The sequence below is a fragment of the Streptomyces sp. NPDC006207 genome (genome assembly GCF_040613835.1).
In the GTDB taxonomy this organism is placed as follows: Bacteria; Actinomycetota; Actinomycetes; order Streptomycetales; family Streptomycetaceae; genus Actinacidiphila.
In genome coordinates this window covers 1-55,815 of the sequence record NZ_JBEXSX010000022.1, presented here as the reverse complement: position 1 = coordinate 55,815, position 55,815 = coordinate 1, and the positions used below count along the sequence as shown (strand labels likewise).

Sequence of the window (55,815 nt, the reverse complement as noted above, 5' to 3'; positions counted from 1 at the left end):
GGCGCCGCGTCGGCGGGACCGTTGTACGGGGCGCGCTCCGCGCCGTACGAGGTGCGGCGCGCCCTGCGCCTCCCGCGCTAGCAGTCCGCCGTCGGCTCCGGCTCCGGTATCCGTACCGGGGCCGGCGGCGCCGTCTCCACCTGCCCGGCCTGCGCCCCGCGCTCCCGCAGCAGCAGCCAGTAGCCGGCGCCGGCGACCGTGCCGACCACGGCGCAGGCGCCCCACACCACGCCACCGCCCCACCGGTCCAGCGCCACGCCGCCCAGCAGCGGCCCGGCGAAGGACGCCGCGGGCCAGGCGAGCGAGTACATGCCCTGGTAGCGCCCCCGGGCGTGGGCCGGTGCCAGGTCGGCGACCAGCGACATCGAGGCCGGCGCGTGCAGGATCTCGCCGATCGTCCACACCGCCACCGTCAGCGCGTAGAAGGGGACCGAACCGGCGAAGGCGGTGAGCCCGAAGCCCCAGCCCATCAGCAGCGTGCCGGCGGTGAGCAGCGCCGCCACACTCCGCCGCTCGACGAGCCGGGTGAGCGGGATCTGCAGGAGCACGATCAGCAGGCCGTTGAGCCCGATGATCAGGCCGTACTGGCTCGCGGAGAAGCCCTGGCGGCCCATGTCGACCGAGAGGGTCGTCGAACCCTGCTGGGTGACCGTGCCCAGCAGGAACGTCAGCGCGACGAACCACATGAAGCGCTGGTCACGCAGGACGACCCCGAGGCCGACCCGCGACTCCCCGCCCCCGGCCGCCCCGGCGGACCGCCCCGGGCTCGCGGGCTCCCGGCCCGGCATGGACTCCGGCACCTTGGCGTAGATCACCAGCGCGCAGAGCACCGTCATGAACGCGTCGCCGAGGAAGAGCCAGAGGTAGCCCTGCGAGGCGATGAGGCCGGCCGCCGCCGAGGAGACGGCGAAGCCGATGTTGATCGCCCAGTAGTTGAGCGAGAACGCCCGCACCCGGTCCGCGGCGGGCACCACGTCCGCCATCATCGCCTGCACCGCGGGCCGCGAGGCGCTGCTCGCCACGCCGATCACGGTGGCCACGCCCGCGATCTCCGCCTGCCCGTCCACGAAGGCCAGCGTCGCCGTGCCGGCCGCGGCCGCGACCTGCGCCAGCAGCATCGTCGAGCGCCGCCCCAGCCGGTCGGTCAGCACCCCGCCGACGACCGCGCCGACGGCGCCGCCGAGGCCGTACAGGGACGCGACGAGACCGGCGTAAGTGGCGGAGTAGCCCCGGTCGAGGGTGAGGTAGAGCGCGAGGAAGGTGACGACGAAGCCGCCGAGCCGGTTGACCAGTGTGCTGGTCCACAGCCACCAGAAGGTCCGGGGGAGTCCCGAGACGGTCTCCCGTACGGCACGTCTGACATCGGGCACGGCGGCTGCTCCTCGCGGCGTCGGGGCGTCGTAGGCGTAATGGGCCAGGATGGCCTACGCAGCTTACATCGGCCCTCCGGAGGGCACCAAGGGGTTTTCTCTTAGACTCCTTGCCATGGCTGAAGCTCCGTACAAGCTGATCCTCCTCCGCCACGGCGAGAGCGAGTGGAACGCTAAGAACCTCTTCACTGGCTGGGTTGACGTCAACCTGAACGAAAAGGGCGAGAAGGAGGCGGTCCGGGGCGGCGAGCTGCTGAAGGACGCCGGACTGCTCCCCGACGTCGTCCACACCTCCCTCCAGAAGCGCGCGATCCGCACCGCGCAGCTGGCCCTCGAGGCCGCCGACCGGCACTGGATCCCCGTCCACCGCAGCTGGCGCCTCAACGAGCGCCACTACGGCGCCCTCCAGGGCAAGGACAAGGCGCAGACCCTCGCCGAGTTCGGCGAGGAGCAGTTCATGCTCTGGCGCCGTTCCTACGACACCCCGCCGCCGCCGATCGAGGACGGCAGCGAGTTCTCCCAGAGCGACGACCCGCGCTACGCCTCCATCCCGCCGGAGCTGCGTCCGCGCACCGAGTGCCTGAAGGACGTCGTCGACCGCATGCTCCCGTACTGGTACGACGGCATCGTCCCCGACCTCCTCACCGGCCGTACCGTGCTGGTCGCCGCCCACGGCAACAGCCTGCGCGCCCTCGTCAAGCACCTCGACGGCATCTCCGACGCCGACATCGCGGGCCTGAACATCCCCACCGGCATCCCGCTCGCCTACGAGCTCGACGCCGACTTCCGCCCCGTCACCCCGGGCGGCCGCTACCTCGACCCCGAGGCGGCCGCGGCGGCGATCGAGGCCGTGAAGAACCAGGGCAAGAAGAAGTAAGGATCGAGATCACGCCCCCGACCTGCTCTTATGGCGCAGATCGGGGGCGCTTTTACGGTCTGGGCCCAGTGTGGGCCCTCAGTGCCCAGAGTCTTGCGGCCGGAGCGCCAGCCCGAGAGCCTTGCGGGCACGGTCGCGGCTACTCGGCATGAGGTGCGCGTACACCTTCCAGGTCAGGCCCGGATCGGAGTGCCCGAGGTATCGGGCAGGTACCGTCTCCTTCGATCCGCGAACGTGGGAGGTCCTTGTGCACGCCGCTGTCGGGTGCGCCGCGGCCGACCGGGAGGGGAGACGCCTCACCCCCTGCCCGGCTTCCGTGCGGCGGTGTCTCAGCCCTGCGAGAAGGAGAACTTCTCCCACTCCCCGACGGAGGCGGAGCGCGCCCGGAGCATGCCGTAGCCGGTGCCCGTGTAGGCCAACTCGGCGCTCACGTACTGGCCGTTGACGAGGGACCTGATGGTGCAGTAGCTGGGGCAGCGGACTTCGAACTTCTCGAAGCTCTTGACGGCGGCCGCACGCGCCCTGAGCATGCCCACGTCGGCGCCCGTGTAGTTCTTCTCGGCGCTCACGTAACTCCCGGTGCCGTATGAGAAGAGGGTGTAGTACCCGTCCATCGGGCAGAGGGAGAACTTCTCCCAGGGCCCGACGGAGGACGACCGGGCTCGGAGCATGCCGAAGTCGCCCCCGGTGTAGTCCTTCTCCGCGGCGACGAAAAGACCGTTGCCCTTGGACTGGATCTTGATGTCGTCGCAGTGGTCGGTGCCGAGATCCCAGTCAGGGGAGGCCACGGTGACCGTGCCCGACAGAGCTGGAGCGGCGGTCGCGGACGGCGTCGCGGTCAGCACGACTGCGCCCACCGCCACGGCCATGCCGAACTTGCCGGAGATGTTCTTGAGGTTCACGTTCCTGCTTCCTGCGAGCTTCTCGATTTTTGCGCGACGACCTGCCGCGGCGGGCCGGGAACCGGTGGCCGCTGATGGCCGGAGGCGTTCCTGATGCCGACATAAGGCAACCTTGTGGGCATCGACGTCTTATCGACGGGCGGTTGAAGAACGATTGACGCGATGCCGCTCGCCGCCCGGCCCCGCGACCGGAGGCGTCCCCGACGACAGCGTTTCGTGACCCGGTCCGGTCGAGGGGTGGAAGCAGGGTCCCGCGCCGCGCGGTTAGGGGGCCGAACCCGGGGGTTGGTTTCCGCGCGGCTGTGGTGTCCCGGGGGCGTGCCGGGACATCCTGTGCGCATGGAGGACGAGCCCCTGGAGCAGTGGGTGGAGCGCCGCGAGGAACGGCAGGCACGCAGGAAGGGCCGGCTTCGTGCGGGCACCCTTGCTGCGGGGCCGCCGCGGGGCGCTCACGTGGATCCGGACGCCCCACGTCTCATCTCGCAATGGGACGGCTATGCATGGCAACCGGTCGCCGTGGTCTCCGGCCTGGCCGAAGCCCGGGCCCTGCTGAACGCGGCCCGGCGCGGACGGCAGGCCGGGCCCTCGGACGGGGGGCAGCGCGCGGCCCCGCCCCCTTCCGCTGCGGCCGCCGACCGGCGGAAGGCACGGCTGCGGGCGCTGCTGGACGAATAGCCGGGCCTCGGCACGCGCATCGCCGCTCAGGAGTATCAGGAGTAGAAGCTTTGGCCGAACTCCTCGGGCCCGAAGCTGAAGTCGTCCGGGCGCTCCCGGCGCAGTTCCTCGTGCCGGACGGCGACCAGGTCGATGGCCTCGTGGATCGAGCAGCCCAGGGTTTCCCGGATCGTCCGCGCCGCGAACATGATCCGGTGATCGAGGATGTCGCGGTCCACGCTCGCCGGCAGTGCGGTCACGGTCCCCCCGGAAGTCGCTGTCCCCGTAGCAGGGTAGCGCGGCCGCACCGAGCGATGTCGGTGGCCGTCGCTAGCATCGGCGGCAGCCTTCGGGGAGGGAGCCATGGGGTACACCGGCGATGTCGTACTGGCGCGGAGTGACGGGCCGTTGGAGCGGATGCGCGGGTTCGAGGAGACCGCCGACGACCTGGACGTGTGCCTGCCGCGCCCCGGGGGCTGGAAGACGCTGCAGTTCGGCCGGTCGCTTCCGGACAACGACGACGATCGATGGCTGGAGAGGCTGGTGGCCGCGACCGGTTCGCCCGTCCTGATCGCGAGCGTCTTCGACAGCGACGTCTGCTTCGTACGCGGCCTCACGCCCTCCGGGGCGGTCTGGTCCGCCTTCCTCGACCCGGAGATGGCCGCCGACTACGAGATCGCCGGGTCGCCGCCGGCCGTGGACGACGCGCCCCCGGGGGAGAGCGAGAAGGCGCGGAACGTCCGCTGGATGCTCGCGGAGGTGCCGGGGACCGCGGAGGACATCGCCGGCTGGGCCGCCGAGGCCGGGTTCACCGCGGACCGTGACGCCCTGCGCGAGGTGCTCGCCAAACGGGCGGACCCGTTCGTGGAGGACCTGTTCTTCGAACTGATCGACGCCTGCGGACTGCCACCCGTCCAACCGGAAGGAGAAGGAGAGGAAACCGTGGACACCGACCCCCTCGCGCACCCCGGTCACCGCCTCGATGACGACAGCCCCCTCGGCGCCGAGCTGGAGAAGGCGGTGCTGAACCTCCCGCGTGACGGGCACCTGGTCATGGAGTGCGCCGCGGACCAGCAGTGTTACGCCCAGGTGTGGCACCGCCCCGACGGCACGTACCAGCTCGAGTACCGCGACCGCGCCCCCGCCGAGCACTACCGGACGCGAACGGTGTCCGCGGAGAAGGCCGTCGCGGCCCTTCAGGGCTGGACGGCGGGCGGGGTCGCCTGGCGGGACGCCTTCCAGTGGGAGTCGATCGGTGCCTGGTTCGCCGATTCCTAGGGACCCCTCCCCCCATGCCGTCTCGACGGCCGGCGCGTACGACGCCGTCGCCGTCCTCTACGCGGAACTGTTCAGCGACTCCCTCGGCTCGCTCCCGCTGGACCGCGCGCTGATCGCGGCCTTCGCCGACTGCGTGCGGGCGGCCGGCGGGAGGACCGTCGCCGACCTCGGCTGCGGCCCGGGGTACCTCACCGCGCACCTGCGGGACCTGGGGCTGGAGGCCTTCGGCGTCGACCTGTCGCCGGTCATGATCGGCCTCGCCCGCGAGGCCCATCCGGAGCTGCGCTTCGACGTCGGCTCGATGGACGCCCTGGACGCCGTCGCCGACGGCGAGCTGGACGGCATCGTGTCCTGGTACTCCGTCATCCACACGCCGCCGGGCGAACTGCCCCCGTACTTCGACGAGTTCCGCCGGGTCCTGGCCCCGGGCGGCCATCTCCTGCTGGGCTTCTTCGAATCCGGCGGGGGCCCCCTCGAGGCGTTCGACCACAAGGTGACGACGGCCTACCGGTGGCCGATCGACGACCTCGCCGCCCTGGCGACGGCGGCCGGCTTCACCGAAACCGGCCGCATGCTCCGGGAGCCCGGACCGGACGAGCGCTTCCGCAGGGGCCACCTGCTGATGACCAGGGCCCGGCCGGCCGGACCCGGCGTCAGCGCAGCCGCGAGGACGACAGGATCGATGCCAGGTGGGCCACCACCATCAGCCACGTGATCACCGCCAGCGCGGCGAGCGTCCAAGCGGTGGGGGCGGCACTGCCGGTCAGGGTGTCCGCGACGGCCGCGGCGAGCAGGACGAGGGAGGCCTCGATGCCGTTGGTGAGGCGGTGGATCTTGAGGGCCGAGGCGAGCCGCCGGACGGTGGCGACGCCCTCGGAACGGGGCCGGGCCGCCTCGTCGCCGGCGACGGACAGGCCCCGGCGGGCGCGGGCGACGTCGACGAGGTCGGTGGACGCCTTCAGCAGCACGACGCCCAGGGCCGTCGCGAGGCCGACCGAAGCCCAGTACGCGGACCCGTCGTGGGCCACCCGGAAGCCCGCCCCGGTCAGCAGTGCCGCGTCGGCCAGGTAGGCGCCGAGACGGTCGACGTAGATGCCGGTCGCGCTGTTCTGCCCCTTCCAGCGGGCGACCTCGCCGTCCACGCAGTCGAAGAGCAGGAAGAGCTGGAAGAGCACGGCGGCCAGCACGGCCCCGGTGAGCCCGGGGATGAGAAGGGCGGCGCCCGCGCCGACACCGCACACGACCATCGTCCACGTCAGCGTGTCGGGGGAGATCCGGGTCCGCACCAGCTGCCGGGTCATGCGGAGCGAAACGCGCCGCATGTACAGGCGGCCCGCCCAGTGCTCGCCGTTGCGGCTCCGCAGCTTCGCCTGCGGCTGGCAGACCTCGCGCAGCTCCGCCAGTGCCGGGGCAGCAACCATGACGATCTCCTCCCAATTGATCACCGCGCGCCGTGGTGATCGGCACAGGCTAGGGGACGCCTCCGCGAGTCCCGTCGGGGGCCCCGGGACGGCGAACCGGCACATGGCCGTACGCCGATGAGTTTCCGGCGCCGGGACCGTCCTTAGGACGTACGCGCCCATGCGTCAGGAGGAGGCAGCGATGACCACCGACGGATTCACCACGTGCCTGTGGTTCGACGGGAAGGCCGAGGAGGCGGCGAACCACTACGTCTCGATCTTCAAGAACTCCGCGATCGGCACGATCGGCCGCTACAACGAGGCCGGGCCCGGCCCCGCGGGGTCCGTGCTGGCCGTGGAGTTCACGGCCAACGGGCAGAAGTTCGTGGCGCTCAACGGCGGTCCGCACTTCACCTTCAACGAGGCGGTCTCGTTCCAGATCCGCTGCGCCGACCAGGCCGAGGTCGACTACTACTGGGAGAAGCTCACCGACGGCGGTGAGGAGGGCCCCTGCGGATGGCTGAAGGACCGGTACGGGGTGTCCTGGCAGGTGTTCCCCGAGGTGCTGCTGGAGATGGTCGGGGACGCCGACCCGGAGAAGGCCCGGCGGGCCACGGAGGCGATGCTGTCCATGAAGAAGATGGACCTCGCCGCGCTGCGGCGCGCGTACGACGGCGGGTGACCCGGGGGACACGGCGTCGGGGGCCCGTCCGGAGCGACCGGACGGGCCCCCGAGCGTGAGGAACGCGGGTGGCGTGGACTCGGTGGAGTCAGCAGCTGCCGCCGCAGCGGCAGGGCGCTCCGGACTGGCAGCCGCATCCGCAGCCCGAACCGCAGCCGCACGCTCCGAGCAACGGCAGCTCACGGATGCCGGGGGATTGCGGGGTCCCCTCGGGGGACGGCTGGTCGCGGGCGGTGGGCGACGTGGGGGACTCGGGCATGGTTACCCTCCTATGCCGTTGGTGACGGCTGCCTGCATGCCTGCCACCAGTGAACGGCATCCCCCACCGGCGCATCAACGGCGCGCGGAAGCGTTCCGCCCCTGGGGGCGCACCCGCCCCGCGCGCCGCGTCGTCCCGCGCCGTACGGCCGTTGCGGCCGACAGGCCCTAGTCCGCCGGCATCGGGGTGGGAGGCGGGGACAGCTCGTCCGCGTGCTCGCCCGTGACGAGGTAGACGACGCGCTTGGCGACCGAGACCGCGTGGTCGGCGAAGCGCTCGTAGTAGCGGCCGACGAGGGTGACGTCCACCGCCGTCTCGATGCCGTGCTTCCAGCGGTCGTCGAGCAGGTGCTGGAAGAGCGTGCGGTGCAGCTCGTCCATGCGGTCGTCGTCCGCCTCCAGCTGCAGGGCGTCGTCGACGTCCTTGCTGATGATCACCTCGGCGGCCTTGGCCATCAGCCGCTGCGCCAGCTGGCCCATCTCCAGGATCGTGGCGTGCAGGTCGCTCGGGACGGCGGTGTTGGGGAACCGCAGCCGTGCGAGCTTCGCCACATGGCGGGCGAGGTCGCCGGAGCGCTCCAGGTCCGCGCTCATGCGCAGGCTGGTGACGACGATCCGCAGGTCGGTCGCGACGGGCTGCTGGCGGGCGAGCAGGGTGATGGCCCGGTTCTCCAGCTCGCGCTGCAGGTCGTCCACCTTCTCGTCGGCGGCGATCACGCTCTCCGCGAGCTTGAGGTCCGCGTCGAGCAGCGCCGTGGTGGCCCGCCCGATCGCGGAGCCGACCAGCCGGGCCATGTCGACCAGGCCGTCACCGATCGAGTCGAGTTCCTCGTGATATGCGTCGCGCATCGCGATCCTTCCGTTGCCGCTTCAGCCGTTCGAAAAGAGGATTGTCCTCCCACGCTGACACGCTCCCCAACCTCGCGCGCACACGCGTACCGCTCGAGCATCGGGAATGAACCGGTGCTGACACCACGGTGAACTCTTGGCAACGCGCGTTCGAGAAGACGCTCCGACCGCTGTGGGTCACTCATTCCGTCCCCCTAACCTGGGGGTATGGACGTGAACGCGGCAGTCGCCGCAGCCAGTGCGATCGCCGGGCTCTGCACCGGTGTGATCGCTGTGCTCGCGTTCCGCTGGAGCGAGCGGGAGCAGGCCCGCCCGACGCGCACATCCCTGCGGCCCGACGCCGCAGCCGTACTACCGCCGGGCGTGGACACGGTGCTGTCCGTGCTGCGCTCGTCGGCCGTCGTCCTCGACGAGGGCGACACGGTGGTCAAGGCAAGCTCGGCGGCGTACGCCCTCGGGCTGGTTCGTGGCGGAAGGCTCGCCGTCGACCAGATGCTGCAGATGGCCCGGGAGACCCGGCGGGACGGCGAGATACGGCAGGTGGAACTGGACCTGCCGCGCCGGGGCGCCGGCCGCGGCGAGGGCCTCGCGGTCTCCGCCCGGGTGGCACCACTGGGCTCGCGCCTGGTGCTGCTCCTGGTCGAGGACCTGACCGACGCCCGGCGCATCGAGGCGGTGCGGCGCGACTTCGTCGCCAACGTGAGCCATGAGCTCAAGACCCCGGTCGGCGCGCTGTCGCTGCTCTCCGAAGCGGTGATGGACGCCAGTGACGACCCCGAGGCCGTCGAGCGCTTCGCGGGCCGGATGCAGATCGAGGCCGCCCGGCTGACCAGCCTGGTCCAGGAGATCATCGACCTCTCCCGGGTCCAGGACGACAACCCCCTCGACGACGCCGAGCCGGTCGCCGTCGACGACCTCGTCGCCGAGGCGGTCGACCGCTGCCGCCACCCGGCGAACGCCAAGCAGATCACCATGGCCACCGGCGGCGCCCCCGAGCTGTACATCTGGGGCAACCGTGGCCAGCTCGCGGCCGCGCTCGGCAACCTCGTCGAGAACGCCGTCAACTACAGCCCGGTCCGCACCCGCGTGGGCATCGCGGGCCGCAGGGTCTCCGCACCCAGTGGCGACCTGATCGAGATCTCCGTGACCGACCAGGGGATCGGCATCTCCGAAAAGGACCGGGACCGCGTCTTCGAGCGGTTCTACCGGGTCGACCCGGCGCGCTCGCGCGCCACGGGCGGCACCGGCCTCGGTCTGTCCATCGTCAAGCACGTGGCCGCCTCCCACGGCGGGGAGGTCACGGTGTGGAGCGCCGAAGGCCAGGGCTCCACCTTCACCCTGCGGCTGCCCGAAGCCGCGGCGTCCCGGGACGGCCGGGACCGCTCCACCGCCGTGGCGGTGGAGGACGGCGGGCCCGGCTCCGGGTCCTCTTCCGCCCTCTACGAGACGTTCCCCGATCACATCCCCGCCCCGGAGGTCCTCCCGTGACCCGAGTACTCGTCGTCGAGGACGAAGAGTCCTTCAGTGATGCCCTGTCGTACATGCTCCGCAAGGAAGGCTTCGAGGTCGCCATCGCGGCGACCGGGCCCGACGGGCTGGACGAGTTCGAGCGCAACGGCGCCGACCTGGTCCTGCTCGACCTGATGCTGCCGGGCCTGCCCGGCACGGAGGTCTGCCGCCAGCTGCGGCTGAAGTCCAACGTCCCGGTGATCATGGTCACCGCGAAGGACAGCGAGATCGACAAGGTTGTCGGTCTCGAAATAGGAGCGGACGACTACGTCACCAAGCCCTTCTCCTCCCGCGAGCTGGTCGCCCGGATCCGGGCGGTGCTGCGCCGTCGCGGCGAGCCCGAGGAGATCTCGCCGTCGGCGCTGGAGGCCGGCCCGGTCCGCATGGACGTCGACCGGCACGTCGTGACGGTGGGCGGCGGCAAGGTCGACCTGCCGCTCAAGGAGTTCGACCTCCTGGAGATGCTGCTGCGCAACGCGGGCCGCGTCCTCACCCGCATGCAGCTCATCGACCGGGTCTGGGGCGCCGACTACGTCGGCGACACCAAGACGCTCGACGTCCACGTCAAGCGCCTCCGCGCCAAGATCGAGCCGGACCCGGGCGCGCCGCGCTACCTGGTGACGGTCCGTGGCCTGGGCTACAAGTTCGAGCCGTAAACCGGCCGCGGCCTGGCTTCGGGTTCCAGCCGTAGACCGGTGACCGGACAGGAAGGGGCCCCGGGGGCGATGTGCTCCCGGGGCCCCTTCGCGTGCCGGGGTGTGCTCAGCCGGCGGGCGACTCGGTGATCGTCTCGGTCTCGGTCGGCGAGGCCGTGGCGCCCTCGGCGGGCGACTCGCCCGGGCTCGCGGTCTCCGTGGGCGAGGGCTTCTCGCTCGGCCCGAAGGAGGCGTAGTAGCCGGCGGCGGGCAGCGCGAGGCTCTGCAGGGAGACCTCGCCGGTCTTGCTGAAGTCGAAGACGACGTCCTTGAAGTCGCCGTCGGTCTTGCTCGCGGAACCGCCCTTGAACAGGGCGGACGGGTTGCCGTCACCGCCGAGCAGCACGGAGCTGTGGCCGGGCAGGGTGATCGTGCCGGACAGGTCGGCGTCCAGGGAGCCGACCTTCACGGAGTCCAGGGTCTGCGACTCGTCGCCGTTGTTGAAGATCTTGGCCGTCACCGAGGAGGAACCGTCGGAGGTGGCCTGGGTGAGCACGACGACGTTCTGGACCTCGATGTCGCCGACGCTGGTCGCGGCGTTGTCCGGCCTGACGCGCAGCGTCTCCGCGCTGTTCCCGGCAGCGCAGGCGGCGAGCGGGAAGAGCGAGAGTGCAAGGGCGGCGGCGAGAGCGCCGCGTCGAAGGCTGCTGCTCACGGCGGCGGCATCTCCTTGGGCGGGGTACGGAGGTACGGACGTACGGGACTTACGGGTTACCTGGTGCTGGATTAGGTTACCGAGCCTGTCTCGTGCGCCCGCACCGGGCCACCCCCCGGCGGGCCGGGGCTTCACCCACCCGGGTGTCCGGGAGACGTTCCAGGGGGCCGTCGGGGGCCTTCCACGGGGCCCCGGGCGGAACGGCGCGGGCACGGCGGAATCCATTACGGGATTCCGCCGAACGATTCCCGCCACACCGGCAAGATCCATTTACCGTTCATCCGCCGGACGGAAATCCGGCGTGGTGCGAAAATGGATCAATCAAGCCCGTGGCGGCCGAACGGAGTAGCGAGAGACCCCCCGCAAGAGAGCGACAAATCGGGATGTTCCTCCCCTTGTCCTGGCCCTCGGAAGGGTGTAACGGCAGCGTTTCAGGGCCCCTCGACACCCACTCCGACCTGCGAATTCCGCCTTCCGCTCCCCTCCCGCAGCACGTTCCGGGCGCACTTGTCAAGCCCCGAGATATGCCCTGACCTGCGAAAACGCCATTCAGAACCAGCCGTTCCCGTGTTACCCTGGATAGCCACGGAAGGGGTACCTGTCACATGACGTTCAAGGTTGGCGACACCGTGGTCTATCCCCATCACGGGGCCGCGCTGATCGAGGCCATCGAAACTCGCCAGATCAAAGGCGTGGACAAGACCTACTTGGTGCTCAAGGTCGCCCAGGGCGACTTGACGGTACGCGTGCCCGCGGACAATGCGGAGTTCGTCGGCGTGCGCGACGTGGTCGGTCAGGAAGGGCTGGACCGGGTCTTCGAGGTGCTGCGCGCACCGTACACCGAGGAGCCCACCAACTGGTCCCGCCGGTACAAGGCGAATCTGGAGAAACTCGCCTCCGGCGATGTCATCAAGGTCGCGGAAGTCGTGCGTGACCTGTGGCGTCGCGAGCGGGAGCGCGGGCTGTCGGCCGGCGAGAAGCGCATGCTCGCCAAGGCCCGCCAGATCCTGGTCAGCGAGCTCGCGCTCGCGGAGAACACCAACGAGGACAAGGCCGAGACCCTCCTCGACGAGGTCCTCGCGTCCTGACGCGGATTTCCGCCGTGGTGCCCGGTGCGTTCCCTACGCCGGGCACTGCGGCATGCCGGGGCGCCCTCACGGTGGCCTGGCACTTCGACGACGCCGAGGATCCCCCTCGTCTTCGTTCGCGCGTCGCTTCCCCCTGCATACTGGGTGCCGGGCCCGGGCAGCTGGCCCTGTCGGTGTCACGGAAGGGTCCGACAGGGGCTTCGCGCCCGGCACGTTGAGGCGATACCCATTTCGGCCAAGGACACAAACCTGACTACCGCGGCAGTCATTCCCGCCGCCGGACGTGGAGTCCGGCTCGGCCCCGGTGCGCCCAAGGCGCTGCGCACCCTGGGCGGCGTCCCCATCCTCGTGCACGCCGTGCGTGCCATGACCCGCGCCCGCGCGGTGTCACTGGTCGTCGTCGTGGCGCCCCCGGACGGGGTCGCCGAGGTCAGGGCGCTGCTCGACAGCAACGGCCTGCCCGAGGCCAAGGACATAAGGGTCGTCGCCGGCGGCGAGAGCCGGCAGGACTCGGTACGGCTGGGCCTGGCCGCGCTGCCGGACGAGGTCGAGGTGGTGCTCGTCCACGACGCCGCCCGCCCGCTGGTGCCGGTCGACATGGTCGACGCCGTCGCCGCCGCCGTGCGGGACGGTGCCTCGGCCGTCGTGCCGGGGCTGCCGCTGGCCGACACGGTCAAGGAGATCGACCCGGCGACCGACGCCGTCGTCGGCACCCCGGACCGCTCGCTGCTGCGCGCCGTCCAGACCCCCCAGGGCTTCGACCGGGCGACGCTGCTCAAGGCGCACACCACGGTCACCGGGCCGGTCACGGACGACGCGAGCATGGTCGAGCGGCTCGGCGTCCCGGTGCTGGTCGTGCCGGGGCACGAGGAGGCCTTCAAGGTCACCCGCCCGCTGGACCTGGTCCTCGCCGAGGCCGTCCTCGCCCGCAGGAGGGCCACCGATGACTACTGAGCCGACGGGCACCGCCCCGGCCGCCCACGTCCCCGTGCTGCCCCAGGTGGGCATCGGCACCGACATCCACGCCTTCGAGGCGGGCCGCGAACTGTGGGTCGCCGGTCTGCTGTGGGAGGGCGAGGGGGACGGCCTGGCCGGGCACTCCGACGCCGACGTCGTCGCGCACGCCGCCTGCAACGCGCTGTTCTCCGCCGCCGGCATGGGCGACCTGGGCGCGCATTTCGGCACCGGGCGCCCGGAGTGGTCGGGCGCACCCGGTGTGACCTTGCTCACGGAGGCCGCCCGGATCGTCCGCGAGGCGGGCTACGACATCGGCAATGTGGCCGTCCAGGTCATCGGTCCCCGCCCCAAGATCGGCAAGCGCCGCGACGAGGCCCAGAAGATCCTGTCCGCCGCCGTGGGCGCCCCCGTGGCGGTCTCCGGCGCGACGACCGACGGTCTGGGCTTCACCGGGCGTGGCGAGGGGCTGGCGGCCGTGGCGACCGCTCTGGTGGTCCGCCGCGCGAAGTGACCGGCGGCACGGAGGAGTTGACCCGGCGCCCGCAGGGTCGTGCCGTCCGCCGTACGGGTGAAGCGCCCGCCCGCCGGGCGCTCCCGCGGCCGGTGCGACGGCCCCCGCGAGCGTCACAACACCATGAAGCTCCCGTGGATCGGACGGCGCACGCACCCGGGACCACTACCCTTGATGCGTGACTATTCGCCTGTACGACACCGACGCGCGCCAGGTCCGTGACTTCACCCCGCTCCGGCCGGGCTGCGTCTCGATCTACCTGTGCGGCGCGACCGTGCAGGCAGCCCCGCACATCGGGCACATCCGGTCCGGACTGAACTTCGACATCATGCGCCGCTGGTTCGCCTACCGCGGCTACGACGTCACGTTCGTGCGCAACGTCACCGACATCGACGACAAGATCATCGCCAAGTCCGGCGAGCAGGGCCGCCCCTGGTGGGCGATCGGTTACGAGAACGAGCGGGCCTTCAACGACGGTTACGACGCGCTCGGCTGCCTGCCGCCGACGTACGAGCCGCGCGCCACCGGCCACGTGCCCGAGATGATCGAGATGATGCGCGGCCTCATCGAGAGCGGCCACGCCTACGAGTCCGAGGGCAACGTCTACTTCGACGTCCGCTCCTTCCCGGACTACCTGGAGCTGTCCAACCAGGAGCTCGACAACCTGCGCCAGCCGGAGAGCGAGGGCGAGACCGGCAAGCGGGACGCCCGCGACTTCGCGATGTGGAAGGCCGTCAAGCCCGGCGAGCCGTCCTGGGAGACCCCGTGGGGCCGTGGCCGTCCCGGTTGGCACCTGGAGTGCTCCGCGATGGCCCACAAGTACCTGGGCACCGCCTTCGACATCCACGGCGGCGGCATCGACCTGATCTTCCCGCACCACGAGAACGAGATCGCCCAGGCCAAGGCCTTCGGCGACGACTTCGCGCAGTACTGGGTGCACAACGCCTGGGTCACGATGAGCGGCGAGAAGATGAGCAAGTCGCTCGGCAACTCGGTGCTCGTGAGCGAGATGACCAAGCGCTGGCGCCCCATCGTGCTGCGCTACTACCTCGGCACCCCGCACTACCGCTCGATGATCGAGTACAGCGAGGAGTCGCTGCGCGAGGCCGAGTCGGCGTTCGCGCGGATCGAGGGCTTCGTGCAGCGGGTCGTCGAGATGGCGGGCCCGGTCGAGCCGGCCGCCGAGGTGCCGCCGGCCTTCGCCGAGGCGATGGACGACGACATGGGCGTCCCGCAGGCGCTGGCGATCGTCCACACCACCGTCCGGCAGGGCAACTCGGCGCTCACCGCGGACGACAAGGAGAGCGCCGTCGCCCGCCTCGCCGAGGTGCGGGCGATGCTCGGCGTCCTGGGCCTGGACCCGCTGGACGCGCACTGGTCCGGCGACGGTCGCGGGGAGGACCTGCACGGGGTCGTGGACTCCCTCGTCCGGCTGGTGCTGGAGCAGCGGGAGTCGGCCCGCGGGCGCAAGGACTACGCGACCGCCGACGCCATCCGCGACCGGCTCCAGCAGTCCGGGCTGGAGATCGAGGACACCCCCTCCGGGCCGCGCTGGACGCTCGGCTCCCGGTAGCCGGGCGTCCGCGTCATCATTGACACGTACGTACGTTCACGCAGTAGCAGCAACAGCAGCAGGAAACAGGTGACCCATGGCCGGCAACAGCCAGCGCAGGAACCGCCGCACGTCCAACAAGAAGGGCGCCACGGTCGGTAGCGGCGGGCAGCGGCGCAGGGGTCTGGAGGGCAAGGGCCCCACCCCGCCCGCGGAGGCGCGCAAGGGGCACGCCAAGCAGCGTGCCGCGAACGCCAGGGTGAAGCGCGCCGCGTCCACGCAGTCGCGCCGTCCGTCCGGCCGGGGCTCCAAGTCCACCTCGGAGCTGGTGGCCGGGCGCAACCCGGTGGTGGAGGCGCTGCGCGCCGACATCCCGGCCTCGGCGGTCTACGTCCAGCAGTTCATCGACAACGATGAGCGCGTGCGCGAGGCGATCAAGCTCGCCACCGACCGGGGCATCCCGCTGATGGAGGCCCCGCGGCCGGAGCTCGACCGCATCACCAACGGGCTCAACCACCAGGGCCTGGTGCTGCAGATCCCGCCGTACGAGTACGCCCACCCCGAGGACCTCGCCGCCGAGGCCTTCGACGCGGGCGAGGACCCGCTGATCGTCGCGCTGGACGGGGTCACCGACCCGCGCAACCTCGGCGCCGTCGTCCGCTCCGTCGCCGCCTTCGGCGGCCACGGGGTCGTCGTGCCCGAGCGCCGCGCCGCCGGGATGACCGCGGGCGCCTGGAAGACCTCGGCCGGCACCGCCGCGCGCGTCTCGGTCGCCCGGGCCACCAACCTCACCCGCACGCTCGAGGCCTACCAGAAGGCGGGCCTCACGGTCGTCGGCCTGACCGCCGACGGCGAGACCGAGCTGCAGGACCTCGAGGCGCTGGCCGGCCCGGTCGTCGTCGTCGCGGGTTCGGAGGGCAAGGGCCTGTCGCGGCTCGTCGGGGAGACCTGCGACCTGCGGGTGCGCATCCCGATGCCGGGTGGCGCCGAGTCGCTGAACGCGGGCGTCGCCGCGGGCATCGTGCTCTACGAGGCGGCGCGCCGCCGGGCCTGAACCCGGACGCGCCCCCGTGCGCGCCCCGGCGACAACCCCTGATTGACGGGCCTCGGACACAACGGGGCCCGTCACACAGTGTCCTTATCGGGTGTCACTCGGTTAGATGAGTGTGGACACCAGAACACCCCGCACTCCTCCGGGGGGACGGTCGTCGGCGGTCACCGACGAGCCTGTGCTCAACATGCATAAGGTCTCCTCCGACCCGGCCCAGGTCATCGTCAATCACGCGAGCTTCCGCGTGCAGCTCGGCGCGGCGTCGGGCCGTGCCCTGACGAGGACCCAGCGCGTCCCCGTCATCCCGACCTCCGTCCGCCCCTCCGCGGCCGCACAGCGGCGCGGTGCGCCCCTGGTGTGGTCCGGGCGCAGCGAACCCGGCGACGCCGCTGCCGGCCACCTGCTCGCCGCGGTGCGCCACGGTCAGGTGGACGGCCCCGACCTCGGCGCCGCGACGCAGGTGCTGCCGCGGATCGAGGAGCCGCCGCAGCCCGTCGTCGGCCCGCCGCGCCGGCCGCCGGCGCCCGGCGAGATGCTCGGCGGCATCCGCCCCGCGCGCGGCGCCTACGACGACTACCTCGACCCCGAGGACACCAGCGAGTTCGCGTACGCCGCGCCGACCGCCGGCCCCGTCGACGAGGACCCCGACTTCGATCCGTACGCGGATCCCGACGAGGAGTACGGCCGCGCCCGCAACCGCGAACGCGCCGAACCCATCCGGCACGCCTACTACCCCGGCCGCCGGATGAACCTCGGCATCGTGCTGCTGCCGCTGCGCATCTTCCTGGGCTTCATCTCCATCTACGCCGGCATGGGCAAGCTCTGCGACCCCGTGTACTTCGACGGCGGCAAGCGCGGCTCGATGGTGACCTGGCTCGCCTCGCTCCACCCGTGGGGGCTGGCCGAGCCGCTGCGCGACCTCGCCCTCGCGCACCCCATCGGCGCCGGACTCACGGTGGCCTTCCTGCAGGTGATCGCCGGGGTGCTCACGGTCTTCGGGCTCTGGCAGCGGTTCGCGGCGTCGATCGGCGCCCTGTTGTCGGCGGCGCTGCTGGTGACGGTGAGCTGGCGGACCGTCCCGGCGTACGACACGCCCGACATCATCCTGCTCGCCGCCTGGAGCCCGCTGGTCATCGCGGGGGCGCCGGTCTACTCCGCCGACGGCCGGCTGGCGAGCGAGGCCTGGCGCAAGCTCGGCCCGCGCGCCCCGCTGGGGGAGTTGCGGAGCCGGGTGCTGCGGCGCGGCGCGGTGCTGGCCACGGTGCTGGTCGGGATCTCGCTCGTGGTCGGTGCCACCCTCGGCACCGCCGTACGGTCCACCAGCCCGCGCACGCAGCTCCCCGCCCCGACCGACGTCCCGACCAACAACCTCGAGGGCTCCCCGCTGCCCGAGGTGCCCGGGGAGAAGTCGTCCCGGCCCTCCACGGCCCCCTCGGCGGGCCGTTCCGGCGGTCCCTCGTCCTCCCCGTCCTCCTCGCCGTCGGCGCGGGGGGCGGCGTCCTCGGCGCCGAACGCCACGCACTCGCGTCCCGGGTCGTCCTCGGCCACCACCGGCAGTGGCGGCGGCACCGGCGGCGGGCCCGCGCGGCCCGCGCCGTCCGTCCCGTCCCGCCCCACGGTGCCCAGCAACCCGCCGACGCAGGGCGGCGGCAACGGCACCGGAGGCACCGGCGGCGGTTCCTCCGACAGCGGCGGCGCGCTCGGCGGGCTGCTGGGCAGCGGCGAGACCTCCGGCTGGCTGCTCGGGGCCCCGGCGCGGCACGGCTCGGGCAAGGTCGCGTAACGCCCGTACGGCACACGGGAAGAGGCGGCCGGAGGTTCCACCCTCCGGCCGCCTCTTCGTCGTTCCCTGCCGCTGCCTGCGGCGCTGCCCGTGGTGCTGCCCGTGGCGCGGGCTGTGCCGCGGTCGGTGCGCTCAGGGCTGCGAGGCGAGTTCCTTCGCGGCCTCGGCCAGGTCCTTGGCGGTGTCGATGGCCCGCCAGTAGGCGCCCTGGGGCAGCGGGAAGCCCGCGAGCCGCCGTTCCCGGGCGAGTTGGGGGAAGGTGGTGCGCTCGTGGTCACCGCGTTCCGGGAGCAGCCCGGTGAACTCGGGGGAGAAGACGTAGACGCCCGCGTTGATGAGGAACGGCGAGGGCGGGGCCTCGATGAAGTCCAGGACGTGGCCGAACTCGTCGGTCTCCACGGCGCCCCACGGGATGCGCGGACGGGCCAGCGCCAGCGTGGCGACCGCGGCCCGCTCGATGTGGAAGGCGGCCATCTCCCGCAGCGAGAAGCGCGTCCAGATGTCGCCGTTGGTGGCGTACCAGGGCTCCTGGGGCCGGGGCAGGGAGGCCGCGGCGTGCTTCAGGCCGCCGCCGCGGCCGAGCGGTTCGCGCTCGACGACCGTGGTCACCCGCAGCGGCAGGTCGGCCGCCGCGTCGACGAGCCACTCCTGGAGGACCTCAGCGAGATGGCCGCACGAGATCACGGCGTCGGTGACGCCCTCGGCGGCCAGCCAGGCAAGTTGATGGCCGATGATCGGGATCCCGGTTCCGGGGATCTCGATCATCGGCTTGGGGCGGGTGTCGGTGTAGGGCCTCAAGCGGGAGCCCTGTCCTCCGGCGAGGAGGACGGCCTGGGTCACCGCCGGGGAGGTCGCGGGCGTGCCGGTCATGGGCGCACCCTACGCGACCCGCGCGTCGGGTCATCCGAGCGAGGCCACGCCCGTCGCGAAGGCGGTGTCGCAGACCGGCCGCGACCAGGCCTGGGCGCGGTGCACCGAGCCGTACTTGGCGACCGCGGCACGGCCCAGGGACCGGGCGATCGAACCGCAGTACTGCGCCAGCGAAGGCCGCTCGTTCATCTCGCGCTGCAGGTGCGTCAGGGCGATGCCGGGGTTCTTCTCCTGCAGCTCGCCCAGCAGCTTGCGGCGGAGCACCTCCTGCGGGGCCGACCGCTGGGACGCCGCCTCCTTCTGGTGCGAGGCGGTGAGGACTTGGGCGTCGGACGCCGACGTCGCCCACGGGACGCGGGTGACGGCGAGGGTGCCGGAGAGCACGAGGACGACCGGGAGGACGAGGGCGAGTGACTTGCCGATGCGGCGGGCTACCTGGTTCACGGCAGTGATGGTAGCGAGGAGTGATGATTTGGCGACATTTAGCCACTCTGATGAGTGATGAATGCCCCTTGATCGACTACGGGCGCATTGACGAACATGGTCGAAACGCCATTGTATGACCGGAAATGCGGGGGGTTTCGGCCCCGGGAACGGCCGCGGCCCGGCCCCCCTTGCGCGGGGGCCGGGCCGGGTGTGTCCGCGGGCGGTCGGGGACCGGGCGCCCGGTCACCCGCCCGCTCGGTCGCTCAGTGGCTCAGTCGCTCAGTCGCTCACCGGTGGAGGTGGAGAAGACGTGGCTCTCGCCGGCGCGCGGCACGACGCGCAGCACGGAGCCCTTCTCCGGAACCTGGCGGCCGCCGACGCGGATGACCAGGTCCTTGTGCTCGCCGCCGACCTCGGCCGAGCCGTAGACGAAACCGTCCGCGCCCAGCTCCTCGACGACGTTCACCGTGACGGCCAGACCGGCCGGCTCGTCCTTCGACAGGCCCGAGCCCTCGCCGTCGACGATGTCGAAGTGCTCCGGGCGGACGCCGACGGTGACCGTGCGGTCGCCCTTGTCCGCCGCGGCCTGCACCGCGTCGCGCTCGACCGGCACCACGGAGTTGCCGAACTTCACGCCGCCGTCGGTGATCGGCACCTCGACCAGGTTCATCGCCGGGGAGCCGATGAAGCCCGCGACGAAGAGGTTGGCCGGCCGGTCGTACATGTGGCGCGGGGTGTCGACCTGCTGCAGCAGACCGTCCTTGAGGACCGCCACGCGGTCGCCCATGGTCATGGCCTCGGTCTGATCGTGGGTGACGTAGACCGTGGTGGTGCCGAGGCGGCGCTGCAGCGAGGCGATCTGCGTACGGGTCTGGACGCGGAGCTTGGCGTCCAGGTTGGACAGCGGCTCGTCCATGAGGAAGACCTGCGGCTCACGGACGATCGCGCGGCCCATCGCCACACGCTGGCGCTGACCACCGGAGAGCGCCTTGGGCTTGCGGCCCAGGTACTCGGTGAGGTCCAGGATCTTGGCGGCTTCCTCGACCCGCTTGCGGATGTCGGCCTTGTTGACGCCCGCGATCTTCAGGGCGAAGCCCATGTTGTCCGCGACGGTCATGTGCGGGTAGAGCGCGTAGTTCTGGAACACCATGGCGATGTCCCGGTCCTTGGGCGGCAGGTGGGTGACGTCCCGGTCACCGATCCGGATGGCGCCGGCGTTGACGTCCTCCAGGCCGGCCAGCATGCGGAGCGAGGTCGACTTTCCGCAGCCCGAGGGGCCGACGAGGACGAGGAACTCGCCGTCCGCGATGTCGATCTGCAGCGCGTCGACGGCGGGGCGCTCGGTCCCGGGGTAGATCCGGGTCGCCTTGTCAAAAGTGACAGTAGCCATGGTGCAGTGGTCCCTTCACCGGCAGGAACGTGCCGGACGATCCGAGTAAAGGAATGAGGTCTAGTCCACAGGATGTGGACCTTCCGTGACGCTACCTGGCCCGCCCCGCTTTGTCAGTACCCTCCCGGCGGCCAATTCCCGGACCCTCCCCCCTCCCCGCCTGGGTACACTTCTCGTGGCCCCACCCGTCTCCCGGGCACCCCGGAGCGGGGACGGTGCCGTGCCGCCTTAGCTCAGCTGGTAGAGCACCGCTCTTGTAAAGCGAAGGTCGTCGGTTCGAACCCGACAGGCGGCTCCAGTTGGGACCAGCGACGACGCCCCGGACCATGATCGGTCCGGGGCGTTCGACGTCCACGGGTGACGTCTACCGGGGCGGTCACGCGCGGTCGGGGCGGCGCCCGAGCGGACGGTCCCTGGCGCTGACGGGCTCACGCTGTGTGTCGGAAGTCACGTGCGCGCAGACGTCCATCGTGATGCCGGGACGCCGACGGACGGAGACGAGGCCCCCACCGCAGTTGCCGCGGTGGGGGCCTCGTCATCGTGGGGCAGATCATCACTGCGCGCGCCCCACTTGGAAAGCCCGGCACTGGCAGGCCGGGCAGAGTTCGTACCGCCCCTGGTCGGTGACCACGGTCCCCCAGCCGAGGCACACCTCGCAGCCGCGGGCCGGAGTGGCATCGGAGCGAGGGGAGGGGTGGACGGCGGCGCCGGCTCCGTAGGGCATGGGGGGCTCCTCAGAGGCGCAGCGACGCGACCGTTTTGGGGCTTGTGTTCGGTTACTTCCGGTATACACCCGGAGGTGCGCCGGCGGGGGCTTTCCCTGGCAAAACCTGCCGGGAACGCGACGCGTGGCCGATGTCCTCGCTCGCCGCCGATGGTGGTCGCCAGGTAGGCGCAGGTACGCCAACTGTTGGCCGAGCCGTCACCTCACGAGCCTTCGGGGCGAACACGTGTCCGGCTAGCCTCGCCTGGTTTTGTTCCACGGCGTGATGGAGACTCGACGTGCAGAGTGGGTACACCGGTCGAAGACAGCGGGCCGGCGTCGGGGTGGGCCGAATGCCGTGGTGGGACAACATCCGCTATTTCTCCGGCACGCTGGTGGTCATCGGGCACGCGAGCGAGACCGTGCACACGGACGGCCTGCGGTGGCTGTGGCTGGCCACCTGGGCCCTGCGCGTGCCCGTCTTCGTCATGGTCGCCGGGTACTTCGCCAGCGGTGGTCCGGTGACCCCGCGTGAACTGCGACGGCTGACGGAGTCGATCGTGGTGCCCTACGTGGCCGTCAGCCTGCTGCACACACTTCAGACGTGGTACATGCACGGCGACGTGCACATCTGGCTGCTCCAGCCGGCCTGGGCGATGTGGTTTTTGCTGTCGCTCATCTTCTGGCGGCTGGTGCTGCCCTACGTGGTGATCCTGCGTCACCCGTTGCTCCTGGCCTGTGTGGTGGCGCTGCTGGTGGGCTACATCGCGGACTTCGGCCAGGACTACTCCGCCTCGCGGACGGTGACCTACTTCCCCTTCTTCATCCTGGGATGGATGATCCGGCAGGGCTTCCTCCGGGACGTCCTGGACGCGCGCTGGAGCCGGTGGCCCGCGGTGGCGGTGCTGGTCCTCACCTTCGGGGCGGGCTGGGGGCTCCGGGACAAGGTGGCGAGGGGCTGGCTCGGGATGGCGGTCCCCTATGCGCAGAACGACCTGCCGGTCGACCTGATGTGGGGCTGGGCGGTCCGCGCCGCGGTCCTGCTGGCTGCCATGGTCATCGGGCTCAGTCTCATCCGGCTCGTGCCGCGCGGGAGGATCCCGGTGGTCTCCTACCTCGGATCGGGCGGCCTGTACATCTACCTCTTCCACCCCCTCTTGATCCGGGCCATGCGCCGCAGCATCGGGACGGACTGGGTCGGCCCCTGGCACGAGCAACTGGCCCTGGTCGTGATGGCCGTGCTGGCGACGGCGCTGCTGGCGTCCAAGCCCGTGCGCTGGCTGACCAGGCCGCTGATCCAGCCCAGGCTGGCGTGGCTGTTCACCGCGGAGGCGCGTGCGACCGGTGCGGCCAGGGCCCCCGAACAGGCGACGACCATGGTGGAGCCGCGCGAGCCCGTTCCCGGCGGGGCGCTGGTCCATTCCGGCGGCGGGGCGGGAGAGACCGGCCGCTAGCCGGACGGCCGATGTGCGCCGGGCCCGGCGGCACCGGGTCTTCGTTGCCGCGTGCGACAAGGAACTTCAGCAGACCGTCCACGCCGATCCCGTCGCGCGGCCCGGCGCTTCCGTCCCCGCCCCGCGTTGCAGGGGGATGTGCCGCCCGAGTCCGGCGAGGTGGGGAATCCGCAGGTCACGCCGACGGTTCCTCGACCTCGCTCCTGAACCGGTGATGGCCCGCCCGGTCGCCGTACTCCGGTGCCGTCGACGCGCAGGCGCCGTATTTGCCGTCGGCGTCCGGATCCCGGTGCGGGCCGCCCGCTGATTTCTTGCGTGCACACAGGCATAGCGGGCGGCCACCGCGGACGTCATCAAGGACAGCAAGCCCGCCGAGGAAGATCTCAGAGCAACTAGAGAAGGTGGCGATGGATGCCGAGGGCCAGGAAAACTTCAGGGATTTCGTGGAGAGCAGGTCGTCCGCGCTGCTGAAGACCGCCGTCCTGCTCAGCGGCGGTGACCGGCACGCGGCCGAGGACCTGCTGCAGAACGCGCTGATCAAGGCCGCGGGACGCTGGCACCGCATCGAGGAACCCGAGGCGTACGTACGGCAGATCCTCTACCGGCAGCAGGTGAGCCGCTGGCGGCTGAAGTGGCCGCGGCGCGAACTGAGCGTGGCCGAGCCGCTGGAGAGCGCCGTGCTCCATGGCGCCGACGACGGGCCCGGCGCGGCCGATCTGCGCATCGTCATGCGTGCCGCACTGGCCCGGCTCACCGCCCGTCAGCGCACTGTCCTGGTCCTGCGGTACTTCGAGGACCTTCCCGAGGCCGAGGTCGCCGGTCTGCTGGGCTGCTCGGTCGGTACGGTGCGGTCCACCACACACCGCTCCCTGGCCCGGCTGCGGGGCCTGGCCCCCGAACTGGCCGCACTCGGCTCCGCGGACGCCGAGCAGCAGTCGTCCCGTGACTTCTCGCCTGTGGAGGTGCGTCCGTGAACGTCGATGAGCTGGTGCGCGACTCGCTGCGCGAACAGGCCGCCGAACAGCCTGCGCTGGGGCCGGGCTTCGCCGAGCGGGTGCTGGCGGTCCGACGGCGTCGTCGGAAGCGGGCGCTGGCGTCCGTCGCAGCGGCCACCACCGCCGTGGTCGCCTTCGCGGTGGGCGTCCCGCTCCTGGACGCCGGCAAGCACGACGCGCGCCTCGCGAACGTCTCCGCCCACCCGGACCAGACGCCGCCGCGCGACATGATCGCGGCGGGGGACGTCGCAATGGCCGCGTACTACACCTGGGACACCGCCAAGCAGGCCGACGGCCGTGAATTCGCCGTCCGCACCTACCGGCTCCTGGACCCGAAGACCGGCAGGTACGTGAAGACGACCAAGTGGGCCCGTGTCGCCGTCGCCCCAGGCATGCGGACCGCCGCCGTCCTGGAAAGGAACCTGCCCGCCAAGCGGGTCGGCCTGCTCAACATGCTCACCGGCGAGGTCGAGCGCTGGATCCCGGTCGACCACGGCGTCGCGAGCGTCGAGTTCTCGCCCGACGGCAGCAAGCTCGTCGCGACGACGTACAGCAAGAACCCCGACCTGGTGCTGCACAAGGTGCGCCGTGACGTCAACGGCGACGGCCACAGGGACTGGATTCGGCAAGACGACTCCCAGGAGGGCCACACCGGCTTCTACGTCATGGACGTGGCCTCCGGTAAGGGATCCTGGAGCAAGACCACCGTCGTCGACGCGCTCGGCACCCAGGACTTCTCCTTCAGCAGTGACGGCAAGCTGCTCTACTCCGGAACCACTTCGTCTCCTTTCCGGCAGTTCTACGACTTCGCGGGCAAGCAGGTCGCCGCGCCCGCGAACGACGCCTACATCCGGCGCAATGCGGCGGGGCTGTCCCCGGACGGCAAGTTCGTCGCGGACATTTACGTGGGCCCCCGCCCCGACAAGCAGGCCCGCTCCGCGCTCCGCGATCCCCTCACCGGCAAGATGGTCACCATGGTGCGCGGGTACCGGTTGCTCGCCTGGATCGACAGCAAGCGGCTGATCGCCTGGGACTACACATATGGCTCGAAGGATGTCCGTTTCGGGCTCGCGCTCGTCACGATCGGCAGCGACGAGGTCGTACCGCTGAGCGGTTTCAGCAAGGGGAGCGACAGTACGCTGGCCGTGGACTGGACGCCGGTCTTCGCCGAACGCTGATGAGGCGGCCCGCCGGCCGCTCGCTTCCGCCATGCCGCCTGCCTCCGGGACGTCGCGTCGTGCTGCCAAGATGGCGCGGACGCGTCGGAAATCAGGGGTGGGCATGGAGAACTGGGACTTCCGCGAGTGGCAAGCAGCCCTGGCCGCCCTCGACCCAAGGGCGGCGGCCCTGGTCGGCCTTGCGGCGGCCGAGCGCATGGCGGGGTGCCTGGGCGACGAGCGCTTCCGTCGCCACGGTGCCTCGGCGGCCGAGGTGGCGCGGGACCTGCTGCAGGAGTGCTGGTCCGGCGCCGTGGGTGGGGAGGGATCTGCGACGGCCCGGATACGGGACCTGGCCGGCCGGTTGGCCGGCCACTCCGCGGAGTACCAGACCCTCTCGATGACCGAGCTGTTCCACTCGTACGGGCCGTTCGCCGCCGACACGGACGAGGATCCCGACGACGAGGCCCCCGACCTGGACGAGTTCCTGGAGGAGGCGGAACCCGAGGGTGCGGTGATGATGCATATGGACGCGCTCACGGCGATAGCGGAGGCGGCTGCGGCCTGTGCCGCAGGCCCCTGGGACGGAGCCCTCCGGTGCCTCCAGGTCGCCGCCATGGCCGCGGACCAGCACGATCCCCGGCTGCCGGGACCGGGCGCCGAGACGCGGCGCCAGGCGGAGGACCTGGCGTTGGTCCGGGCGACGGAAGGCGCCGGGGCCTGGCCGCGGCACCTGGTGACGGAGCTCCGGACCCGCGCCCAGGCGGAGGCGGCGGGATGGCGACGGGCCACCGAGCGACTCGGCCTCCTTCACGCCTGAATCCGGAGCCTCGCCGCCTCCGCCCACCGGCCGGGCGATGGCGTCCTCGCTAGGCGCCCAGCAGTCGCGAGAGCTCCATCCCGGCCTCCTCGTACTCCGCGTCGGCGATCCGCTGCAGTTCGCGCAGGTCGCCCGCGGCGGCGGCGCGGCGGGTCAGCAGGAATCCCGCGTGCGGGGACCCCTCGTCCAGCAGTTCGCTCAGCTCCTCGATGTCCCCGGCGGCGTCGGCGAGGTCGGCCAGCCGGTCCAGGGCGCTCTCGTTCCCGGCGTCCGCCAGCTCGCGCAGGGTCTCGCGGTCGAAGTTCGTGTTCACCATGGCGCCAGGGTGCAACCCTGCCCCTGGGGCAGGGTCAAGTGCCACGATTGCCGGGTGATCACCATCGGTCAGCTCGCGGCGTACGTCGGAGTGTCGATCAAGACCATCCGCGTCTACCACGCCAAGGGGCTGCTTCCCGAGCCCGGCCGCGACGCCTCTGGCTACCGGCGCTACGGGGCGGACGACGTCGTCGCCCTCATCAAGATCCGGACGCTCGCCGAAGCCGGCGTCCCCCTGGCCCGCATCCAGGAACTGAGGGCGGCCGGCGAGGAGGAGTTCCGCCGGGCGCTCCACGGCATCGACGGCCGACTGGCCGAGCGGATCCGCGGACTGCAGGCCACCCGGGCGCGCCTGCGCGAGCTCGCCTCCGGGGAGGCGACGCTGCTGCCCGCCCGGGTCCGGGCGCATCTGGAGGACCTGCGGCGCTGGGGATTCACCCCCCGGTGGGCGGACCTCCAGCGGGACCTGTGGATCCTCGTCTTCGCCACCCACCCGGACCAGGCGGGGGCCCTCTTCCAGGACCAGGACGAGATGCTGTCCGAGCCCGCGCTGCGGCAGCTCTTCCTGCGGTACGACCATGCGTACGGCCTCGATCCCGGCGACCCCCGCCTCGACGACCTGGCGCAGCGGATCGTCGAGGCGACCCGGAGCCGCTACGGATCGAGCGCGCCCCCTGAAGTGGACATGGCCTCGGACATCCCCGCCCTCATCCAGAGCACGGTCAACGCCGCCTCCCCGGCCTGGCGGCGGCTGGACTCGCTGATCCGGGCGGGGCTCGGCGCGGCGCCGTGAGCCGCTCGAATGGCCCGGCGTCCCTGCGCGTCGGGATGGGGGCGGTGGCTGTAGGACCGCGGAGGGGTGCCCGCCCGCGCGGGTCGGGCACCCCTGGGGGTCAGCGGACGGTGACCTGGGTCGTGCCCGTGACGCCGCCGCTGGTCACCGTGATGGTCGCGGTGCCGGAGCGGTGGGCGGTCAGGGCGCCGGTGGACGGGTCCACCGAGGCGACCTTGGGGTCGCCCGACGTCCAGACGTGGGACGCGGGGTCCGCGATCGGGATGGTGAGCGGTGCGATGTTGTCGCCGGCGATCTGGTCGCCGGTCGCGGTCAGGGTGACGCGGTCGCCGCGGGCGATCGGGTCCGTGGGGCCCGTGACCTCGATCGAGGCCAGCGCGGGCTCGACGGTGTACTGCAGGTTGCCGTCGTCACCGATCCGGACGAGGCCGAAGTGGTAGATGCCGCCCTGGTCGGCCGGGGCGTAGGCCGGCATGCCGAGGTCCGCGAAGGTGAACTGCGGGATGCCGCCCTCGTCGGTGGTCACGCTCCGGCCCTCGGGGTCGAGGATCTGCTCGGCGAAGCCGCGGGCGTGCCCGTACATCATGATCACGTGCTGCTTGGGGTGCGTCTGCTGGTAGCGCTGCACCAGCCGCAGGTACATCCGCGCCTCCCAGCGGTCGGTGAACTGGCTGTTCGCGGCCGGATGCGGGTCGTACGCGGGCATGTGGGTGATGACCAGCACGTCCTTGGCGGTGGTGTCCGTCAGTTGCTGGACGAGCCACGGGTACTGCACGCCTTCGGGGTTCTGGAACGGGTCCGAGGACTGCAGGCTGCCGTGCGAGTTGTCGGTGACGATCATCCGCGCGGCGCCCTGGCCGTACGCGTAGTGGGTCTCACCGAAGGTGTCGCTGAAGTTGCCGTTCTCGGAGTCGGCGCCCTGGGTGATCTCGTGGTTGCCGACGATGTCGCGCTCGGGGATGCCGAGGGCGTCCATCTTGGACTTCGCGTACTGCAGGTCCGCCAGCTTGCCGTCGTCGGGCATGTCGCCGAGGAACTGGGCGGAGTCCGGGCGTGCCTGCGGGGTCAAGGTGGGCAGCCGCTCGGCTATGGAGTCCATCACGTTGCTGCTGACCGAACCCGGGTCGCTCGCGAGCATGTGCGCGTCGTCACCGGTGAGGATCGTGGTGCCGCGCTTGGCGAAGTCGGCGGAGTCCTCCTCGAAGGACAGCCACTTCGGGTTCTGCGGGATCGCGCGGTACTCGGGCACCGTGACCGGACGCGGCGAGTACAGGGCCTGCAGGCCCGCGACGTTGAGCGAACCGCTGTAGGCCGTGCTGGGGCTGATCGCCAGGAAGTCGATGAAGCTGATCGTCAGCGGGAACTGCATGCCCGCCGGCAGCTGCGCGACCGCCAGGTGCCAGTCCTTCCACGTCACGAACGTCGGGTACAGCGTGGTCGAGGTGCCGTTGACGCCGATGTACTTCTCGGCGAGCTCGATGCCGTTGCCGTCACCCTTGATCCACACGCCGATGGCGGTGGGGACCTGACCGTTGGCGGTGTCGGTCTTCAGGGTGACCTTCGGTGAGAGCACCAGCTGCTTGACACCGGAGCCGGCCGGCATCGAGTAGTCGAGCCGCAGGGACCCCGCCTCGGTGGAGCCCGGCGGGACGACGCCGGGGTCGGCGGTCAGGGTGGCGGGGTTGCCGGTGGTGTTGTTGCTGAGCCGCCACACGTCCAGGCTGGTGATCGGGTCGATGACCTTGCTGACCCGGCCCACGGCGACCGACGTGGTCGCGGTGGTGCCCGCGACCTGGGCGCTGACCTCGGCCAGACCGCCGTCGTCGGTGCTCGCCGTGAACAGGCCGTGCGCGTCGACGGTGCCCAGGTTCTCCGGGGTGACCTTCCATGTGGCCGCCTCGGCGGGGATCTGCACCGCGCCGCCGTCCTTGACGGTGCCGGACAGGGCGAGCTGCTGGGTGGCGCCGTTGTCCAGGTCGGCCTTGTCGGGCGAGACCGTGAGGGTCGAGAGCTTGCCGACGACCTCGAGCTTCTCCGAGGTGGAGGCGCGGCCGTTCGAGGCGATGATCCGGCCCGAGCCCGTGCGGTGCGGGGTGAGCTTGCCGTCCTCGTACGAGGCCAGCGACGCGGGCACGACGCGGACGTGGACCTGGCCGGCCGCCGGGTTCGCGAGCCGGTCGACGGAGTGCACCGGGAGCGGGACCGTGCCGCCGGCGACGGTGGTGACCTGCTCGCCGCCGTTCACCACGACCTTGACGGCCGGGCCTGCCTCCTCGGCGGTGGAGTAGAAGAAGATGCCGTTGGCGACCGGACGCTCCGTGTTGCCGGGCTGGTCGGAGGGCTTGTTGACGATCTCGGCCCGGTCGGCGCCGGGGGCGCGGCTGACCATGCCGGTGGAGCCGCCGCCGTCGAAGAGCATGGCGTCGTAGGCGCCGTGGGCGACCATGTAGCCGGCGGCCTGGTCACGGGTCACGCCGAAGGCGGTGGTGGCGCCGCCCTGGCCGTCGACGGCGATGACGATGGCGTGCTTGCCGTCCTTGGTGACGCCGACCGCGGTCTCCGGGTTGGCGCCGCTCGGCGGGGTGCCGGTCGGGTCCTTGTAGACCTGGCCGTCCTTCACCAGCGTGTCGACGCCGCTGATCAGCTGGGTGACATCGTTGTCAGGTGAGAGTCGGGTGGCGATGCCCACCGTGTCGCCCGCGTGCAGGGTGTCGGTCAGCCACTGCCCGCCGTCGCCGGCGCCGAGCAGACCGAGCCGGCCGTCGGCGAGGCGCGGCACGGTGGTGACGCCGGTCCGCACGTCGTCGACGACGAAGCCGCCGTCGGTGACGTGGCCGAGCACCAGGGTGGAGGCCTTGGGCAGGCCGGGGGTCTCGCCGAGGTCGGGGGTGACCTCGGTGATGCCGCCGGACGTCACGTCGTTCACCGTGTTCACCGAGGTGAGCGCACGGGTCGCGGAGCCGGCGGTGATCGTCCCGGAGAAGGTCTCCGGGCCCATGACCATGGTGCCGTCGGGCTTGACGCCCAACTGGGAGGCGAAGCCCGGCTTGGGGCTCTTCAGCAGGCGCCCGTCGGTCATGATGCCGCCGAGCGGACGGCCGCTGGCGTGGATCTCGAAGTAGTCGCCGTTGACGCCCGCCACCGCGTGGGTGCGGTGCGCCATCGACGACGGCGTCTCGTCGGCCGGGTTGGTGATGGTGCCACCGGCCTGGACCATGCCGACCCGGAGGTTCGGGTCGCCGAGGTCGGCGGAGAGCACCTGGACGTGCTGGCGGCCGCCGACGGTGTCGTAGGTCTCGCTGTAGTGCTGCAGACCGCGCGTAACCGTCTCGGCGGGGGCCCGGGTGTGGTCCACCACGAGCGGCCAGTTCTGCGGAGTCTCCGGCAACCAGTCACGGTCGGGCGCGTGGCCCTGGAGGGCCTCCTCGCCCGCCGGTGCCGAGGCGGTGGCCACGGCCCCGCCCACGGCGCCGGTCAGTGCCAGCGCCAGCGCGGTGACAACGGCGGTCCGGCGTGCGCCGGTCCCCGGGGTCCTCTTCCCGCGAAGTGTCATGGAGTGTTCCTTATGGGTGATGTGCCGGCTGGTCGCCGGCCCCCGTCCACCCGACACCCGTTCGGCGACGCCCAGGTTTCCGGGTGTGGATCGGCGGGTGACCCGCAGGGGGTGCGGGGTTATGGATTCGGTCAAGTCGTCGCCGCTGAAGGGGTTCCGCCGGCCGCACCGCGCCGCTGCCGTGCCTGCGCGGACGTGCGGAACGCCCCGGCCGATGCTCGGCCGGGGCGTTCGGTGGGTCCCTCGGGTCAGGTGCGGGCGCCCGTCACCAGGGGGCGGGGCCCGGGGGCGCGACGACCGGGGGACGGTCGTCGCAGGTGATGGTGTTGGGCAGCTCCCACGCGCCCAGCCAGGGGCCCGTGGTGCCGCCGCCGTCGTTGCCGCCGAGGTCGGTCAGGGAGAACTCGGAGCCGGTGGCGGGGAAGTTGAAGGAGCCGCAGTTGTTGACGCCGACCGCGCCGACGTTGCGGGCGTCGACGTTCTCGAAGGACGCCGAGCCGGCGACCCTGGCGCTGACGACCGAGGTGCCGGTGCCGTCCACCCGGATGTCCTTGAAGTGCACGTTCGTGATCGAGTAGGTGTCCTTCACCGGCCAGTCGGCGACCAGCATGATCGCGTTGTAGGTGCTGTCGAGGAAGTGGTCGCCGGTCACGCGGATGTCGGCGTCGATGTTCCGCTCCAGGGCGTAGAACCAGATCGCGCCGAGGCCGATGTTCCAGTTCAGCTCGTACGTGCCGGCCCGCACCGTGGTGTTGCCGGTGATCCACAGGTGCCCGGTGAACGGCTGGGCGCCGAAGCGGGAGCCCACCTGGAGGGCGCTGCCCTCGCGGATGGGGTCGGCGATCAGGTTGCCGGAGACCGTGGTGTCGGTGCCGCCGTAGATCGCGATGCCGTTGGCGAGCACGGGCGTCTGCACGGTGTTGTGGTCGAAGGTGTTGCGGGCGTTGCCGGTCTTCTCCGACCACATCGCCAGCCCGTCGTCGCCGGAGTTGCGGACGAAGTTGTTGCGGACGATCGAATCCGTCACGCCGGTGTGGAAGTTGAGGCCGTCGGCGATCTGGTCGGTGATCACGTTGCCGGTGATCCGCAGGTTCGACATCGGGCCGTCGAACCACATGCCCACCTTGGTGTGGTGGATGTACAGGCCCTCGATGGTGGAGTCGCTCATCGCCCCGCCGACGCCGTTCACCTGGTCGGTGTCGATGCGTTCGCGGACGTCGCCCTCGATCGCGAAGCCCGACAGGTGGACGTCGCGGCTGCCGCCGTCCGCCGCGTCCTTGCCGTAGAAGCCGACGCCGGTGTGCACGGAGCCTCCCCCAGCCTCCGGCCGGGGGGACCCCCCTGGCGCCGGAGAGCCGAGCGCGACCTCCTTGCCCTTGATGATCGTGTACCAGCTGCCGGCGCCCTCGATCGTCACGTCGTCCACGACGATGTGCCGGTTGACCTGGTAGGTGCCCGGCGGGACGTAGACCTTCAGGTGCGCGCGGCGGGCGAAGGCGATCGCCTCGTCCAGGGCCTTGGCGGAGTCCCGGCGGCCGGTCGGGTCGGCGCCGAAGGCGAGGACGTTCGCCGCGAGGAGCGAGACGCGGGGCGGGGCGACCAGGTGGGAGTCGAGGAGGTCGACGGTCGTCGGGACGGCCCCGGAGCGCGCCGGGACGGTGAGCCGGATCCTGTCGCCCGCCTTGTACGTCCGGCCCAGCAGGAGGCGTTGCTCGTCGTAGAAGTGGTTCGGCCGGAAGGGCTTGGAGATCACCGGCGCCGGGGTGGTCGCGTTCGGCACGCAGCCGCACTCGGTGATCCACCAGTCGTCGTGGAGCAGCCCGGCCTGCGGGTCGTTGGAGAACGGGTACTGGTTGTAGAGCCAGGCGTACTGCGAGGTCAGGGTCATCGTCGTGCGGGCGTGGCCATTGACCGTCACGTCGAGCGGCGCGGTGATGCCGCCCCCGCCGGGCGCGTCCGGGACGCTGTACCGCACGGTGATCGCGTTGGCGGCGCTCGGCAGCGTGAACTCCACGTACTGGCCGCGCCGCAGGGTCACCGCCTTGCGCCCGGACGCCTCCGCGGGGAGCGTGTAGGCGGTCCGGTCCGGGCCGATGACCTCGCCGTCCGTGACGGCGTTCTCGGCCTCCTGCTCCACGAACCCGAGGTCCGCGCCACGGCCCTTGACCAGCGCCGGGTCCAGTGCCGCCCGCGTCACGACCGGCCGGGCCGCGTCCTTCGCCTTCGCGGTACCGGCCTGGGCCGCGGCACCGACCGGGCCGATGCCGACGCCGAGGCCGGCCGCCACCGCGACCACCGCCACGGCTCTTCGCCAGGCACTCCTGCTGCTCCGTGTCATCCCCAGCTCTTCTCTCGTAAGGCGCGACCGCCCGGGACGTTCGAGGCGGAGCGGACGTCGTGAGGTGAGGCGACAGTAAGGACCCGTCAGGCCGCTCCACAAGGCTCATGCGTGATGTTTTCGGCCTGATGATGGTCAAGTGCGTCTGTCTGTTTGTTTTTTGCGCTGCTTGCGCTACTCGTTGCGGAAGCGGACGGCGTGGAGCGCCCCCCGGGCCGAGCGGTGCCAGGGGTTGGTGGGGGCGGCTTACCCGCCCGGCCAGGGCCGGGACAGGGGGACCCACTCCGGTCCGCGGTGGTGCAGCCACCACTCGCCGATGGTCCGGAACTTCTCCTCGAAGGCGGCGTCCTGGCTCATGAAGCCGGTGACGGGCGCCCGCAGGCGGGTGAGGCGGCCGTCCGCCTCGCGGATCACCACCCGCCGTACGCCCATGTTCGACTCGACCCAGATGCCCTGGACGTCCGCCCAACGGACCGTCCTGCGCCGCAGGTTGTGCACCACCGCGGCCGACGGGGTGAGCGTGACACCGAACCGCGCGGAACCGAGCAGACCTGCCGGCAGCGCGAGCCACACGCCCGCCGGGAACGCGAACCCGGCGCCGGACGAGTCGGGGAAGAGCAGCGGTTCGGCGATCGCCAGGGCCGTGACGAGGACGGCGGCGGGCACCAGCGGCATCACCCTCTGGTACCAGGTCAGCCGGAAACGGACGCGCTCCATCGAACTCCCCACCCCTTGTCGGCGCATGATCGCCGACGCAGCCTGGCCGAGCGCGGCGCCGCTGTCCACCCCGGCGGGGAGGTCAGTCCGCCGGGGCGGCCGCGGGGGGCGGTCCGGGCGCGTGGCGCAGCCCGTAGGCGATGAGGGGTTCGAGGGCGGCGAGGAGCTCGGTGCCCCGGTCGGAGGGGTGGTAGAGGATCTGCACGGGGGTGCTCGGGATGACCTCGCGGCCGATGAGGCCGAGGTGCTCCATCTCCTTGAGGCGTTGTGAGAGCAGCCGGTCGGAGATGCCCGGCACCATGCGGCGGTAGTCGGTGAAGCGCCGGGCGCCGCGGGCGGCGGCCAGCAGGACGGCGCCGGTCCAGCGGCGGCCGACCTGTTCGAGGACGGCCTGGAAGGCGGTGCAGGCCTCGGCGTCGATGTCGGGCTCGGTGGTCTCGCGGGAAGTCACTTACCCAAGATTAGCGGCTAACCGTCGCCTTTGCCGAAGGTCCCGGCCCCCCGACGCTGAAGCCATGGACACCATCGACCGTGCACAGCGGCTCCGCTTCGGGCTGAGCCTCGACCCGGACGCCGGCCGTCTGCCGGAGACGCTGGAGCTGGCCGCCGCCGCGGACGCCGCGGGGCTGGACCTGCTCGCCCTGCAGGACCACCCGTACCAGCCCGGGCACCTCGACGCGCTCACGCTGTCCGCCCTGGTCGCGGCCCGCACCTCGCGCATCTCCGTCTTCACCGACGTCGCGGACCTGCGGCTGCGGCCCCCGGTCATGCTGGCCAAGACCGCCGCGAGCCTGTCCGCGGCGTCCGGCGGCCGCTTCCAGCTCGGCGTGGGCGGCGGCGGCATACCGGAGGCGATCGGCTCGATGGGGGCGGCGCCGATGCCGCCCCGCGAGGTCGTGGCGTACACGGAGGAGTCGCTGCGGATCATGCGGACCGCGCTGGACGGCGGGCCCGTGCGGCACCGCGGCGACGTGCTGACGGTGCCCGGCTACCAGGCCGGCCCGGTGCCGCCGCGCCGGGTCGAGCTGTGGCTCGGCGGGCAGCGGCCGCGGATGCTGGCGGTCGCGGGCCGGGCGGCGGACGGCTGGATCTCGCCGCTGAACATCTACGTGCCGCCGCAGGAGGTGCCCGAGCGCCAGCACGCCGTCGACGAGGCGGCCCGCGCCGCCGGACGCGATCCCGCGCACGTCCGCCGCATCTACAACGTGATCGGTGTCATCGGCGGCTCCGGTGCCCCCGGCCTCAACGGGGACGTCGGCCGGTGGGCCGACACCCTCGCCGAGTGGGCGACCTTGCTGCGCTTCGACACCTTCGTCTTCTGGCCCGTCACAGCGCACCGGCAGCAACTGGAGGTCTTCGCCGGCGAGGTCGTGCCGGCCGTCCGCGAGCGGGTGGCCCGGTGACGCCCGGCCCCGGCCCCGGCACCGGCACCGACCCGGCCACCGCCTTCGCGGTGCCCGCCGCCCTGGCGGAGCGGACCGTGCTCCCCGGCGACCCCCGCTACCCGCTGCTGCGCTCCACTTACACCACCGTCGCCCGCCCCGCGGCCGTGGTCCTCGTCCGCGGGCCCGGCGACATCGCCGCCGCCCTCGCCGCGGCCCGTGCGCAGGGACTGCCCGTCGCCGTGCGCTCCGGCGGCCACGGGCTGTCCGGCCGGTCGTCCAACGACGGCGGGCTCGTCATCGACCTCTCCGGGCTCGACGAGGTCCGGGTCCTGGACCGGGCGGCCCGCCTGGTGCGGGTCGGTGCGGGCGCCCGCTGGGGCCGGGTGGCGTCCACGCTCGCGGCGCACGGGCTGGCCGTCAGCTCGGGCGACCACGGCAACGTGGCGGCCGGTGGCCTGGCCACCGCGGGCGGCATCGGCTGGCTCGCCCGTACGTACGGGCTGACCGTCGACCGGGTCCGCGCCGTCGAGCTCGTCCTGGCCGACGGGACCGCGCTGCGCGCCGACGCCACCCACCACCCGGACCTGTTCTGGGCGGTGCGGGGAGCGGGCGCGGGCGTGGGGATCGTGACCGCCTTCGAGATCGAGGCGATGGACCTGGGGGACATCGGCGTGGCCCAGCTGGTCTTCGAGGCCGACCGCGCGGGCGGCGCCCTCGCGCAGTGGGCGGCCGCGATGGCCGCCGCGCCGCGCGCGCTCACCTCCGCCGCCCACCTCCTGTCCAACGGTCCGGCCCTGGCGCTCTCCGTCACCGTCGCCGTGGCCGACGACGGCCCCGACCGCGTCCGTGAGGCACTCGGCCCCCTGGTGGCGGGGCGGTACCGCCCGCTCCAGGCGACCGCCCAGCTGGCCCCGTACACCGCGCTGGTCTCCACCGCCCACCAGCACGCCAACACCGGTCAGCAGCCCGTGGTGAGCACCAACTCGCTGCTGCCCGCGATGACCCGGGACGCCGCACGCGCCGTCATGGCGACCGCGGGCGACCGGCGCCGGCCGGCCTTCGTCCAGCTGCGCTCGCTCGGGGGCGCGATCAACGACGTCCCGGCCGACGCCACCGCCTACGCCCACCGCACCCAGCAGGTCCTGGCGCAGGGGAACCTCTTCCCGCCGCACGGGCCGGACGACCTGCACCGCCTGTGGACGCCGGTCCGTGAGCTCGGCAGCGGCAGTTACGTGAACTTCGAGAGCGGCACCGGCCCCGGCGTCTTCGACCGGGCCTACCCGGGCGCCACCGGCGCGCGGGTGCGCGAGCTGTGGCGGCGCCACGACCCGGACGGCGTCCTGCGCCCGCTCACCCCCGGCTGACCGGGCCCGGGCCGGACCGGCGGCGCTCCGCGAACGGCCCGCCCGGCCCGAAGGCCAGCGCCGCGAAGCGCCGGCCCATCCGCCGGTAGCCCGCGGCGTTGGGGTGCAGGTCGTCGGGCAGGTCGGCGACGTCGCCGGGCCCGAAGAGCCGGCGGCCGTCCAGGTAGTGCAGGTTGCGGTCGCCGGAGGCGGCCCGGGCGGCCACGATCCGGGCCAGCTCCGCGCGGATGACGGTGAGCGTGAGCGCGCCGCCGGGGACGTCCGCGGCAGAACCCATGGCCACCACCCGCGGGACGGGGGCCGACAGGTCGGGCGCGGTCGGGCCGGGGGTGGTCTCCACGACCGGGCAGCTGATGGGCGACACGACCAGCAGCGGGGTGTCCGGGTGCCCGTCGCGGACGGTGTCGAGGAAGCCGTGCACCGCCGGGCCGAAGGAGCGCAGCCGGAAAGCGTCCCGGTTCACGATGTTGATGCCCAGCTTGAGGCTGATCAGGTCGGCCGGCAGGTCCCGGATGGTCCGGGCGACGTACGGGTCGAGCATCGCGTTGCCGCCGAGCCCCAGGTTGAGCAGCTCGGCCCCGGCCAGGGCCGCGGCGAGCGCAGGCCAGGTGGCGGTCGGGGACTCCGCCGCGGCGCAGTGGCTGATGGAGCTGCCGTGGTGGACCCAGCGCCGCCGGCCGCTCGGGCGCGGCGGCAGCACCTCGGCGTCCGCCCACAGCCCGACCAGCTCGGTGCGGGTCTGCTGCGGCAGCCACAGCTCGACGTCCTTCTCGCCCCGGGGCAGGTCGTGGAACCGGACCCGCCCCGGCGCCCCCGGCTCGCGCCGGGAGGACTCGGCGAACAGGTCCGGCTTGTGGAGGACGTCCCCGGGCGGCGCGGGGGCGCTGCCGGTGCGCCTGCCGTCGACGACCAGGTCGACGACCCCCGCGGGCAGCGGCTCCGAGGTCCCCGCCAGCTGCCAGACCGAGGTCAGCAGTTCCAGCTCGACCACCCGGGCGGCGGTCCGGAACGCCAGCCGTACGCCGGAGGGCAGGGCGGTCATCTCGTCCATCAGGACGTCCGGGTACTGCGCCCGCGTCCACGCCGGGAGACGCCGCGGCAGCAGCCCGGCCCTCGTCCGTTCCAGGTCGAGCGCGCCGCGGATCTCCACCGGGCCCCCGGTCAGCGGGACCGCGTGCAGGGCGTGCGTCGCTGTTGTCACGTATTCTCCCTGCCCGGGACCGGGCGTCGGCACACGGCCGCGCCATCGGATCCGGCATCCGGTGCCGCGCCCGTGCCGATGGGCGCGGGACGTCCAGGGGTGGCGCGAGCGGATCCCAGTCCCCGGCGGCCCCTACGGGACCAGGACGACCTTGCCCATCGTGCCGCGGCCTTCCAGGGCCGTGTGCGCCGCGGCGGCCTCGGCGAGCGGGAAGCGCTGCACGGCGGGGGTGAGCCGCCCGGCCGCCCATTCGGCGAGGGCCTCCTCCTCCAGCGTCCGCAGGCCGAACCGCAGCATCGCAGGACCGAGGACGACCTGGGAGGTGATGCCGCGCGCGGCCAGTTCGCCGGGTGCGAACTCCAGCGGGCCGCCGGACGCCCAGCCGTAGACCACGTGCCGTCCGCCCGGGCCCAGCAGGTCCACCGCCCCACGGCCGAGGTCGCCGCCGACCGCGTCGAGCACGACCGTGCCCGGCCGCCCGCCGAGGGCCGCCCGGGCCGCGTCGGTCCAGCCCTCGGCGGAGTAGTCGACGGCGGCGTCCGCGCCCAGCTCCAGGACGCGCGTGGTCTTGGCCGGCCCGCCCGCGAGCCCGACGACGGCGGCGCCCGCGGTGCGCGCGGCCTGTACCAGCAGGCTGCCCAGCCCGCCCGCCGCCGCGGTGACCAGGACCGTGTCGGCGGGGCCGAGCGGTGTCTGGCGCAGGATGCCCAGGGCCGTGCGGCCGGTGCCGATCATGGCGACGGCCTCGGCGGCGTCCTTGCCGTCCGGCAGCACGTGGAGCTTCCCGACGGCGGTGACGGCGAGTTCGGCGTAGCCGCCCGGCGCCATGCCCAGATGGGCCACGACACGCCGGCCGAGCCACTCGGGGCCGACACCCTCCCCGGCGGCCTCCACGGTGCCGGCCACCTCGCGGCCCGGGACCGTGGGCAGCTCGGGCAGCGGGTAGGGGCCCTTGGGGTCGCCGGAGCGGATGGCGGTGTCGATCACGTGGACGCCGGCGGCGGCGACGGCGATGCGCACCTGGCCCGGGCCGGGCTCCGGGTCCGCGGTCCTCTCGTAGCTCAGGTTCCCGGCCGGGCCGAACGCGTGGAGACGGATGGCGTGCACGGTGCTTCCCCCTGGACACGACGACAGTGGGCGGTCGGATGATCCGCACCGCCCACTGTCCGACCTCAACCGCGCTTGAGGTCAAGCGAGGAGCTTCGCCTTCGCCTTGGTGTACTCCTCGTCGGTGATGTGGCCCTGGCTCTTGAGCTCGGCGAGCTTGGACAGCTGGTCGACGTTGCCGCCCGCCGTTCCGCCCTCGCCCGCGGCGGCCTGCCGCACGTACTGTTTGAAGGCCGCGTCCATTTCCTTCGCCTGCTTCTGGTCCCGCTCGGCCATGCCCTTGCCCCGGGCGATGACGTAGATCAGCACGCCGATGAAGGGCAGGAAGATCAGCAGGATGATCCAGCCGGCCTTGGCCCAGCCGCCGACCGTGTGGTCGCGGAAGAGGTCACCGATGATCCTGAAGAGCAGGAAGAACCACAGCACCCAGCAGAAGATCAGGAGCATCGTCCAGAAGAGGTTCAGCAGAGGGTAGTCGTCCATGCCCCAAGTGGACGGCGGCCGAACGGGTCCCGCATCCGGGATTGCGCCGTTCGGGCTACAGGCGGGGGAAACGCGCCGTCAGGTCCCAGATCACGGGGTTGGCGTCCAGACCGTCGTGCATGTCCGTCAGGTCGGCGACCAGGTCGTGCAGGAAGTCGCGGGCCTCGCTGCGCAGCTCGGCGTGGGGGAAGGAGAGCGGCCGGTCGTCCGGCGCCCAGTCGGCGCCGACGTCGACGAAGCCGAAGCGGCGTTGGAAGCGGAGCCGGTCGGTGGACTCGGTGAAGTCCAGCTCGGCGTACTGGGGGCGCGCCGCGCGGCTGCCGAGCGGGTCGCGGTCCAGCTGCTCGACGATGTCGCACAGCGCCCACGCGAAGTCGAGGACCGGCACCCATCCCCAGGCTGTGGACAGTTCGCGGTCGGCCGTCACGTCCGCCAGGTAGACGTCCCCGCAGAACAGGTCGTGGCGCAGCGCCCGTACGTCGGCGGTGCGGTAGTCGGTCTGCGGGGGGTCGGGGAAGCGGCGGGAGAGCGAGTAGCCGAGGTCGATCACTCGCCGATGGTACGCGGCGGCCCCGGCGGCAGGTCCTTGTGGAGGACGGAGCAGGGGCGGCCCATCTGCCGGTCCTCGCGGTGGTCGATCACCCGGTAGCCGAGCGTCCGCCAGAACGCCAGCGCGCCGGGGTTGCCGTCGAGCACCGCCAGGCGCACGCCGTCCCGTCCTCGCGCGCGCAGCCGTTCCTCGACCAGCCCGGCGAGTTCGCGTCCCAGGCCCGAGCGGTGCCGGCCGCCGTGCACCATCAGCAGGCCGATCCAGGGGTAGGGGTCGAGAGGATCCGGGTGTTCGGCAAGGGTGACGGCGAGGCCTGCCAGGCTCCCGTCGGCGGCGTCGTGGGCGAGCAGCACTTCCGTGGCGGGGTGGGTCAGTTCGGCGTTGACACTGCTCGCGACCTGCTCCGCCGTGACGGACCCGGGGTCGGGGAAGTCACCGGTGGCGCGGTGGAAGGCGGGGTTGGAGGCGTACAGCTCCGTCAGCCCGGCGAGGACGCCGGGCGGGAGGGAGCCGTCCACCGGTACGAGGGGTTCGAGGACCAGCATGCCCCGCACGCTAGTCGCGTGCGGGGCACCGGGCGCCGCATTAAGTGAGGCTCGTGGGACCCGACGGGTGTCAGAGGCCGACGCCGAAGTCGGTGGCGATGCCGGCGAGGCCGGAGGCGTAGCCCTGGCCGACCGCGCGGAACTTCCACTCGGCACCGTTGCGGTAGAGCTCGCCGAAGACCATGGCGGTCTCGGTGGCGGCGTCCTCGCTGAGGTCGTAGCGGGCGATCTCGGCGCCGCCGGCCTGGTTGACGATGCGGATGTAGGCGTTGCGGACCTGGCCGAAGTTCTGGCTGCGGGTCTCGGCGTCGTAGATCGAGACGGGGAAGACGATGCGCTCGATGTCGGCGGGCAGCCCCGCCAGGTTGACGTTGATCGCCTCGTCGTCGCCCGCGCCCTCGCCGGTGCGGTTGTCGCCGGTGTGGACGATGCTCTGGTCCGGCGTCTGCTTGTTGTTGAAGAAGACGAAGTAGGCGTCCGCGTAGACCTTGCCGCTCGGGTTGAGCGCGATGGCGCTCGCGTCGAGGTCGAAGTCGGTGCCGGTGGTGGTGCGCACGTCCCAGCCAAGGCCCACCGTGATGGCCGCCAGGCCCGGTGCTTCCTTGGTGAGCGAGACGTTGCCGCCCTTCGACAGGCTTACAGCCATGGGAGTCCCCTCCGTGATGTCGGTCATTCGTGCCGACGACGACGCTACCTTCACAGGGGGGAACGTCGTGAGAGGCCGGCATGGTTCCTTTACGGCGAAAAACGCCTCCCGGGCCATGTCCCGGAAAATCCTGTGACTCCGGCGGCCGTCGGCGGGATCATGGGGGACATGTCCGGGCCGCCCCCTCTCGTCGTCCGCGGCTCGGTCTCCCTTCCGGAGGCCGAGCTGATGTGGCGTTTCTCCCGGTCGTCCGGACCGGGCGGCCAGCACGTGAACACCTCCGACAGCCAGGTCGAGCTGCGATTCGATCTCGCCAATTCCGAGTCGCTGCCCCCGGTGTGGAAGAAGCGTGCCCTGGAGCGGCTCGCCTCCCGCCTGGTGGGCGGCGTCCTGGTCGTACGGGCCTCCGAGCACCGGTCGCAGTGGCGCAACCGGGAGGCGGCGATGACGCGCCTGGCGGCGCTGCTCGCCGAGGCGACGGCGCCGCCGCCGAAGGTGCGCAGGCCCACGAAGATCCCGCGCGGCATCAACGAGCGGCGGCTGCGGGAGAAGAAGCGCCGCGGCGACACCAAGCGCGGCCGGGACCCGCGGGGCTGGTCCTGAGCCCTGGCGGCGTCCTCCGTGCCCGGCCCGGCCGGGCCCCTCAGCCGAGGTGCCGGTAGCGGCCCTTGAAGTACATCAGGGGCGCGCCGTCGGCGCTGGGGGTGCGCGCGGTCAGCACGCGGGCGATCACCAGGGTGTGGTCACCCGCCGGGACGCGCTGCTCGGTCTCGCACTCCAGCACGGCCAGGCCGCCGCCGAGTATCGGAGCCCCCGAGACCTCGCCGCGGTAGTAGGCGACGTCCTCGAAGAGCAGCCGGTCGCTGATGCGGCCGCGCATGGCGAAGCGGCCGGCGATGTGCCGCTGGCTCTCGCTCAGCACGGACACCGCCCAGCGCCGCCGGCGCTCCAGCAGTTCGTCCATGCGGGACCCCTCGCGCAGGCTCACGAGCACCATGGGCGGCTCCAGGGAGACCGAGACGAAGGCGGTCGCGGTCATGCCGACGTCCTCGCCCCGCGGGCCGTCCTCGGGGTCGTGGGCGGTCACCAGGACCACCCCCGCGGCGAGGCGGCTCATGGCGGCGCGGAAGGCATCGCTGTCCACGCCCGTCAGGGGTGGCTCGGAACCGTCGGGCACGGTCCCAGGATGCGGGATGCGGGGCGCGGAGGTGATTGACTGTGACACGCCCCGACGCTAGCCGGACTGCCGCACCACCCGCATCGGACTTCGGATCGAGCCAGGTCCTAGGACCTCCCGGCCACGCCCGCTTCCGGTCGTACGACCCCCGCTCACCTGCTCGATTGTGTTCAATGGGTGAAGGCGGAACACCGGCCTGCTCTACGCTGCGTGATCGGAACACGACAATCGGATGTGACTTGAGTCACAAGGGGCATGAATTGTTGACCCTGTGTACCGGTCGAACTGCTCGCTGTGATTCAGTTGCGGTGGGAATTGGACCACAACGGACCACAAGCAGTCTCAGGAGTTGTCGTCGAGGGCCCGGGGAGAGCGCATGGACACCGAGTCGGAGCCGTATGTCCGTCTCGCGACCCTGCGCCAGGTGCACCAGGTCGTGGCCGACCTCAACTGCGCGCGCAGCCTCGCCGACACCCTGCAGGCCGTGGCCGACGGCGTCGTCAAGGGCCTCGGCTTCGAACTGGCCGTGGTCAACCTCGTCCGCCCGGACGGTGACCTGGTGGTCGCCGCCGTCGCAGGGAGCGCCGCCGCGGAGGCCCTGATGGCCGGCCGGGTCGGCTCGCGCGCCTCCTGGGAGCGCCGGCTCACCATGGGGGAGCGCTGGGGCACCCTGCGCTTCATACCCCACCACGAGGGCTGGGTCCTGGACGGCGACGACGTCCCCAGCTGGCCCGGCGACGGCCCGCCGCCCCGCTTCCCCGACGAGTGGCACCCCGAGGACCGCCTCCTCGCCCCCATGTACGCCAACCCGGCCGGCGGGGGCGAACTGATCGGCGTCATCTCCGTCGACCGTCCCGTGGGCGGCCGCCGGCCCGGCCCCTGGGGCCGCGAGGCGTTGCAGATGTACGCCTTCCAGTCCGCCATCGCCATCAGCAACGCGCGTCTACGTGCAAACATGCAACGCGCCCTGGTCCGTCTGGAGCGCGAGCAGCAGGCGCTGCGGGCCAGCGAGGAGAGCTTCCGGCAGGCCTTCGAGTACGCGCCCAGCGGCATGGCCATCGCCGAGATGGGCGGAGACCAGCACGGCAAGCTGGTCCGCACCAACGACGCGCTGTGCCGGCTGCTCGGCCGCCCGGCCGCGGTGCTGCGCCGCCACTCCTTCTCCGACCTCGTCCACCCCGAGGACGTCGGCGTCCTGCTGCGTACCAGCGCCGAGGGCGGCCGCGCCGAACTGCGGCTGCAGCGCCGCGACGGCAGTTACGTGTGGGTCAACCTGCGCAACTCCGTCGTCGCCGACACCGCCGACGGGCCGCGCTTCCTGCTCACCCACGTCGAGGACATCGAGGAGCGCAAGGGCCGCGAGATCGCCCTCGCCCACCGCGCCAGCCACGACTCGCTCACCGGCCTGCCCAACAGCGCCGAACTGCGCGCCCGGCTGTCCGGCAAGATCTGCGCCCGTCCGCAGGCCCCGGACGCCGACGGACACACCGCCGCCCACGCGGGCACCGACGAGTTCGCCTACACCTACGACTACGACCCGATCGAAAGCGCCGCCCGGCTGTCCGGCTTCGACCACCACACCCACACCGTCGCGCCCTCCGACGACGCGGACGGCGGCAAGGGCCTGGCCGTGCTCTTCTGCGACCTGGACGGCTTCAAGTCGATCAACGACCGCTTCGGCCACCACACCGGCGACGCCGTGCTCATCGAGGTCGCCCGCCGCCTCACCAGCGCGGTACGGGACGGCGACACCGTGGCCCGGCTGGGCGGCGACGAGTTCGTCGTCCTCGCCGACGGCCTGGGCCGGGAGGACGCCGAGGACCTCGCCGTCCGCCTGCGCAACGCGATCATCCCGCCGATCCGCTTCGAGGGCCGCGCGGTCCGGGTCGGGGCGAGCTTCGGCATCGGCTGGGCCGGCTGCGGCATGACCGCGGACGAGGTGCTGCAATCCGCGGACCAGCGCATGTACATCGAGAAGCGCTCCCGCAACGGCACCCGCAGCCACCGCCGCGCCGCGGGCTGACCGCACGGGGGACGCACCCCTGGCGGCCCGGTGGCCTCATCCTCGGCGGAGGGCGCGCGTCCACCCTGGGGAGTACCCCGGATCGCTCCTCCGGTTGACTCCCGCACGCATCCGGGATGCCTACGCTGGGTTACGTGCAGCGTCTCTACGATTTCCTCCGCAGGCACCCGACCTGGGTCGACGGCTTCTGGGCCCTCGTCCTGCTCGGGTTCTCCTCCCTGTGGATCGTCGCCGACGAGCTGCACGCGCACTCCCGGGTCGCCGCCGTGCCGCTGGCGCTCGCGCTGTCCGCCGTGGTCGCGCTGCGCCGCCGCATGCCGGAGAAGATGCTGCTGCTCGCCGTCCTCGTCGGGGCGCTCCAGCTGCTGCTGGACGTCCAGGTCAACCCCGGCGACTTCGCCATGCTGGTGATCATCTACACCGTCGCGGCCAACGGCGCCCGCTGGGCGTCCCGGCTCGCCCTCGCCGGCGGCCTGGTCGCCTCCACCATCTCCACGCTGCGCTGGCCCAACGAGACCGAAGGCCAATGGGCCGACGCCGTCTCCGCCGTCTTCCTCGCCGTCCCCTTCCTGCTCGCCTGGGTGATCGGCGACAGCCTCCGCACCCGCCGCGCCTACTACGCCGAGCTGGAGGAACGCGCCGCCCGCCTGCAGCGCGAACGCGAGGCCCAGTCCAAGGCCGCGGTCGCCGCCGAACGCGCCCGGATCGCGCGCGAACTGCACGACGTCGTCGCCCACAACGTCTCCGTCATGGTCGTCCAGGCCGACGGCGCGGCCTATGTGCTGGACGCCTCCCCGGAGCAGGCCAAGCAGGCCCTGGAGACCATCTCCACGACCGGCCGCCAGGCGCTCACCGAGATGCGCCGCCTGCTCGGGGTGCTGCGCGCCGGCGACGACGGGGGCGGCGAGTACGTGCCGCAGCCCGGCGTCGACCAGCTGACCGACCTCATAGAGCAGGTCCGGGGCGCCGGCCTGCCGGTCGCCTTCGAGGTCGAGGGGGAGTCCCGGCCGCTCGCCAGCGGCGTCGAGCTCACCGCGTACCGCATCGTGCAGGAGGCGCTCACCAACACCCGCAAGCACGGCGGGCCCGAGGCGCGCGCCAAGGTCCGGCTCACCTTCGGCGACGGCGACCTCAGCCTCCTCATCGAGGACGACGGCCGCGGCGCCCAGCAGGAGCTCTACGAAGGCGGCGGCGAGGACGGCCAGGGCCAGGGCCTCATCGGCATGCGCGAACGCGTCGGCATGGTCAGCGGCACCCTGGACGCCGGGCCGCGCCCCGGCGGAGGCTTCCGGATCAGCGCCGTGCTCCCGGTGAAGGCTTCCCGCTAGCGGGAAGCGAAGACGACACAAGAGGGAAAGAGGACCGGACCCATGGCGATCCGCGTGATGCTCGTCGACGACCAGGTGCTGCTGCGCACCGGCTTCCGCATGGTGCTGCAGGCCCAGCCCGACATGGAGGTCGTCGCCGAGGCCGGGGACGGCGCGGAAGCCGTCGCGACCCTGCGCACCACCCCGGTGGACGTGGTCCTCATGGACGTCCGCATGCCCCGCCTGGACGGCGTCGAGGCCACCCGCCAGATCTGCGGCGCCCCCGACCGCACCCCCGACGACGGCGGGCCCCGCGTGCTCATCCTGACCACCTTCGACCTCGACGAGTACGCCTTCTCCGCGCTCAAGGCCGGCGCGAGCGGCTTCATGCTCAAGGACGTGCCCCCGGACGAGCTGCTCACGGCGATCCGCGCCGTTCACAGCGGCGACGCGGTCGTCGCCCCCAGCACCACGCGCCGCCTGCTCGACCGCTTCACGCCGCTGCTGCCGAGCACGAGCCAGCCGACGCACAAGGAGGTGGACCGGCTGACGGACCGCGAGCGGGAGGTGCTGCTGCTGGTCGCCCAGGGGCTGTCGAACGGGGAGATCGCGGCGAAGCTGGTGCTCAGCGAGGCGACGGTGAAGACGCACGTCGGGCGCATCCTCACGAAGCTGGATCTGCGGGACCGGGTGCAGGCGGTCGTCCTCGCGTACGAGACGGGGCTCGTCCGCGCCGGCAGCGGCAGCGGCGGCGCCGCCTGACCCGTGTTTCCGTGTGCGGCGCCGTTGTGGTTGCGGTTGGCGTTTCCGGCGCAGTCACCTGGTTGCGGGTCGGCCGCTCGCCGGAGGCTGGGGGCACCCCCAGCGGTAGCTGGGGGAGGGCTGGCGCAACCCCACAACGGCGCCGCACCTGCCGGTGCCCACGGTCGCGTCGGCGTGTGCACGCCGGTGGGTGGGGGTGTGCCAACCCGTTCCGCCTTGCGGAACGACTTCCCACAACCCCCACCTCGTCCGGCCGTCATGCGCCCATACGACGGGAGGGGGTGTGGCGGGGTGCCCCCGTGGGGGTCCCCCCGGCCGAAGGCTGGGGGGAGGGCGGGAGGGCGGGTGGACGCCCGCCGCAGGCGCAGACAGCCCGCACACAAATACCGAGCCGTGCACAACCACCAGGCAGCCCCGGCGCAGCCGGTCAGGCGGTGCCGCGAGCGACGTCCACGAGACGGAGGAAGTCCGCGACGGCGTCGCCCACGGCGGCGGGGTCCCACTCGAGCGCGGACGCCCCCACCGTGACCTCCGTCATGGCGACCCCCGGCACTTCCGCCTCCGCCCAGCGGCCGAAGAGCGCCGTCTTGGTCTCCTCGGCCTGCCGCACCGCGGCCTCGTTGAGGAGGTCCGCGGACTCCGCCAGCCACACCTGGAACTGGTGCGTGTGCGGTACGTCCGGGTGCACCCGGACCCAGCCCGCCCCTGCCGCGAGTGCGTCCCGCAGGGCCGCCGCGACGACCTTCGCGTGGGCCACGTACTCCGGCAGGCGCGGCAGTTCGTGGTCGAGCCCGTCGAGCGCCGCCAGCACCGCCGGCCACTGCTGGAAGACCAGCCCGCCGTAGCGGTGCCGCCAGGTGCGCGCCTCGGCGGCGAGGTCGGCGGGGCCGGCCAAGGCGGCGCCGGAGATGCCGCCGAGGGACTTGTAGAAGGAGACGTACACGCTGTCGGCGAGCCCCGCGATCTCGTCCAGGGGCTGCCCGAAGTGCGGCGGGCACTCCCACAGGCGGGCGCCGTCGAGGTGGACGACGGCGTCGCGCTCGCGTGCCGCGGCCACGGTGGCGGTGAGTTCGTCCCAGGTGGGGAGGACGAAGCCGGCGTCCCGGAGCGGCAGCTCCAGCATGAGCGTGCCGAAGGGCTCGTCCATGCCGCGCACCTCGTCCGCGTCCGGTATGCGGCGGGCCGTGGTGGGGTGGACGGTCCGCAGCCCGCTCAGCGCGGACAGCGCGCCGCGCTCGTGCACCTCGGGGTGGGCCAGCGGGTGCAGCGCGACGACCGGGTTGCCGGTGCGTCCCGCCCAGCAGCGCAGGGCGACCTGCTGGGCCATCGTGCCGGTGGGGAACCAGACGGCCTCCTCCGTGCCGAGCAGCCCGGCCACCCGGTGCTCCAGTTCGTCGACGATCCCGTCGCCGTACGTGTCCACGGGGCCGTCCAGGCCGTCCCGTCCGGCCAGTGCGGCCAGCCGTTCGCGCATCGTGGGGGGCTTCCCGTAGGACAGCACGCGGTCGCAGGAGCGTACGGCGGCGATACGCCGCGCCTTCTCGTCGTCGGCAGAGGTCATGGACCGATCCTGCCGCCCCGGAGGGCCCCGGGAAACATTCGCGTAGCATTGACGAGAACGTCCGGTACCCCCGTGAGGACTGGAACGGAAGGCCAGCGCAGCGTGAACGCATCGCACACCCCGGGGCCCCTGCCCCCCGACGTGGAGGCCCGCCCCGCGCGGCTCACGGTCGGCGTCGTCGGCGCGGGGCGGGTCGGTACCGCGCTCGCGGCCGCGCTGAAGCTCGCCGGGCACCACCCGGTCGCGGCGTCGGGTGTGTCCGATGCCTCACGCCGCCGTGCCGCAGCCCTGCTGCCCGACGTGCCGCTCGTGGAGCCGGCCGAGGTGCTGGCCCGCTCCGAGCTCGTCCTGCTGACGGTGCCGGACGACGCGCTGCCGGAGCTGGTGGCCGGCCTCGCCGAGACCGGGGCCGTACGGCCGGGCCAGCTGCTGGTGCACACCTCGGGCCGGTACGGCACGGGCGTGCTGCAGCCGGCCCTGCGCGCGGGCGCGCTGCCGCTGGCCCTGCACCCGGCGATGACCTTCACCGGCACCTCCGTCGACGTGCAGCGGCTGGCCGGCTGCTCCTTCGGCGTCACGGCACCCGCGGAGCTGCGGATGGCGGCCGAGGCCCTGGTGATCGAGATGGGCGGCGAGCCCGAGTGGATCGAGGAGTCGGCGCGCCCGCTCTACCACGCGGGCCTGGCGATCGGCGCGAACCACCTGGTCACCCTGGTCGCCCAGTCCATGGAACTGCTGCGCGCCTCCGGCGTCGCCGAACCCGGCCGCATGCTGGGCCCGCTGCTCGGCGCGGCCCTGGACAACGCCCTGCGCTCCGGTGACGCCGCCCTCACCGGCCCGGTCGCCCGCGGCGACGCGGGCACGGTCGCGGCGCACCTGGCGGAGCTGCGCCGGCAGGCGCCGGAGATGGTCGCCCCGTACGTCGCGATGGCCCGCGCCACGGCGGACCGCGCCCTGGCGGGCGGGATGCTGAAGCCGGAGTTCGCGGAGGCGCTGCTGGGCGTCCTGGCGGACGGCGCCGAGGGGGGAAAGAGATGACCAGGCTGGTGCACACCGCGCGCGAGCTGCGGTCGGCCGTCGAGGGCCGGCCCGGCGAGGTCGGGGTCGTCATGACCATGGGCGCGCTGCACGAGGGGCACGCGACCCTCGTGCGCACCGCCCGCGAGCGGGTGGGGGACGGCACCGTCGTCGTCACCGTCTTCGTCAACCCGCTGCAGTTCGGGCCGGACGAGGACTTCGACCGCTACCCGCGCACCCTCGACGCCGACGTCGAGACCGCCGCGCGGGCCGGCGCCGACCTCGTCTTCGCGCCCGCCGCCGACGAGGTCTACCCCGGCGGGCAGCCGCAGGTGCGGATCAGCGCCGGGCCGATGGGCGAGGGCTACGAGGGCGCCGTGCGCCCCGGCCACTTCGACGGCATGCTGACCGTCGTCGCCAAGCTGCTCCACCTGACCCGGCCGGACGTCGCCTTCTACGGCCAGAAGGACGCCCAGCAACTGGCCCTCATCCGCCGCATGGTGACGGACCTGAACTTCCCGGCCGAGATCGTCGGCGTGCCCACGGTCCGCGAGCCGGACGGCCTGGCCCTGTCCAGCCGCAACCGGTACCTCTCCGACGGCGACCGCGGGACCGCCCTCACGCTCTCCCGCGCCCTGTTCGCCGGGCGCGACGCGCTGGACGACGGGCCGGAGGCCGTACGGGCCGCGGCGCGGACGGTGCTGGAGAAGGGCGACGGCCTGGCGGTGGACTACCTCGCCCTGATCGACCCGCGCGACTTCACCGAGGCCGCCCCCGGCCACACCGGGCCGGCGGTGCTCGCGGTCGCCGCCAGGGTCGGCACGACCCGGCTGATCGACAACATCCCCCTGGAGTTCGGAGCCCGCCGATGAGCGGCACAGGTACAGGCATACGGCTGCACTCCCCCGCGCCCGGCTGGGCGCACGAGGCGGACGTGGTAGTGGTCGGCTCCGGCGTCGCCGGGCTGACGGTGGCGCTGCGCTGCGCCGCGCAGGGCGCCAAGGTCACCGTCGTCACCAAGGCCCGGCTCGACGACGGCTCCACGCGCTGGGCGCAGGGCGGCATCGCCGCCGCGCTCGGCGAGGGCGACACCCCGGAGCAGCACCTGGACGACACCCTTGTGGCGGGCGCAGGCCTGTGCGACGAGGAGGCGGTGCGCACCCTGGTCACCGAGGGCCCCGACGCCGTTCGCCGGCTGATCGCGACGGGCGCGCACTTCGACACCAGTGAGGCCACCGGCGAGATCCTGCTGACCCGGGAGGGCGGTCACCACCGCCGCCGGATCGCCCACGCGGGCGGCGACGCGACGGGCCTGGAGATCTCCCGGGCGCTGATCGAGGCCGTGCGCGAGGCCCGGATCGAGTTCATCGAGAACGCGCTCGTGCTCGACCTGCTGACCGACGCCGAGGGCCGTACCGCGGGCGTCACCCTGCACGTCATGGGCGAGGGGCAGCGTGACGGCGTCGGCGCCGTGCGGGCCCGCGCCGTGGTGCTGGCCACCGGCGGCATGGGGCAGGTCTTCTCGGCCACGACCAACCCGGCGGTGTCCACGGGCGACGGGGTGGCGCTCGCGCTGCGCGCCGGCGCGGAGGTCTCGGACCTGGAGTTCGTGCAGTTCCACCCGACGGTGCTCTTCCTCGGCGCGGACGCGGAGGGACAGCAGCCGCTGGTCTCCGAGGCCGTGCGCGGGGAGGGCGCGTACCTCGTGGACGCCGACGGGGTGCGCTTCATGCAGGGGCAGCACGAGCTGGCCGAGCTGGCGCCGCGCGACATCGTCGCCAAGGGCATCACGCGCCGCATGCAGGAGACCGGCACCGAGCACATGTACCTCGACGGCCGGCACTTCGGCGCGCGGATGTGGGAGCAGCGGTTCCCGACGATCCTGGCCGCCTGCCGCGCCAACGGCATCGACCCGGTCACCACGCCGATCCCGGTGGCGCCCGCCGCGCACTACGCCTCCGGCGGCGTCCGCACCGACCTGCACGGCCGCACCACGGTGCCGGGCCTGTACGCGTGCGGCGAGGTCGCCTGCACGGGCGTGCACGGCGCCAACCGGCTGGCGTCCAACTCCCTCCTGGAGGGGCTGGTCTTCGCCGAGCGCATCGCCGCCGACATCGCCGAGCACCCCGCGGCCCCCGGCGCCCCGGTGGTCCCCGAGCCCGGCCGTTCCCCGCTGCTGCCCTCCGAGGCCCGCTTCGCGATCCAGCGGATCATGACGCGCGGTGCGGGAGTGCTGCGCAGCGCGGACAGCCTGGAGGGCGCGGCGGCGGCACTGAGCCGGATGTACGCCGACGCCGAGGAACTGCTGGAGCGCGACGGCAAGACCGCCGAGCCCTGCGTGGAGACCTGGGAGGCGACCAACCTCTGCCTGGTCGCCCGGGTCCTGGTCGAGGCGGCCCGCCGCCGCGAGGAGACCCGCGGCTGCCACTGGCGCGAGGACCGGCCCGGGCGCGACGACGGGAACTGGCGCCGGCACATCGTCGTCCGGCTCCCCGCCGGTGGTGCGGGGCTGCCCGCGGCACCCACTAGTCTCACCATCCGCACCACCCCCACAGCGGACTTCCCCTCGACCCGTCCTGGAACGGAGCACCTGCGATGAGCACGCCCGACCTCCCCCTCCTGCAGATCGGCGGCGCCGGCGGCGGTGGCTGCGGCGACGGCTGCGGCTGCGGTTCCGGCGACGAGTACGCGCACGACCCGAGCGAGTGCGGTCTCGACCCCGACCTCGCGCAGCTGCTCGTCGACGCCGGGCTGGACCCGGTGCTGGTCGAGGACGTCGCGCACATGGCCATCGAGGAGGACCTGGACGGCGGGGTGGACGTCACCACCGTGGCCACCATCCCCGAGGACGCCCTGGCCACCGGTGACTTCACCGCGCGCGAGGCCGGTGTGGTCGCCGGGCTGCGGGTCGCCGAGGCGGTCCTGTCCATCGTGTGCACCGACGAGTTCGAGGTCGAGCGGCACGTCGAGGACGGCGACCGGGTCGAGGCGGGTCAAGTGCTGCTCTCCGTGCGCACCCGTACGAGGGACCTGCTGACCGCGGAGCGCAGCGCGCTCAACCTGATGTGCCGGCTGTCCGGGATCGCCACCACCACGCGCCGCTGGGCCGACGCGCTGGAGGGCACCAAGGCGCAGGTCCGCGACACCCGGAAGACGACCCCGGGCCTGCGCGCGCTGGAGAAGTACGCGGTCCGCTGCGGCGGCGGCGTCAACCACCGCATGTCGCTGTCGGACGCGGCCCTGGTCAAGGACAACCACGTGGTCGCGGCGGGCGGCGTGGCGGCCGCCTTCAAGGCCGTCCGCGAGGAGTTCCCCGAGCTGGCGATCGAGGTCGAGGTCGACACCCTGCACCAGGTCCGCGAGGTCCTGGAGGCGGGCGCGGACCTGATCCTGCTGGACAACTTCACCCCCTCCGAGACGGAGGAGGCGGTCGACATCGTCGCGGGCCGCGCCCTGCTGGAGTCCTCCGGCCGGCTCTCCCTGGACAACGCCCGGTCCTATGCCGCGACCGGCGTCGACTACCTCGCCGTGGGCGCCCTGACGCACTCCTCGCCGATCCTCGACATCGGGCTGGACCTGCGGTCCGAGGGGTCGGAGCGGGACTGATGCTTCTCACCATCGACGTCGGCAACACCCACACCGTCCTGGGGCTGTTCGACGGGGACGAGATCGTCGAGCACTGGCGGGTCTCCACCGACGCGCGCCGCACGGCGGACGAGATGGCCGTCCTGATGCAGGGCCTGATGGGCATGCACCCGCTGCTCGGCGAGGAGCTGGGTGACAACATCCACGGGATCGCCATCTGCTCCACCGTCCCCTCGGTGCTGCACGAGCTGCGCGAGGTGACGCGCCGTTACTACGGCGACGTGCCCGCGGTCCTCGTCGAGCCCGGCGTCAAGACCGGCGTCCCGGTGCTCACCGACAACCCCAAGGAAGTCGGCTCCGACCGGATCATCAACTCCCTCGCAGCCGTCCACCTCTACGGCGGGCCGTGCATCGTGGTGGACTTCGGCACGGCCACCACCTTCGACGCGGTCACGACGCGCGGCGAGTACGCCGGCGGCGCCATCGCCCCCGGCATCGAGATCTCCGTGGACGCCCTGGGGGCCCGCGGCGCCCAGTTGCGCAAGGTGGAGCTGACCCGCCCGCGCAGCGTCATCGGCAAGAACACCATCGAGGCCATGCAGTCCGGCATCCTGTACGGCTTCGCCGGCCAGGTGGACGGCGTCGCCGAGCGGATGGCGCGGGAGCTCGCGGACGACCCGGACGACGTCACGGTCATCGCCACCGGCGGGCTGGCGCCGCTGGTGCTGGGGGAGTCGGCGGTCATCGACGTCCACGAGCCCTGGCTGACCCTGATAGGCCTCCGGCTGGTCTACGAGCGGAACGTATCAACGACCTGACGACCTGACGACCTGACGGCCCGGCGGCCGACGGCCCGGGCAGGCGCACGGGGGAGGCACGCGGCGCGCCCGGCCATATCTGGTTACGCGTATTTTGTTCGCTTAGTACGTAAAGTCAGACCATGCCCACGCCACACGGGTCCCGAGGCGGAATGGCGTTCAGCGCGGATGAACTGCGCGTGCTCCGGCGCGCCCTCTCAGCGGCCCTCCAGTCCAGCACCATGATCCCCACCCCCGACGAGGTCAGGGACTATCTGCGCCTCGCCGAGGACATCGACGAGGCGGCCCGCGAGGGCGGGCGGCTGCGGACCTTCCAGCTCGCGGAGCTCGCCCGGTACCGGGCGGCGCTGCCGGGCAGCGCCGCCGGCTACCTCGAGCGGCTGACGGGCGCGCTCGACACCGGTTACGTGCCCCTGCCGGACGACCTCGCCGCGCTGCGCCGACTGCACGACGCGCCGTGCACGGACGCCGAGGCGCACCGCAGGCGGGCCGTGCTGCGCCGCTGCGAGCACCTGGCGGAGCTCGACGTGCGCGCCCGCCTGGAGGCGCGCATCCCCGCTCCCTCGCAACCCTGCGGCACGCCCGCCACCGGCAGGGCCCGGCTGCGCGCGCTGCCCGGCGGGCGGGCCGCCTCCGACGATCCCAAGCCGGGCCCCAAGCCCGAGCCGAAGACGCCCCCCGCCGAGCCGGCCGCGCCGGACCCCGGTGAGGAGAAGCGCAAGGTGCCCACGCCGGCCGAGATCTTCCCGCCGCGCCGCCGCACGCCGCCGCCCCCCGAGGAGCGGGCCACGGGTTGACACCGGGTCACCGCACAACCTTCCGGAGACGTCACGGGTCCTTCCTGTGACGTCTCCCGTGCGTTCACGGGTGCGCCACCTGACCGTCGACTTCCTCAGGGGGAACCCGGCATGAGACTCACCCGGCTCGCGGTGTGCACCGCGGCCGTCGTCATGACCGCGACGGCCGGATCCGCCGTCATCGCGGGCGCGGCCTCGGCCGCGCCCCTCAGAGCCGAACTGCACCTGACCGCACCCGGCGACGTCGGGGTGGCGGCGACGAGCACCGCGTACAAGACGTTCGAGATCACCGCCCTGGTCCAGCGCTTCGACGACGGGCAGGTGCCGGAGCCCGCCCACGAGGTCGTCGTCACCATGGACCTCGCCGCCCTGGCCGGCGTCGTGGACGTGGCGCTCCCCGCGCACCTGTGCGCCACCTCGGGCACCACGGCCACCTGCTCCCTGGGCACGGTCGACCACACCGGCACCGCGATACCCGTGAGGATGCGGGCCGCCTCCGGCTCCAGGACCGACGACGCCGCGACGCTGCGCTACTCGGTGAGCGCGAAGGACGCCAGGCCGGATCCCGACAGCATGACCGCCACCCGGATCACGGTCGGCAGCGGCCCGGACCTCGTCGTGCCGAAGTCGTCCGCCGTCTCCGACGTACGGCCCGGCGACACCCTCGACCTGCCGGTGGTCATCGCCAACGTCGGTGACCGGCCCACCCGCGGCGGCGTCTCCGTCCTGGTGCGGACCAATCTCACCCGCTCCTTCGGCACGGGCCTGGTGATGGCGGACGACTTCGGCAACTGCCGCCACGCCCCGGTGGGCCAGCCGGAGGACGCCTTCGTCTGCCACTTCGCCACCGACATCGCCCCGGGCGAGGTGTGGGAGCTCGCGAAGCCGCTGAAGATCGAGGTCGAGTCCGGCGCCACCGACGGCAGGGTGGGCTACCAGGCCGACCTGATCGGCGGAAACCTCGACGACGACGCACAGCTCGGCACCCCCGGCACCGGGGCCCCGCTCACCCTCGTCCGCAAGACGTCCGCCCCGGCGGCCAAGGACACGCGCGGCCCCGGGACGGCGGCCCGGAAGTCCGCCGCGCAGGAGGGCTGGGACGTCGACTACACCGACAACCTCGGCGGCCTGAACATCAAGATGTACGACCCCGAGGGGCCGGCCCCCGGCCACCGCGGGGCGGACCTGGTGGCGATCGGGGACACGGTCCGGGCGACGGTCGGCGACCGGACGAAGGCCGTCGTGGGCCTGCGCAACGAGGGCGACGAGGCCGCGCGGGCACGCGGCACCAGCGGGACCGGGCCGGCCACCTGGGTCGCGGTGGAGATCCCCCGCGGGGTGCGGGTCACGGCGCGCGACGGCGCCTGCAAGCTGACCACGAATGCGGACTGGGACGACTACCCGGGCGGCGTCACCTTCGGCGACGACCCGCAGGACGTCGCGCCCGTGCCGACCGGGACGATCTACTACTGCCACACCCGGCACTCGATCGAGCCCGGCACCTCCCAGACCTTCTCCTTCACCCTGGTTGCGGACCGGGCACTGGACGAGGCCACCGGCCTGGTCTTCGCGGCCTCGGACTACGGCGTCGACCGCAAGGGCCAGAAGAACAACGCGGGTGTCCTCACGGTCACGGCCAAGGCGCCGTCCGGCTCCGGCGGGAGCGCCTCGGGCGGTTCCGGCGTGGTTCCGGCCGGCGGGACGGGCTCCCTCGCCGCCACCGGCGCGGGGCCCGTACGTCCCCTGGCGGCCGGCTCTGCGGCCTGCGCCGTCCTGGGTGCCCTCCTGGTGGCGGCGGTCCGCCGCAGGGCGCGTACGGGCGCGTAGCCGCCCCTCGGTGACGAAGCCGTGGCCCCGGCCCGCCCGAGCCGGGCGGGGGCGCGGC

The 55,815-nt window shown here is 72.7% G+C and carries 54 protein-coding genes and 1 tRNA gene; 32 read left to right on the top strand and 23 right to left on the bottom strand.

Annotation, left to right across the window (positions count from 1 at the left end; all coding sequences use genetic code 11):
• Positions 1-77: 77 nt before the first annotated feature.
• A complete protein-coding gene (locus ABZ312_RS19445) occupies positions 78-1,370 on the bottom strand; it encodes an MDR family MFS transporter (protein ID WP_500330814.1) in 1,293 nt (430 codons plus the stop codon).
• A gap of 115 nt (positions 1,371-1,485) precedes the next feature.
• Between ABZ312_RS19445 and ABZ312_RS19440 the strand changes: the two genes are divergently transcribed.
• The gene (locus tag ABZ312_RS19440) at positions 1,486-2,247 is read left to right on the top strand and encodes a phosphoglyceromutase (protein ID WP_089227655.1); all 762 of its coding nucleotides are present in this window, start codon (positions 1,486-1,488) and stop codon (positions 2,245-2,247) included.
• Positions 2,248-2,576: 329 nt separating this feature from the next.
• Here ABZ312_RS19440 and ABZ312_RS19435 read toward each other — a convergent pair whose 3' ends face one another.
• The gene (locus ABZ312_RS19435; protein ID WP_500330816.1) at positions 2,577-3,149 is read right to left on the bottom strand and encodes a fascin domain-containing protein; all 573 of its coding nucleotides are present in this window, start codon (positions 3,147-3,149) and stop codon (positions 2,577-2,579) included.
• Positions 3,150-3,488: 339 nt separating this feature from the next.
• On the opposite strand from ABZ312_RS19435, the gene ABZ312_RS19430 reads away from it, so the two are divergent.
• Positions 3,489-3,824 (top strand): DUF6087 family protein, encoded by a 336-nt coding sequence (locus ABZ312_RS19430; protein WP_500330249.1) that lies wholly within the window; start codon positions 3,489-3,491, stop codon positions 3,822-3,824.
• Positions 3,825-3,859: 35 nt separating this feature from the next.
• On the opposite strand, the gene ABZ312_RS19425 is transcribed toward ABZ312_RS19430, so the two are convergent.
• Positions 3,860-4,063, bottom strand: coding sequence for a hypothetical protein (locus ABZ312_RS19425; RefSeq protein WP_500330247.1), 204 nt, complete (start codon positions 4,061-4,063; stop codon positions 3,860-3,862).
• 103 nt (positions 4,064-4,166) lie between these two features.
• Here ABZ312_RS19425 and ABZ312_RS19420 point away from each other — a divergent pair, with 103 nt between their 5' ends.
• A complete protein-coding gene (locus tag ABZ312_RS19420; RefSeq protein ID WP_500330246.1) occupies positions 4,167-5,081 on the top strand; it encodes a hypothetical protein in 915 nt (304 codons plus the stop codon).
• Entirely contained in the window at positions 5,059-5,796 is a 738-nt protein-coding gene (locus ABZ312_RS19415) for a class I SAM-dependent methyltransferase (protein WP_500330244.1), read from the top strand. Before ABZ312_RS19420 ends, ABZ312_RS19415 begins: the two co-directional genes overlap by 23 nt.
• Here the strand turns inward: ABZ312_RS19415 and ABZ312_RS19410 are convergent.
• The gene (locus tag ABZ312_RS19410) at positions 5,735-6,502 is read right to left on the bottom strand and encodes a CDP-alcohol phosphatidyltransferase family protein (RefSeq protein ID WP_500330242.1); all 768 of its coding nucleotides are present in this window, start codon (positions 6,500-6,502) and stop codon (positions 5,735-5,737) included. The genes ABZ312_RS19415 and ABZ312_RS19410 overlap by 62 nt on opposite strands.
• A gap of 181 nt (positions 6,503-6,683) precedes the next feature.
• Here ABZ312_RS19410 and ABZ312_RS19405 point away from each other — a divergent pair, with 181 nt between their 5' ends.
• The gene (locus tag ABZ312_RS19405; protein ID WP_500330240.1) at positions 6,684-7,163 is read left to right on the top strand and encodes a VOC family protein; all 480 of its coding nucleotides are present in this window, start codon (positions 6,684-6,686) and stop codon (positions 7,161-7,163) included.
• A gap of 426 nt (positions 7,164-7,589) precedes the next feature.
• Here the strand turns inward: ABZ312_RS19405 and phoU are convergent, their stop codons facing one another.
• A complete protein-coding gene (gene phoU / locus ABZ312_RS19400; protein ID WP_499513183.1) occupies positions 7,590-8,270 on the bottom strand; it encodes a phosphate signaling complex PhoU family protein in 681 nt (226 codons plus the stop codon).
• A 207-nt stretch (positions 8,271-8,477) separates the two neighbouring features.
• Here phoU and phoR point away from each other — a divergent pair, with 207 nt between their 5' ends.
• Together phoR and phoP are read left to right on the top strand one after the other, a co-directional pair.
• Positions 8,478-9,758 carry a two-component system sensor histidine kinase PhoR gene (gene phoR / locus ABZ312_RS19395; RefSeq protein WP_500330239.1) on the top strand — a complete coding sequence of 427 codons (1,281 nt, stop codon included), beginning with the start codon at positions 8,478-8,480 and terminating at the stop codon, positions 9,756-9,758.
• Entirely contained in the window at positions 9,755-10,435 is a 681-nt protein-coding gene (gene phoP, locus ABZ312_RS19390; protein ID WP_475986601.1) for a two-component system response regulator PhoP, read from the top strand. Before phoR ends, phoP begins: the two co-directional genes overlap by 4 nt.
• A gap of 106 nt (positions 10,436-10,541) precedes the next feature.
• On the opposite strand, the gene ABZ312_RS19385 is transcribed toward phoP, so the two are convergent.
• The gene (locus tag ABZ312_RS19385) at positions 10,542-11,129 is read right to left on the bottom strand and encodes a DUF461 domain-containing protein (protein ID WP_500330237.1); all 588 of its coding nucleotides are present in this window, start codon (positions 11,127-11,129) and stop codon (positions 10,542-10,544) included.
• A 605-nt stretch (positions 11,130-11,734) separates the two neighbouring features.
• Here ABZ312_RS19385 and ABZ312_RS19380 point away from each other — a divergent pair.
• From ABZ312_RS19380 to ABZ312_RS19355, 6 genes are all read left to right on the top strand, one after another.
• A complete protein-coding gene (locus ABZ312_RS19380) occupies positions 11,735-12,217 on the top strand; it encodes a CarD family transcriptional regulator (protein ID WP_018559600.1) in 483 nt (160 codons plus the stop codon).
• Positions 12,218-12,445: 228 nt separating this feature from the next.
• Positions 12,446-13,171: a 2-C-methyl-D-erythritol 4-phosphate cytidylyltransferase gene (gene ispD / locus ABZ312_RS19375; protein WP_499516900.1), complete on the top strand. Its 726-nt coding sequence runs from the start codon at positions 12,446-12,448 to the stop codon at positions 13,169-13,171.
• Positions 13,161-13,685 (top strand): 2-C-methyl-D-erythritol 2,4-cyclodiphosphate synthase, encoded by a 525-nt coding sequence (gene ispF / locus ABZ312_RS19370; protein WP_500438293.1) that lies wholly within the window; start codon positions 13,161-13,163, stop codon positions 13,683-13,685. Before ispD ends, ispF begins: the two co-directional genes overlap by 11 nt.
• Positions 13,686-13,863: 178 nt before the next feature.
• Complete coding sequence (cysS, locus tag ABZ312_RS19365; RefSeq protein ID WP_500438291.1) at positions 13,864-15,258, top strand: cysteine--tRNA ligase; 1,395 nt, start codon at positions 13,864-13,866, stop codon at positions 15,256-15,258.
• Positions 15,259-15,334: 76 nt separating this feature from the next.
• The gene (gene rlmB, locus ABZ312_RS19360) at positions 15,335-16,291 is read left to right on the top strand and encodes a 23S rRNA (guanosine(2251)-2'-O)-methyltransferase RlmB (protein ID WP_500330232.1); all 957 of its coding nucleotides are present in this window, start codon (positions 15,335-15,337) and stop codon (positions 16,289-16,291) included.
• A gap of 184 nt (positions 16,292-16,475) precedes the next feature.
• Positions 16,476-18,071 carry a DoxX family protein gene (locus ABZ312_RS19355; protein WP_500438330.1) on the top strand — a complete coding sequence of 532 codons (1,596 nt, stop codon included), beginning with the start codon at positions 16,476-16,478 and terminating at the stop codon, positions 18,069-18,071.
• 132 nt (positions 18,072-18,203) lie between these two features.
• Here ABZ312_RS19355 and ABZ312_RS19350 read toward each other — a convergent pair whose 3' ends face one another.
• From ABZ312_RS19350 to ABZ312_RS19340, 3 genes are all read right to left on the bottom strand, one after another.
• Entirely contained in the window at positions 18,204-18,941 is a 738-nt protein-coding gene (locus ABZ312_RS19350; protein WP_500358874.1) for a nucleotidyltransferase family protein, read from the bottom strand.
• A 30-nt stretch (positions 18,942-18,971) separates the two neighbouring features.
• Positions 18,972-19,385, bottom strand: a complete 414-nt coding sequence (locus ABZ312_RS19345) for a hypothetical protein (RefSeq protein WP_499513191.1) — start codon at positions 19,383-19,385, stop codon at positions 18,972-18,974.
• A gap of 253 nt (positions 19,386-19,638) precedes the next feature.
• On the bottom strand, positions 19,639-20,757 hold the full coding sequence (locus tag ABZ312_RS19340) for an ABC transporter ATP-binding protein (RefSeq protein WP_500330229.1): 1,119 nt from the start codon (positions 20,755-20,757) through the stop codon (positions 19,639-19,641).
• Positions 20,758-20,979: 222 nt separating this feature from the next.
• Between ABZ312_RS19340 and ABZ312_RS19335 the strand changes: the two genes are divergently transcribed.
• Positions 20,980-21,055: transfer RNA gene (locus tag ABZ312_RS19335), tRNA-Thr, on the top strand.
• 255 nt (positions 21,056-21,310) lie between these two features.
• Here the strand turns inward: ABZ312_RS19335 and ABZ312_RS19330 are convergent.
• Positions 21,311-21,481, bottom strand: a complete 171-nt coding sequence (locus ABZ312_RS19330) for a hypothetical protein (RefSeq protein ID WP_500330227.1) — start codon at positions 21,479-21,481, stop codon at positions 21,311-21,313.
• 332 nt (positions 21,482-21,813) lie between these two features.
• Between ABZ312_RS19330 and ABZ312_RS19325 the strand changes: the two genes are divergently transcribed.
• From ABZ312_RS19325 to ABZ312_RS19310, 4 genes are all read left to right on the top strand, one after another.
• Positions 21,814-22,914 carry an acyltransferase family protein gene (locus ABZ312_RS19325; RefSeq protein ID WP_500438289.1) on the top strand — a complete coding sequence of 367 codons (1,101 nt, stop codon included), beginning with the start codon at positions 21,814-21,816 and terminating at the stop codon, positions 22,912-22,914.
• 407 nt (positions 22,915-23,321) lie between these two features.
• Positions 23,322-23,888, top strand: a complete 567-nt coding sequence (locus ABZ312_RS19320) for a SigE family RNA polymerase sigma factor (RefSeq protein WP_500330224.1) — start codon at positions 23,322-23,324, stop codon at positions 23,886-23,888.
• Positions 23,885-25,087 (top strand): WD40 repeat domain-containing protein, encoded by a 1,203-nt coding sequence (locus tag ABZ312_RS19315; RefSeq protein ID WP_500438287.1) that lies wholly within the window; start codon positions 23,885-23,887, stop codon positions 25,085-25,087. Before ABZ312_RS19320 ends, ABZ312_RS19315 begins: the two co-directional genes overlap by 4 nt.
• 103 nt (positions 25,088-25,190) lie before the next feature.
• Positions 25,191-25,886 carry a hypothetical protein gene (locus ABZ312_RS19310; RefSeq protein WP_500330222.1) on the top strand — a complete coding sequence of 232 codons (696 nt, stop codon included), beginning with the start codon at positions 25,191-25,193 and terminating at the stop codon, positions 25,884-25,886.
• A gap of 49 nt (positions 25,887-25,935) precedes the next feature.
• Here the strand turns inward: ABZ312_RS19310 and ABZ312_RS19305 are convergent, their stop codons facing one another.
• Positions 25,936-26,202, bottom strand: a complete 267-nt coding sequence (locus tag ABZ312_RS19305; protein ID WP_500438285.1) for a hypothetical protein — start codon at positions 26,200-26,202, stop codon at positions 25,936-25,938.
• A gap of 54 nt (positions 26,203-26,256) precedes the next feature.
• On the opposite strand from ABZ312_RS19305, the gene ABZ312_RS19300 reads away from it, so the two are divergent.
• Complete coding sequence (locus tag ABZ312_RS19300) at positions 26,257-26,994, top strand: MerR family transcriptional regulator (RefSeq protein WP_500330219.1); 738 nt, start codon at positions 26,257-26,259, stop codon at positions 26,992-26,994.
• A 100-nt stretch (positions 26,995-27,094) separates the two neighbouring features.
• On the opposite strand, the gene ABZ312_RS19295 is transcribed toward ABZ312_RS19300, so the two are convergent.
• From ABZ312_RS19295 to ABZ312_RS19280, 4 genes are all read right to left on the bottom strand, one after another.
• Positions 27,095-30,547, bottom strand: a complete 3,453-nt coding sequence (locus ABZ312_RS19295) for a phosphodiester glycosidase family protein (protein WP_500330217.1) — start codon at positions 30,545-30,547, stop codon at positions 27,095-27,097.
• Between the two features lie 265 nt (positions 30,548-30,812).
• Positions 30,813-32,885: a glycosyl hydrolase family 28-related protein gene (locus ABZ312_RS19290; RefSeq protein ID WP_500330216.1), complete on the bottom strand. Its 2,073-nt coding sequence runs from the start codon at positions 32,883-32,885 to the stop codon at positions 30,813-30,815.
• 246 nt (positions 32,886-33,131) lie between these two features.
• On the bottom strand, positions 33,132-33,602 hold the full coding sequence (locus ABZ312_RS19285; protein ID WP_500330214.1) for a hypothetical protein: 471 nt from the start codon (positions 33,600-33,602) through the stop codon (positions 33,132-33,134).
• A gap of 82 nt (positions 33,603-33,684) precedes the next feature.
• The gene (locus tag ABZ312_RS19280; protein WP_500360002.1) at positions 33,685-34,053 is read right to left on the bottom strand and encodes a winged helix-turn-helix transcriptional regulator; all 369 of its coding nucleotides are present in this window, start codon (positions 34,051-34,053) and stop codon (positions 33,685-33,687) included.
• Between the two features lie 64 nt (positions 34,054-34,117).
• Here ABZ312_RS19280 and ABZ312_RS19275 point away from each other — a divergent pair, with 64 nt between their 5' ends.
• Positions 34,118-35,005, top strand: coding sequence for an LLM class flavin-dependent oxidoreductase (locus tag ABZ312_RS19275; RefSeq protein ID WP_500360001.1), 888 nt, complete (start codon positions 34,118-34,120; stop codon positions 35,003-35,005).
• Entirely contained in the window at positions 35,002-36,351 is a 1,350-nt protein-coding gene (locus ABZ312_RS19270; protein WP_500330210.1) for an FAD-binding oxidoreductase, read from the top strand. Before ABZ312_RS19275 ends, ABZ312_RS19270 begins: the two co-directional genes overlap by 4 nt.
• Here ABZ312_RS19270 and ABZ312_RS19265 read toward each other — a convergent pair.
• From ABZ312_RS19265 to ABZ312_RS19240, 6 genes are all read right to left on the bottom strand, one after another.
• Entirely contained in the window at positions 36,338-37,552 is a 1,215-nt protein-coding gene (locus tag ABZ312_RS19265) for a GDSL-type esterase/lipase family protein (RefSeq protein WP_500330209.1), read from the bottom strand. The two genes, ABZ312_RS19270 and ABZ312_RS19265, sit on opposite strands and share 14 nt — an antisense overlap.
• A 132-nt stretch (positions 37,553-37,684) precedes the next feature.
• On the bottom strand, positions 37,685-38,659 hold the full coding sequence (locus ABZ312_RS19260; protein WP_500330207.1) for a zinc-binding dehydrogenase: 975 nt from the start codon (positions 38,657-38,659) through the stop codon (positions 37,685-37,687).
• Between the two features lie 81 nt (positions 38,660-38,740).
• Entirely contained in the window at positions 38,741-39,142 is a 402-nt protein-coding gene (locus ABZ312_RS19255) for an SHOCT domain-containing protein (protein WP_500330205.1), read from the bottom strand.
• 55 nt (positions 39,143-39,197) lie between these two features.
• Positions 39,198-39,692 carry a hypothetical protein gene (locus ABZ312_RS19250; protein ID WP_500330204.1) on the bottom strand — a complete coding sequence of 165 codons (495 nt, stop codon included), beginning with the start codon at positions 39,690-39,692 and terminating at the stop codon, positions 39,198-39,200.
• On the bottom strand, positions 39,689-40,237 hold the full coding sequence (locus ABZ312_RS19245) for a GNAT family N-acetyltransferase (RefSeq protein WP_500438282.1): 549 nt from the start codon (positions 40,235-40,237) through the stop codon (positions 39,689-39,691). The genes ABZ312_RS19250 and ABZ312_RS19245 overlap by 4 nt, the downstream gene beginning before the upstream one ends.
• A 70-nt stretch (positions 40,238-40,307) precedes the next feature.
• Positions 40,308-40,883 carry a TerD family protein gene (locus ABZ312_RS19240; RefSeq protein ID WP_499513210.1) on the bottom strand — a complete coding sequence of 192 codons (576 nt, stop codon included), beginning with the start codon at positions 40,881-40,883 and terminating at the stop codon, positions 40,308-40,310.
• 159 nt (positions 40,884-41,042) lie between these two features.
• On the opposite strand from ABZ312_RS19240, the gene arfB reads away from it, so the two are divergent.
• Entirely contained in the window at positions 41,043-41,486 is a 444-nt protein-coding gene (gene arfB, locus ABZ312_RS19235; protein WP_500330255.1) for an alternative ribosome rescue aminoacyl-tRNA hydrolase ArfB, read from the top strand.
• A gap of 40 nt (positions 41,487-41,526) precedes the next feature.
• Here the strand turns inward: arfB and ABZ312_RS19230 are convergent, their stop codons facing one another.
• Complete coding sequence (locus tag ABZ312_RS19230) at positions 41,527-42,000, bottom strand: flavin reductase family protein (RefSeq protein ID WP_500330254.1); 474 nt, start codon at positions 41,998-42,000, stop codon at positions 41,527-41,529.
• 436 nt (positions 42,001-42,436) lie between these two features.
• Between ABZ312_RS19230 and cdgB the strand changes: the two genes are divergently transcribed.
• The 3 genes from cdgB (at position 42,437) to ABZ312_RS19215 (ending at position 46,152) form a co-directional block, all read left to right on the top strand.
• The gene (gene cdgB, locus ABZ312_RS19225; RefSeq protein ID WP_500330202.1) at positions 42,437-44,083 is read left to right on the top strand and encodes a diguanylate cyclase CdgB; all 1,647 of its coding nucleotides are present in this window, start codon (positions 42,437-42,439) and stop codon (positions 44,081-44,083) included.
• Between the two features lie 134 nt (positions 44,084-44,217).
• The gene (locus ABZ312_RS19220; RefSeq protein ID WP_499513212.1) at positions 44,218-45,411 is read left to right on the top strand and encodes a sensor histidine kinase; all 1,194 of its coding nucleotides are present in this window, start codon (positions 44,218-44,220) and stop codon (positions 45,409-45,411) included.
• 42 nt (positions 45,412-45,453) lie between these two features.
• Positions 45,454-46,152, top strand: a complete 699-nt coding sequence (locus ABZ312_RS19215) for a response regulator (protein WP_499513213.1) — start codon at positions 45,454-45,456, stop codon at positions 46,150-46,152.
• 427 nt (positions 46,153-46,579) lie between these two features.
• On the opposite strand, the gene ABZ312_RS19210 is transcribed toward ABZ312_RS19215, so the two are convergent.
• A complete protein-coding gene (locus ABZ312_RS19210) occupies positions 46,580-47,713 on the bottom strand; it encodes a threonine aldolase family protein (RefSeq protein WP_500438280.1) in 1,134 nt (377 codons plus the stop codon).
• 102 nt (positions 47,714-47,815) lie between these two features.
• Between ABZ312_RS19210 and ABZ312_RS19205 the strand changes: the two genes are divergently transcribed.
• From ABZ312_RS19205 to ABZ312_RS19175, 7 genes are all read left to right on the top strand, one after another.
• Positions 47,816-48,751, top strand: a complete 936-nt coding sequence (locus ABZ312_RS19205) for a Rossmann-like and DUF2520 domain-containing protein (protein ID WP_500330198.1) — start codon at positions 47,816-47,818, stop codon at positions 48,749-48,751.
• Positions 48,748-49,602, top strand: coding sequence for a pantoate--beta-alanine ligase (gene panC, locus ABZ312_RS19200; protein WP_500330197.1), 855 nt, complete (start codon positions 48,748-48,750; stop codon positions 49,600-49,602). The genes ABZ312_RS19205 and panC overlap by 4 nt, the downstream gene beginning before the upstream one ends.
• Positions 49,599-51,329 (top strand): L-aspartate oxidase, encoded by a 1,731-nt coding sequence (locus ABZ312_RS19195; RefSeq protein WP_500330195.1) that lies wholly within the window; start codon positions 49,599-49,601, stop codon positions 51,327-51,329. The genes panC and ABZ312_RS19195 overlap by 4 nt, the downstream gene beginning before the upstream one ends.
• A complete protein-coding gene (gene nadC, locus ABZ312_RS19190) occupies positions 51,326-52,336 on the top strand; it encodes a carboxylating nicotinate-nucleotide diphosphorylase (protein WP_500438278.1) in 1,011 nt (336 codons plus the stop codon). The genes ABZ312_RS19195 and nadC overlap by 4 nt, the downstream gene beginning before the upstream one ends.
• Positions 52,336-53,133, top strand: coding sequence for a type III pantothenate kinase (locus ABZ312_RS19185; protein WP_499513219.1), 798 nt, complete (start codon positions 52,336-52,338; stop codon positions 53,131-53,133). The genes nadC and ABZ312_RS19185 overlap by 1 nt, the downstream gene beginning before the upstream one ends.
• A gap of 122 nt (positions 53,134-53,255) precedes the next feature.
• Positions 53,256-53,930, top strand: coding sequence for a hypothetical protein (locus ABZ312_RS19180; protein WP_500358814.1), 675 nt, complete (start codon positions 53,256-53,258; stop codon positions 53,928-53,930).
• Between the two features lie 111 nt (positions 53,931-54,041).
• Positions 54,042-55,757 carry a hypothetical protein gene (locus ABZ312_RS19175; RefSeq protein WP_500358813.1) on the top strand — a complete coding sequence of 572 codons (1,716 nt, stop codon included), beginning with the start codon at positions 54,042-54,044 and terminating at the stop codon, positions 55,755-55,757.
• Positions 55,758-55,815 lie beyond the last annotated feature (58 nt).

Bases quoted from the DNA above. Each gene is read 5' to 3' on its own strand.
- ABZ312_RS19440 (WP_089227655.1), top strand. From the start codon at position 1,486: ATGGCTGAAGCTCCGTACAAGCTGATCCTCCTCCGCCACGGCGAGAGC.
- ABZ312_RS19430 (WP_500330249.1), top strand. From the start codon at position 3,489: ATGGAGGACGAGCCCCTGGAGCAGTGGGTGGAGCGCCGCGAGGAACGG.
- ABZ312_RS19420 (WP_500330246.1), top strand. From the start codon at position 4,167: ATGGGGTACACCGGCGATGTCGTACTGGCGCGGAGTGACGGGCCGTTG.
- ABZ312_RS19410 (WP_500330242.1), bottom strand. From the start codon at position 6,502: ATGGTTGCTGCCCCGGCACTGGCGGAGCTGCGCGAGGTCTGCCAGCCG.
- ABZ312_RS19405 (WP_500330240.1), top strand. From the start codon at position 6,684: ATGACCACCGACGGATTCACCACGTGCCTGTGGTTCGACGGGAAGGCC.
- phoU (WP_499513183.1), bottom strand. From the start codon at position 8,270: ATGCGCGACGCATATCACGAGGAACTCGACTCGATCGGTGACGGCCTG.
- phoR (WP_500330239.1), top strand. From the start codon at position 8,478: ATGGACGTGAACGCGGCAGTCGCCGCAGCCAGTGCGATCGCCGGGCTC.
- ABZ312_RS19380 (WP_018559600.1), top strand. From the start codon at position 11,735: ATGACGTTCAAGGTTGGCGACACCGTGGTCTATCCCCATCACGGGGCC.
- ispF (WP_500438293.1), top strand. From the start codon at position 13,161: ATGACTACTGAGCCGACGGGCACCGCCCCGGCCGCCCACGTCCCCGTG.
- rlmB (WP_500330232.1), top strand. From the start codon at position 15,335: ATGGCCGGCAACAGCCAGCGCAGGAACCGCCGCACGTCCAACAAGAAG.
- ABZ312_RS19355 (WP_500438330.1), top strand. From the start codon at position 16,476: ATGCATAAGGTCTCCTCCGACCCGGCCCAGGTCATCGTCAATCACGCG.
- ABZ312_RS19350 (WP_500358874.1), bottom strand. From the start codon at position 18,941: ATGACCGGCACGCCCGCGACCTCCCCGGCGGTGACCCAGGCCGTCCTC.
- ABZ312_RS19340 (WP_500330229.1), bottom strand. From the start codon at position 20,757: ATGGCTACTGTCACTTTTGACAAGGCGACCCGGATCTACCCCGGGACC.
- ABZ312_RS19330 (WP_500330227.1), bottom strand. From the start codon at position 21,481: ATGCCCTACGGAGCCGGCGCCGCCGTCCACCCCTCCCCTCGCTCCGAT.
- ABZ312_RS19325 (WP_500438289.1), top strand. From the start codon at position 21,814: ATGCCGTGGTGGGACAACATCCGCTATTTCTCCGGCACGCTGGTGGTC.
- ABZ312_RS19320 (WP_500330224.1), top strand. From the start codon at position 23,322: ATGGATGCCGAGGGCCAGGAAAACTTCAGGGATTTCGTGGAGAGCAGG.
- ABZ312_RS19310 (WP_500330222.1), top strand. From the start codon at position 25,191: ATGGAGAACTGGGACTTCCGCGAGTGGCAAGCAGCCCTGGCCGCCCTC.
- ABZ312_RS19305 (WP_500438285.1), bottom strand. From the start codon at position 26,202: ATGGTGAACACGAACTTCGACCGCGAGACCCTGCGCGAGCTGGCGGAC.
- ABZ312_RS19295 (WP_500330217.1), bottom strand. From the start codon at position 30,547: ATGACACTTCGCGGGAAGAGGACCCCGGGGACCGGCGCACGCCGGACC.
- ABZ312_RS19290 (WP_500330216.1), bottom strand. From the start codon at position 32,885: ATGACACGGAGCAGCAGGAGTGCCTGGCGAAGAGCCGTGGCGGTGGTC.
- ABZ312_RS19285 (WP_500330214.1), bottom strand. From the start codon at position 33,602: ATGGAGCGCGTCCGTTTCCGGCTGACCTGGTACCAGAGGGTGATGCCG.
- ABZ312_RS19275 (WP_500360001.1), top strand. From the start codon at position 34,118: ATGGACACCATCGACCGTGCACAGCGGCTCCGCTTCGGGCTGAGCCTC.
- ABZ312_RS19255 (WP_500330205.1), bottom strand. From the start codon at position 39,142: ATGGACGACTACCCTCTGCTGAACCTCTTCTGGACGATGCTCCTGATC.
- ABZ312_RS19245 (WP_500438282.1), bottom strand. From the start codon at position 40,237: ATGCTGGTCCTCGAACCCCTCGTACCGGTGGACGGCTCCCTCCCGCCC.
- ABZ312_RS19240 (WP_499513210.1), bottom strand. From the start codon at position 40,883: ATGGCTGTAAGCCTGTCGAAGGGCGGCAACGTCTCGCTCACCAAGGAA.
- arfB (WP_500330255.1), top strand. From the start codon at position 41,043: ATGGGGGACATGTCCGGGCCGCCCCCTCTCGTCGTCCGCGGCTCGGTC.
- ABZ312_RS19230 (WP_500330254.1), bottom strand. From the start codon at position 42,000: ATGAGCCGCCTCGCCGCGGGGGTGGTCCTGGTGACCGCCCACGACCCC.
- cdgB (WP_500330202.1), top strand. From the start codon at position 42,437: ATGGACACCGAGTCGGAGCCGTATGTCCGTCTCGCGACCCTGCGCCAG.
- ABZ312_RS19215 (WP_499513213.1), top strand. From the start codon at position 45,454: ATGGCGATCCGCGTGATGCTCGTCGACGACCAGGTGCTGCTGCGCACC.
- ABZ312_RS19210 (WP_500438280.1), bottom strand. From the start codon at position 47,713: ATGACCTCTGCCGACGACGAGAAGGCGCGGCGTATCGCCGCCGTACGC.
- panC (WP_500330197.1), top strand. From the start codon at position 48,748: ATGACCAGGCTGGTGCACACCGCGCGCGAGCTGCGGTCGGCCGTCGAG.
- ABZ312_RS19195 (WP_500330195.1), top strand. From the start codon at position 49,599: ATGAGCGGCACAGGTACAGGCATACGGCTGCACTCCCCCGCGCCCGGC.
- nadC (WP_500438278.1), top strand. From the start codon at position 51,326: ATGAGCACGCCCGACCTCCCCCTCCTGCAGATCGGCGGCGCCGGCGGC.
- ABZ312_RS19185 (WP_499513219.1), top strand. From the start codon at position 52,336: ATGCTTCTCACCATCGACGTCGGCAACACCCACACCGTCCTGGGGCTG.
- ABZ312_RS19180 (WP_500358814.1), top strand. From the start codon at position 53,256: ATGCCCACGCCACACGGGTCCCGAGGCGGAATGGCGTTCAGCGCGGAT.
- ABZ312_RS19175 (WP_500358813.1), top strand. From the start codon at position 54,042: ATGAGACTCACCCGGCTCGCGGTGTGCACCGCGGCCGTCGTCATGACC.